Below are 57,671 nucleotides of genomic sequence, written 5' to 3'. Positions count from 1 at the left end.
CTGAAGGAGGCTGCGGCGCAGAGCCGCGAGGCGGAGGCGGTGGCGGTGGCGCACGGCCGCATCGACGGGCGCGGCGCGGTGATCGCGGCGTTCGAGCCGCATTTCCTCTGCGGCACGGCGGGCGCGGCGGCGGGGGAGGCGGTGGTGGCCGCCGCCGAGCTGGCGGTGTTGCAGGATGCGCCGTTGCTCGTCGTCACCGGCAGCCAGGGGCCGCGCATTCCCGACGGGGCGTTTGCGCTGTTGCAGTTGCCGCGGGTGATTCTGGCGTTGCGCAAGGTGGCGGAGCGCAACCTGCCGCTCATCGTGGTGTTGGCCGACCCGGCGTTCGACCCGATCTCCGAGGCGCTGTTGCAGCAGGCGGACGTGGTTCTGGCGGAGCCGGAGGCGCGGCTCGGCCCGCCGCCCGCCGACCCCTTCGCGCCGATGGACACGCCCGCGTTTCTTGCGCCGCGCGGCGGCGTGGTCGGCGCGGCGGCGGCGCGGCGGCGCGGCCGCATCGACCGCATCGCCGACCGCCGCGACATCAAGGCGGAGATCGCGGCGATTCTCGACATTCTGTGCCGTCCCTTCCCCTCGGCGACGATTCTCGCCTATCCGGGGCAGGAGACGAAGCTGATCGACGCCGCCCCCGATGCTTGACGCGGTTCTCGACCGCTTCACGCGGCTGCATCCCAGGGTCATCGATCTTTCGCTCGCGCGCATGTGGCGGCTGCTCGCCGACCTCGGCAACCCGCAGCAGGCCCTGCCGCCGGTGATCCACGTCGCCGGGACCAACGGCAAGGGCTCGGCGGTGGCGACGCTGTCCGCCCTCTTCGCCGCCGCCGGGCGGCGGGCGCATGCCTACACCTCGCCGCATCTGGTGCGCTTCGCCGAGCGGGTGCGCATCGCCGGGGCGCTGCCCTCCGACGAGGCCCTGGCGGCGCTTCTGGAAGAAGTGGAGGCGGCCAACGCGGGGCAGACGATCACCTTCTTCGAGGCGACCACGGCGGCGGCCTTGCTCGCCTTCGCCCGCGCCCCGGCGGAGGCCTGCCTGCTGGAGACCGGCCTCGGCGGGCGGCTGGACGCCACCAACGTGGTGGCGCGGCCGCGCGCCGCGGTGCTCACCGCCATCGCCTACGACCACCAGGACTTTCTGGGCAATACCCTGACCGAAATCGCCACCGAGAAGGCGCACATCCTGCGCCCCGGCGTGCCCGCGGTGATCGCCGCGCAGCCGCCGGAGGCGATGGCGGCGATCCTGCGCCATGCGGAGGCGATCGGCGCGGTGCCGTGGCGGCGCGGCGTGGAGTGGGAGATCGCGGAAACCCCGGACGGTTTTTCCGTCGCGGCGGCGGGCTGGCGGGTGACTGCGCCGCAGCCGGTTCTCCTCGGCCCGCACCAGGTGGAGAACGCGGCGCTGGCGCTGGTCGCCGCCCATGCCTCCGGCCTGCTGGCGGTCACCGATGCGCTCGCCGCGGCGGCGCTGCCGCGGGTCTCCTGGCCGGGGCGGCTGCAACGCCTGGGCGCGGGCGACCTGGTGGCGGAACTGGGCCGGGAGTTCTGGGTGGACGGCGGGCACAACCCGTCCGCCGCGGCGGCGCTGGCTCCGGTGCTGGCCGCCTGGGCGGCGGAGGGGCCGGTGGATCTGGTCCTCGGCATGCAGACCACCAAGGACCCGGCGGGCTATCTTGCCGCCGTCGCGCCGCACCTCCGTGCCATCCGCACCGTGCCGGTGGAAAGCGCCCCCGCGCCGTTTGCCGCCGCGGCGCTGGCCGATGCGGTGCGCGCCGCCGGGCACGGAAACGTAACCGCGCACGCGGGCTGGCGCGATGCGCTGGCCGCGGAAAGGGGGGAGGCGGGCCGCCTGCTGGCGGCGGGGTCGCTCTATCTGGTGGGGGAGATTCTCGCCGCCAACCGCATCGGCGCGCCGGACTAGCCTCAGCGCGCCAGGATTCCGTCCTGCCAGTCGAGAACCCGGATGTAGAGGTCCAGGCGGTTGCGCTCCATCTTCGCCAGCAGCGGGTTGTCGCGCAGCGGCGAGATCAGAGGCTCCAGCCGCTCCGCCATTTCTTCCGTCGCCAGAACGCCCAGGCCGAACACCGCGGCGATGCAGGAGAGGTGCAGGCCCGGCGTTTCCTCCAGGAAGTCCTCGAGGGCGGTGAGCACGCCGTTGCGCGGCCCGCCCTCGTTCAGGGCGCAGGCGAAGACCCCTTCGCCGCGGAAGCCGCCCTTGCCCGCCAGGGGCTTGCCGGGACGCATGCCGAGGGAGAAGGAGTGCGGCATGCGGAACTCGGGCGGAATGCGCTGCGGCGCGTAATAGAGGTCGCGCCGCGCGCACGGCCAGCCGATGTCGTGCAGGATGACGAGGGGGAAGCCGCGCCCCGCCGCCGCCGCCGCATCGCGGATCAGCCGCAATTCCGAAAGCACGGTGTAGTAGTTGTGGTCGCCGTCCACCAGATAGGCGTCCGACGGCGGCAGGCCGGGCAGGGCTTCCAGGCTGGGCGCGGCGGCGAGGCGGGCGTGCCCGCCCTCGAACAGCGCATCCGCCCCCGGCTGCGGCGCGGGGTCGATGCCGGTGTGGACGCCGCCCTCGCGCCGCGCCCGTTCGATCAGCGTGGGCGATATCAGGCCGTATTCCACGCCGATCTCCACGGTGTTCCGCGCCTCCGCCGCATCCAGCAGGGAGAGGATGAAGGGGGTGAATTCCGCCAGCGAGTGCAGCAGCAGGTCAGCCAAGGCCGGTCTCCTCCGGAGTGTCGCCGGCGGCGAGCAGGCGCAGGCCGTCCAGGGGCGCAATGGTGAGGGTCAGCACCGCCACCGGCGCGGCGAATTCCGGCGCCGGGATCATCAGGTAGCCGTCCTCCCCCTGCGCCGAAAGAATGCCGCCGTCCAGCGCCATGCCCGCGCCGCGCAGGGCGGAAACCGGGATGCTCTCCGCGTCCGCCGCGGCCATCGCGGCGGCGGCGGTCTCGCCATATTGCAGGACGACGCCGCGCACCGCGCCGCGCGGCGGCAGGGCGCTCGCGGGCAGCATCACCGCGCCGATGCCGCTCTTCGCCAGGAGGGGCACGCGGATGCGCAACTCGTTGAAGCCGGTGCGGGTGCAGGTGACGGAAAGCGGCAGGCACGCCTGCATGTCGCCGCGTTTGAACAGCATCGCCGTGGCCGGGCCGATCTCCGCCTCGCCGAAGGTCTCCGCGCACAGCCCGCCGCACCCGGCGAGCGCATGCAGGAAGCCGAGCGCAGGCGACAGAGCGGCGAAGCTGCCCGCCATCCACATCGGCGGCTGCCGCGCCGCGAAGGCGGCGGGCAGAGGCTTGGCCAGCGCCAGAGTTTCGGCGGTCTGCGGTTCCGCCAGGGGGACAAGCGCCCGGGTGCCGAGGTTGACGTCGTGCTTCAGTCCGCCGAAGGCGGCGAGCTCCGTATCGTCGGGGAGCAGCAGGGCGCGCGCCAGAATCGCCGCCAGCCAGGGCGTCGCCGTCGGGTCGGCAAGCGGGTCGGGCAGGCCGCGCGCCACCGCCGCGCGCGCCGCCGCGGCGAAGGCGAGCGCGCCGTCGCGGGCGCGGGCGGCCACCGTCGCCTGCTCCGGCGGGCGGAGGTCCGGCTCGCGCCGCACCGCGCCGTCGGGGCCGTAGTCCATCACCGAGCCTTCGGGCGCGCCGCACATCTGTTCCAGCAGCGCGACGTTGGCGAGCACCGCATGCCGCGCCGCGGGCGGCAGGGCGAGGCCGGAGAGGAATCCCTCCGCGCTGTCCGGCTCGGCGATCTCCGCCAGGTCCTCGTCCACCCCGAGCAGATAGAGCCCGTGCAGCCGCTGCGGCCGCCCGGCCAGGGAGAACGCGCTGCGCAGGCCCTTCTGCACCGTGCCGGAATAGCCGAGGTCGATGAGCGCCAGGTCGGTCGCCTCCGCCAGATCCGGCATCGCCGCGTCCAGGTGCGCGAACAGCGCGGCGCGCGCTTCGCGCCCGATGCGCGTGAGCGTTGCGGCATCCACCAGCCGCGGCAGCGCCGCGGCGAAGTCCGCGCCGCCGACCACGCCGCCCGGCGCGTGCGCGAAGAAACGCCGCATCGGCGCGGTGACGCCCTTGAGGAACTGCGCGGCGGAGGCGAGGTCCACGGCGGGCATGCGCTTGAAGAAATCCGTCATCCTGCCGCTTTCCGCCGCGGCGATCAGCGCGGTGCGGCGATTGACCTCGATGTAGGAGACCGGCTCGGCGCGCGCATCGCGCCAGATCAGGAGCGGCAGCAGGCCGTCGCGGGCGACGCAGGCCACGGCGACCGAGCGCCCCTCGGCGCGCAGGCGCGCCACGCGCTCCGCCACGAAGCGGTCGAAGGCGGCGAACACCGGGCCGAGTACGGTCAGCCCCCAGGCGAAGGCCGGGTCCGCGGCGGGCGCCGCCCCGGCCACGCTGCGGCGCAGGTTGCGCAGGCCGCCGTCGAGGCGGGTTTTTCCGGCGAGCGCAATCTGGTCGAACAGCGCGGTCTCGCGCACGAAGATGCGCGCCAGGCGACGGTCCGCCTGCGGGTAATGCACCGCGGCGATGCCGCGCCTGGCCGGGGCCGCCACGTCCGCGCCGGGGTTGTCGCCGATGTGCAGCGCCGCCGCGGGGTTCAGCCTGCGCTCCTTGAGGCAGTCGTCGAACAGAGTCTCGGACTTGCCGCCGCCCCGGTCGCAGGAGGCGAAGAGGAAATCCCAGCCGAACCCCGGCGCGCACGCCGCGATCAACTCCGCGAGGCGCGCCTCGTCCCAGTAGGTGTCGGAAATGAACCCCACCATCGCACCCGCCTGCCGCGCCTCGGCGAGCAGGCCGCAAATCTCCGGATTGACGAAGCACAGCTCCCGCTCCGCCTGGAACTCCGCCTCGGCCAGCACCGCCGCCGACCCGGCAGCCAGCCCGAACGGACGCAGGGGGAAGCGTGCGTAGATCTCCCCGATCCCCACCTCCGGCGAGCCGCGCGCCGCCTTCGCCGCCTGCCGCGCCCTGGCCTCGGCGCTGCGCCGCTGCGCCACGAACATCGCTGCGGTGGCGGCGCCCGCCTCCGCCACCCCCGCCAGCGCGCAGGCGCGCTCGTACACCCCGGCGGGCTCGGCGCAGCGCCGCAGCAGAAAGGTGTCGAAAACGTCGCAGGAAAACGCCGTGATGCCGCCCGCGGCCAACAGCCGCCGCGCCTCGGCGACGGCGCGAACGTGCGGCGCAGCGCCGTGCATAAGCCGATCGTGCATGAAAATCCCCGCCGGGTTGTCCCTTCCTCTCCGGGATATACGGGCGGTCGCGGCGTATCCTGGCGGTAAAACCAAAACTTTCCGGAGGGACTCGGTCCCTCCGGGCCTCCCATAACCTTGGTTTTTGCGCGGAGCGCCAGAAGACCATCACGCGGCGTGACGGTTGATTGCCGCTGCGCGGCGAAAAACTTAGGGGGGCTGGGGCACGCGGTCCCAGCGGGGTCCAGGGGCAGCGCGCCTGGACTGGTTTTTCTCAGAACCCCAGCGCGCAGCCGTCCTTGCGCGGGTCGGAGCCGCCCCACAGCACGCCGTTTTCGCGGTCGATGCGGATCGCCTGCGCGCCGCCCAAGGGCACGGCGACGGTGACCGGGTCGTGGCCGAGCGCCGCGAGGTTGGCGGCGGTGGTGGCGTCGAAGGCGGGTTCGAGTTCCAGTTTGCCGCCGAAGGCGAAGCTGCGCGGCGCGTCGATCGCCGCCTGGACGTCGAGTCCGCGGTCGAGCATGCCGGAGAGGAAGGCGGCGTGGCCCGCCGCCTGGTACTGGCCGCCCATCACGCCGAAGGGCATCACGGTTTCGCCGTCCTTGCGCAGCATGCCGGGGATGATGGTGTGCATCGGGCGCTTGCGCGGGGCGATGGCGTTGGGGTGGCCTTCGATGAGGCGGAAGGAAGCGCCGCGGCTGTGCAGGACGACGCCGGTTTCCGGGTCGGCGCGGGTGGAGCCGAAGCCGTGGAAGATCGAGTTGATGAACGAGACGGCGTTGCCGTCCTTGTCCACGGCGCAGAGGTAGACGGTGTCCTTGTGCTCCGGTTCGTCCCACAGGGCGGGCGGCAGGGCGCGTTCCGGGTCGATGCGGCGGCGCAGGGCGGCGATCGCGGGTTCGGAGAGCAGGGTTTCCACCGTGCCGCCGAGGGTCGCCGGGTCGCCGATCAGGGCGTCGCGGTGGTAGTAGGCGAGCTTGGTCGCCTCGGCGTGGAGGTGAATGCGCTCCGCCTCGGAGAGCCTGTCCGACAGGTCGAAGCCTTCGAGGATGCGCAGGATCATCAGCGCGGCGACGCCCTGGCCGTTGGGCGGGCACTCCACCACCTCGTAGCCGCGGTAGGGCGCGGAGATCGGCGCGACGAAGGCCGCGGCGGTCATCCCGTCGGCGAAGTCCTCGGCGGTGTGCAGGCCGCCCAAGGCGTTGAGGCGCGCCACCAGGGAGTCGGCGACGGCGCCGCGATAGAATGCCTCCGCGCCCTTGGCGGCGATGGCGCGCAGGGTGCGGCCGAGGTTCGGATTGGCGTGGGTTTCGCCGGTCTTGGGGGCGTGGCCGCGGGGGAGGAAGAGGGCGCGCCCGCCTTCGTCCTTGCCGACGAGTTCGGCGTTGCGTTGCCAGTCCCAGGCGACGCGCGGCGTCACCGGGAAGCCGCTTTCCGCATAGCCGACGGCGCGGGCGAACAGGCGGTCCATCGGCAGGGAGGCGAAGCGCGCATGCAGCGCCGCCCAGGCGGAGACCGCGCCGGGGATGGTCACGGCGTGCGGGCTGGTCTGCGGGATCGCGCCTTCGAGGCCGAGGCCGGTGAGGCGCTCCACGGTGGCGGCGGCGGGCGCGCGGCCGGAGCCGTTGAGCGCCGCCACCTCGCCGCCCGCGGGGGCGTAGAGGGCGAAGCAGTCGCCGCCGATGCCGGTCATCAGCGGATCGACGACGCACTGCACGGCGACCGCGGCAAGCGCGGCGTCCATGGCGTTGCCGCCCGCGGCGAGGATTTCGACGCCCGCGGCGGTGGAGAGCGGATGGGAGGTGGCGATCATCGCCTCGCGGGCGAAGGCGGGGCTGCGCCCGCCGCGGAAGAAGTCTCTCATCTGCTCCCCTCAGGATTTAGGCGTAGCGGACCTCGATGATTTCGAAGGACTTGCGGCCGCCGGGGGTGGAGACGTCCACCGAATCCCCGGCCTTCTTGCCGATCAGGGCCTTGCCCAGCGGCGAGACGATGGAAATGCGCCCGCCCCGGATGTCGGCCTCGTGCGCGCCGACGATCTGGTATTCCTTCTCTTCGTCGGTGTCCTCGTCGGAGAGCAGCACGCGGGCGCCGAACCGCACCTGGTCGCCGGAGATCAGCGAGATGTCGATGATCTGGGCGCGGCTCACCAGGTCCTCGAGTTCCTTGATGCGGCCCTCGATGAAGCTCTGGCGTTCGCGCGCGGCATGGTATTCGGCGTTCTCCGAGAGATCGCCGTGTTCGCGCGCCTCGCCGATGGCCTTCACCACGTCCGGCCGGGCGGTGCCCTTCAAGTATTTCAGTTCCTCCTCCAGACGGGCGAACCCATCGGGAGTCATGGGAATTTTCTCCATGTCCCATACCCTCAGTTCAGTCGGGAGAGATTGCCGCGGCGGTTCGACCGCCTCGATCACGCCTCCGGCAAAGGAGTTTGAAAGTAACCTTGCAGGGGGCGGACATCAAGCCCTTCGATTTTCAGCGCCCGAATCCCCGCGACCACGGCGTGCGCGCCGGTCATCGTGGTGGTGTGGGCGATGTTGTTGACCAGGGCGGTGCGGCGGATCGAGAAGCTGTCGGTCACCGACATCGCGCTGTCGGTGGTGTTGATCACCATCTGCACGCCGCCGGAGATCATCAGATCGACGCAGTGCGGGCGGCCCTCCATCACCTTGTTGACGATGGTCACCGGCAGGCCCGCATCCGCCAGCACCTTGCCGGTGCCGCGGGTGGCGACGACCTTGAAGCCGAGGTCCTCGAGGTCGCGGGCGACGGCGACGGCGGCGGCCTTGTCGCGGTCCTTCACCGAGATGAACACGGTGCCGGAAAGCGGCAGGCCGGTGCCCGCGCCGAGCTGTGCCTTGGCGTAGGCGCGGCCGAAGTCGGAATCGATGCCCATCACCTCGCCGGTGGATTTCATCTCCGGCCCGAGCAGGATATCGACGCCGGGGAAGCGGGCGAACGGGAACACCGCCTCCTTCACCGCGACATGCGCGGGGAAGCCTTCCACCAGGCCGAAGGAGGCGAGAGTCTCGCCCGCCATGACGCGCGAGGCGATCTTCGCCACCGGCACGCCGGTGGCCTTGGCGACGAAGGGCACGGTGCGCGAGGCGCGCGGGTTGACCTCCAGCAGGTAGACCTCGCCGTCCTTGATCGCGAACTGGATGTTCATCAGGCCGATCACGTCCAGCTCCTTGGCGAGCAGGCGGGTCTGGCGCTTGAGTTCGGCGATCATCTCGGCGGAGAGCGAATAGGGCGGCAGCGAGCAGGCGGAATCGCCGGAGTGGATGCCCGCCTCCTCGATGTGCTGCATGATCCCCGCGACGTAGACGCCGGTGTGGTCGGCGATGGCGTCCACGTCGATCTCGATGGCGTCCTGCAGGTAGTTGTCGATCAGCACCGGGCTGTCGCCGGTGACCTTCACCGCGCTGCCCATGTATGCGTTGAGCGCCGCCTCGTTGTGGACGATGCGCATGGCGCGTCCGCCGAGCACGTAGGACGGGCGGATCACCACCGGATAGCCGATCTGCGCGGCGACCTTGCGCGCCTCCTCCACCGAGCGGGCGGTGCCGTTGACCGGCTGCTTGAGGCCGGTCTTCTGCAACAGGTCGTGGAAGCGCTCACGGTCTTCCGCCACGTCGATGGCGTCCGGCGAGGTGCCGAGGATCGGGATCTTCGCCGCTTCCAGCGCCTTGGAAAGCTTGAGCGGGGTCTGCCCGCCGAGCTGCACGATGACGCCCTTGAGGTAGCCCTTCTCCTGCTCCTTGCGGGCGATGGCGATCACGTCCTCCTCGGTCAGCGGCTCGAAGTAGAGGCGGTCCGAGGTGTCGAAGTCGGTGGACACCGTCTCCGGGTTGCAGTTGACCATGATCGTCTCGTAGCCGACCTCCTTCAGCGCGAAGGCGGCGTGGACGCAGCAATAGTCGAACTCGATGCCCTGGCCGATGCGGTTGGGCCCGCCGCCGAGGATCATCACCTTGGAGCGTTCCGAGGGCTCGGATTCGCACTCTCCGGGCGCGAGGCCGTTGCCCTCGTAGCAGGAGTACATGTAGGGCGTCTTGGAGGGGAACTCGGCGGCGCAGGTGTCGATGCGCTTGAACACCGGGTGGACGTTGAGGATGTCGCTGCGGAAGAGGACTTCCTTCCTGGTGCGCCGGGTGAGCTCCATCAGCCGCGCGTCGGAGAAACCCATCGCCTTGATCCGCTGCATGCCCTGCGCGTCGGTGGGCAGGTTGTTCCTGCGCAGGCCGTCCTCGGCGGCGACGATCTCCCGGATCTGTTCGAGGAACCACGGGTCGTAGGCGCACGCCTGGTTGATCTCGGCGACCGAAAGCCCGTGGCGGAACGCCTGGGCGATCACCAGCAGGCGGTCCGGCGTGGGCTGCGCCAGCGCCTTCATCACCGCGTCGCGGGTGATCTCCGCATTGTCGGGATCGACGCCGGGGATCTCCACCTCGTTCAGGCCGGTCAGCCCGGTCTCCATGCTGCGCAGGCCCTTCTGCAGGCTCTCGGCGAAGGTGCGGCCGATCGCCATCGCCTCGCCGACGGACTTCATCGAGGTGGTGAGCAGCGGTTCGGCATCCGGGAACTTTTCGAAGGTGAAGCGCGGAATCTTGGTAACCACGTAGTCGATGGTCGGCTCGAAGGAGGCGGGCGTGCAGCCGGTGATGTCGTTCATCAGCTCGTCGAGGGTGTAGCCCACGGCGAGCTTCGCCGCCACCTTGGCGATGGGGAAGCCGGTGGCCTTGGAGGCGAGCGCCGAGGAGCGGGAGACGCGCGGGTTCATCTCGATGATGACCATGCGCCCGTCCTGCGGGTTGATCGCGAACTGCACGTTGGAGCCGCCGGTATCCACCCCGATCTCGCGCAGGCACGCGATCGAGGCGTTGCGCATGATCTGGTATTCCTTGTCGGTCAGCGTCAGCGCCGGCGCCACGGTGATCGAATCGCCGGTGTGCACGCCCATCGGATCGACGTTCTCGATCGAGCAGATGATGATGCAGTTGTCCGCCTTGTCGCGCACCACCTCCATCTCGAATTCCTTCCAGCCGAGGACGGATTCCTCGACCAGCACCTCGTGCACCGGCGAGGCGGCGAGCCCGGAGCGCACGATGGTCTCGAATTCGGTGAGGTTGTAGGCGATGCCGCCGCCCTGGCCGCCCAAGGTGAAGGAGGGGCGGATGATCAGCGGCAGGCCGATCCCGGTCAGCGCCTCGCGCGCTTCCTCGACGGTGTGGCAGGCGCGGCTCGCGGGCGAGGCGAGGCCGATCTTGTCCATCGCGTCGCGGAACAGCTGGCGGTCCTCCGCCTTGGCGATGACGTCGCGCTTCGCCGCGATCATCTCCACCCCCAGGCGGTCGAGCACGCCGGAATCGGCCAGCGCCATCGCGGTGTTGAGCGCGGTCTGGCCGCCCATGGTGGGCAGGAGCGCATCGGGCCGCTCCTTCTCCAGGATGCGGGTGACGATCTCCGGGGTGATCGGCTCGATGTAGGTGACGTCCGCCGTCTCCGGGTCGGTCATGATCGTCGCCGGGTTGGAATTGACCAGGATGACCTTGTAGCCCTCGTCGCGCAGCGCCTTGCACGCCTGGGCGCCGGAGTAGTCGAACTCGCAGGCCTGGCCGATGACGATGGGTCCGGCGCCGATGACGAGGATGCTCTGGATGTCGGTACGTTTTGGCATGATCACTTCCGAATGAGAACGCGGTCGGGCGGTCGGGCCGGCTCAGCGCCGGTGCGCGGCGATCATCTCCATGAAACGCGCGAACAGGTAGTGGCTGTCGGTCGGGCCCGGCGAGGCCTCCGGGTGGTACTGCACCGCGAAGGCGGCCTTGTCGGTGCAGGCGATGCCTTCCACCGAGCCGTCGAACAGCGAGCGGTGGGTGATCTTCACGTTGGGCGTGAGGCTCGCCTCGTCCACCACGAAGCCGTGGTTCTGGCTGGTGATTTCCACCTTGCCGGTGGCGAGGTCCTTCACCGGGTGGTTGGCGCCGCGGTGGCCGGTGTCCATCTTGTGGGTGGTCATCCCCAACGCCAGGGCGAGCAGCTGGTGCCCCAGGCAGATGCCGAAGATCGGCACCTCCTTCGCGATCAGGTTCCTGATCACCGGCACCGCGTATTCGCCGGTCGCCGCCGGGTCGCCCGGGCCGTTGGAGAGGAACACCCCGTCCGGGGCATGCCGCAGGATGTCCTCGGCGGTGGCGGTGGCGGGCACCACGGTGACCCTGCACCCCGCCGCGGCGAGGCAGCGCAGGATGTTGCGCTTCGCGCCGTAGTCCACGGCGACGACGTGGGTGGTGGGGGCGGTCTGGCGGCCGTAGCCTTCGCCCAGGGTCCACAGGCTCTCGTCCCAGGCGTAGGTCTGGCGGCAGGAGACGTCCTTCGCCAGGTCCATGCCGGCGAGGCCCGGCCACGCCATGGCCTGCCGATAAAGCGCATCGAGGTCGAACGCGCCGTCCGGGGCATGCGCGATGACGCCCACCGGCGCGCCCGCGGTGCGGATGCGCCGGGTCAGCGCACGGGTGTCGATCCCCGCGATGCCGACCAGCCCGTGCGAGGCCAGCCAGGCGTTCAAGGGCTGCGTGGCGCGCCAGTTGGAGGGCGGCGTGATGTCGGTATGGAGAATCAGGCCGCGCGCGAAGGGGGTGGGAGATTCGATGTCCTCGGCGTTGGCGCCGACGTTGCCGATGTGCGGAAAGGTGAAGGTGATGATCTGTCCGGCGTAGGACGGGTCGGTGAGGACCTCCTGATAGCCGGTCATCGCGGTGTTGAACACCACCTCGCCGACAGCCGCACCGGGTGCGCCGAGTCCCTTTCCCCAAAACAGGGTGCCGTCGTTCAGAACCACCACCCCGGTTGCTCCGGCGGGGCGCGGAAACGCGCCGAATTCCGGGGCGAACGAAACCGCATCGGTGGGCGCTGTTCTGCTCATCGACTCATCCATCCTTCCAGTCATCGCGTGGGTACATGTCAAACCGCCGTTACCTAAGCCAAGCGCGGGGCGTCGTCAAGGATTCCCTGGATTTTATGAAAAGTAAGATATTTCAATGCGTTATTCAAGGAGTAAGGATTTGAAATGGCCGCCGGAATGGGCTAGGCTCCGGACTCCCGTCACGGCGCTTGGCCGCAGGGGCGGGGAAGCCGGGGTTCCGGGGGGAAATCCTTCGTTTTTCTGGGTGGGCATTGAGGGCGAGGGAACGATCGTGTCTCTTCGAATCGCATTGAACGAAGCCCTGAAGCAGGCGGTGCGCGGCCGCGACGAACTGGCGACCTCGGTGCTGCGCCTGAGTCTCGCGGCGTTGAAGGACCGCGACATCGCGGAGCGCGGCAAGGGCCGCGAAGAAGGGCTTTCCGACGAGGAAATCGTCGCCCTGCTGCAATCGATGGTGAAGCAGCGGCGCGAGAGCATCAAGATGTACGAGCAGGGCCACCGGCCGGAGCTGGCCGGAAAGGAAGCCGCGGAGATCGAGATCATCGAGGGATTCCTGCCGCGGCAGATGTGCGAGGATGAAATCCGCGCCGCGGTGGACGCCACCATCGCCGAGACCGGGGCCTCCGCGCTCAAGGATATCGGCAAGGTGATGGCGGTGCTGCGCGAGCGCTATCCGGGCAGCATGGACTTCGCCAAGGCCTCGGCCTGCGCCAAGACCCTGCTCTCGGCCTGAGCGCAAAGCGGCACGGCCGCGCCACGGGTGATTCGGAATGTCGCTGCCACGGGGATTTCTGGACGAGCTGCGCGCGCGCGTGCCGATCGCCGACGTGGTGGCGCGCAAGGTGAAGCTCGTCCGCAAGGGCCACGAGTATTCCGGCCTCTGCCCCTTCCACAGCGAAAAGACGCCGTCGTTCACGGTGAGCGCCGACAAGGGCTTCTACCACTGCTTCGGCTGCGGCGCGCACGGCGACGTGCTCTCCTTCGAGATGCGGGCGAACGGCCTTTCCTTCATGGAGGCGGTGGAGCGCCTCGCCGCGCAGGCGGGGATGGACGTGCCCCAGGCGACGCCGGAGGAGGCGGCGCGCTCGCGCCGCGACGCCACGGTGCTGGAGGCGCTGGAGGCGGCCTGCAAGTTCTACGAGCAGAAGCTGCGCATGCCGGAGGGCCGGGCCGCCGCCGCCTATGCGGCGCGGCGCGAACTGTCGGAGGAGACCGTGGCGCGCTTCCGCCTCGGCTATGCGCCCGCGGGCAACGCGCTCAAGGCGGCGCTCCTGCGCGACGGCTGGGAGGAGGCGACGCTGGCCGAGGCCGGGCTGATCGGCATTCCCGACGACGGGCGGTCCTCCTACGACATCCTGCGCGACCGCCTCACCTTCGCCATCGCCGACCGGCGCGGCCGGGTGATCGCCTTCGGCGGGCGCATCCTCGGCGACGGCCAGCCGAAATACCTCAACTCCCCCGACAGCGCGGTGTTCCACAAGGGGCGGGTGCTCTACGGCCTGGCGCAGGCGCGCGCCGCGGCGTTCGAGGCCGGGCGGGTGATCGTGGCGGAGGGCTACATGGACGTCATCGCGCTGTCCCAGGCGGGCCTGGCGGAGGCGGTGGCGCCCTTGGGCACCGCGCTGACCGAGGGCCACCTGGCGGAGTTGTGGCGCCTCTGCGACGAGCCGATCCTCTGCTTCGACGGCGACGCGGCGGGGCAACGCGCGGCGCGCCGCGCGGCGGAGCGCGCCCTGCCGGAACTCAAGCCCGGGCGCTCGCTGCGCTTCGCCCTGATGGTCGGCGGCAAGGACCCGGACGAACTGATCAAGTCCGCGGGCCGTTCCGCGATGGAGGCGGTGCTGACGGCGGCGCGGCCGCTCGCCGACGTGCTGTGGGAGATGACGGTGGAGGGCCGCGACCTCGCCACGCCGGAGCGCCGCGCCGCGCTCGAGCGCGACATCAAGGAGCTTGCCGGCCGCATCGGCGACGACTCGGTGCGCGCGCAGTACCAGCAGGAACTGCGCGGCCGGATGTTCGACCTCTTCCGCGCGGCGCGCCCCGCGCCCGCGCCGCGCAATGCGAACCGCCGCTTCGAGCCGCGCCCCCCGGTGCTCTCCGGGCCGCCGCCGGCGCAGCCCACGGCGGCGCGCGCCAACGAATGCCAGCTCGCCGCCGGGCTTTACGCGCGGCCGCTCTATGCGTTGCGCCATCTGGAGACGGTGAGCCGCATCCGCGTCGCGGACGCGCGGGCAGGCGCCTTCCTCGACGCGCTGCTCGGCGTGCTCGCCGACGTGCGCGAGGAGGTGGACGACGCGGCGCTTTCGAGCCTCGTCGCGGCGCGGGTGGCCCCGGAGGCGCTGGCCCCGGTGCGCGACTGGGCGGAGCGCATGCGCTGGGCGGCGCTTTCGCCGTTCGAGGCGGACGGCCGCATCGCCGACCTGGTGGCGACGCTCAAGGACGCGGCGCTGGCCGAGGAAATCGCGGCGGTGCAGGCGGCGATGGAGGGCGATCCCAGCGATGCGCTGTGGCAGCGCCTGCGCGCCCTGCGGCAAGAGCGGGAGCGCCTGCGCGGCCTGGATGGCGAATCCTGACGATTTTCCCGGTGAAAGCGGTTGACAACCGCTTCCGCGCTCCGTAAATCAGCCGTTTCATCGGGAGGGACTTCGGCGTTCGCGCGGGGCGTGCTGCGGCGTGCTCCTGGCTTGACTTTGGCGCGTGGCGCAACCAAGTCGAACTCCGGTGCCGGTCCGGTTCGGGCAGAAGTGTAGACGCGTCGGGGGGCGCGGAGCCCGGCCGGTGATTTTTCGCACACTGCGCGCCGTCGCGGGCGGGGCGTGCGGCCCGGAAAGGGCCTCGAGGGAGCGGATATTTCATGGTGACGAAAGCGGCTGCATCTACGGTCGGCGAGGACTCCCACGACGAGACGGCCGACGGCCCTCTCCTCGATGCCTGGGGCGTCGCGGCGAAGAAGCTGGTGGCCAAGGGCCGCGAACGCGGCTACATCACCTACGACGAATTCAATGCGGCCCTGCCGCAGGACGAGGTGTCCTCGGAGCAGATCGAGGACACCATGGCGATGCTGTCCGAGATGGGCGTTTCCGTAGTCGATGCGGCGGAGGCGGAGGATACCGCCGAGGCCGCCGACGACGCGGCGCATGACCCGCAGGAAGCCGCCGCCGGCAATGTGGACGAAGACGAGATCGGCCGCACCGACGACCCGGTGCGGATGTACCTGCGCGAGATGGGCTCGGTGGAGCTGCTCTCCCGCGAGGGCGAAATCGCCATCGCCAAGCGCATCGAGGCGGGCCTCGAGATGATGATCGGCGGCCTGTGCGAAAGCCCGCTGACGATCAAGCACGTGCTGGTCTGGCACGACAGCCTGCAGAACGGCCGGATGCTGCTGCGCGACATCATCGACCTGGACGCCACCTACGGCGGCGAGCCGATCGGCGAGGACGAGGCGGAGGCGGAGGAGGAGGCCGAGCCCGGCGTGGAGGATGCGGAGCCCGGCGCGGCGGAGGATGCCCCCGCGGCGGCGAATGACGACGACGCCCCGGCGAACGACGACGAACCCGCGGAGAACGGCGACGAGCCCGCGGCGGCGGCCGGCGGCGAGGACGAGGACGAGGAAGCGGTCTCCGAGGAGGGCGAGAGCGCGGACGAGGCGACGGTGTCGCTCGCCGCGATGGAGGAGGCCCTGATGCCCCAGGTGCTCGCCACCCTGGAGCTGATCGGCGCCACCTACGTCAAGATGCGCCGCGTGCAGGACCAGCGCCTCTCCGCGCTGCAGGGCGGCAAGCCGGTGGCGCCGACCACCGAGCGCCGCTATGAAAAGCTGAAGGCGGAACTGGTCGGCCTGATGGCGACGGTGCACCTCAACACCGGCCGCATCGAGGAGCTGGTGGACCAGCTCAACGGCTATTCCCGCCGCCTGATGAACCACGAGGGCCGCCTGCTGCGCCTCGCCGAGGCGTGCAAGGTGAAGCGCGAGGACTTCCTCGAGGCGTACCGCGGCTGCGAGCTCGACCCCACCTGGGTGGAGCAGGTGGCGGCGCGGCCGGGCAAGGGCTGGGTGGCGTTCGTCGAGCGCCACGGCGCCGAGGCGCAGAAGATCCGCGACGGGATTTCCGAGGTCGCCTCGCTGGCGGGGATGCCGATCGGCGAGTTCCGCCGCGTCGTCGCCACGGTGCAGAAGGGCGAGCGCGAGGCCACCCGCGCCAAGAAGGAGATGATCGAGGCCAACCTGCGCCTGGTGATCTCCATCGCCAAGAAGTACACCAACCGCGGACTGCAATTCCTCGACCTGATCCAGGAAGGCAACATCGGCCTGATGAAGGCGGTGGACAAGTTCGAATACCGCCGCGGCTACAAGTTCTCCACCTACGCCACGTGGTGGATCCGCCAGGCGATCACCCGCTCCATCGCCGACCAGGCGCGCACCATCCGCATCCCGGTGCACATGATCGAGACGATCAACAAGCTGGTGCGCACCTCCCGCCAGATGCTGCACGAGATCGGCCGCGAGCCGACGCCGGAGGAACTCGCCGACAAGCTCACCATGCCGCTGGAAAAGGTGCGCAAGGTGATGAAGATCGCCAAGGAGCCGATCAGCCTGGAAACCCCGATCGGCGACGAGGAAGACAGCCACCTCGGCGACTTCATCGAAGACAAGAACGCGGTGCAGCCGCTCGACGCGGCGATCCAGGCGAATTTGCGCGAAACCTGCACCCGCGTGCTCGCCAGCCTGACCGCGCGCGAGGAGCGCGTGCTGCGCATGCGCTTCGGCATCGGCATGAACACCGACCACACCCTGGAAGAGGTGGGCCAGCAGTTCTCGGTGACGCGCGAGCGCATCCGCCAGATCGAGGCGAAGGCGCTGCGCAAGCTCAAGCACCCCAGCCGCTCGCGCAAGCTGCGCAGCTTCCTCGACACCTGATCCGGAAAGGGGGCGGTCCCGCCCCCTCCTTCCCTCCCGGAACTCCCGGGCCTGTAGCTCAATTGGTTAGAGCCGGCCGCTCATAACGGTCTGGTTGCAGGTTCGAGTCCTGCCGGGCCCACCATTCCCCCTCGTTTGCCGGTTCATCGTCAGGTCTCAGGCGGAGCTGCGGAGTGCCGTGGAGGGGGCTTTCCCTCTGGGTGGCGGGATCTGTTGCCTTTCCTCTTCTTTCCGTTGAAAATTCCACCGTTCCGGCAAAGGGGATGGGGGAGGGTTCGCCATGGTTGCGCGGGGGAGCCGCCGCTCGATGCGGCGTGTGGTGTACGACCAGCTAGAAACCGAATCCAGGCGGCAGAAGGGGCTGTCGGCCGCCAACCGGGTTCTGGTGCTGGTCATCCTGTCGAGCATTGTCCTCTATACGCTGGAAACCGAGGTCGCCTTCCGCACCGGGCAAGGCGGCATTTTCGTCTTGTTGAACAACGTGTTCTTGTGGGTTTTCGCGGCCGAATTCGTCTTGAGGCTCTGGTCCGCCGGAGCCGAGGCGCGGTTCGGCGGGCGGGGCGGCCTGTGGGCGTACGTCAAGGCCAATCGCTTCATGCTCGCCGTCGATTTCATCGCCTTCGCGCCGGAGCTTCTGTGTTTTCTTGCCGTGCCGTCGCCGCCGAGCTTTCTGCGGTCTTTCCGCGTCATCCGGCTGTTGAAGATCGCCCGGTATTTTCCGGCATTCCGGCTGGTGCTGGATGCCCTGCGGTCCTGCTACCGGGAACTGCTGGTGGCACTGTCGCTTTCCACGGCGCTCTGGTACCTCTCCTCCGTCGTGCTCTATGCCTGCGAGGGAGAGGCGCAGCCGGAGAAGTTCGGCAGCATCGTGCGCGCCATGTGGTGGGGCGTGGCGACCCTGACCACCGTGGGGTACGGCGACGTGTATCCGGAAACCGCCGTCGGCAAGGTGGCGGCGGGTCTTTTCGCCGTGGTCGGGATCGGCACCGTGGCGCTGCCGAGCGGCATCCTCGCGGGGGCGTTCATCGAGCAGTACCGCACACGGCGCCAGGCGCGTGCCGCCGAGACCGGGAAGAACTAGAACGCTTATCCCAGCACCTCGGCCATCGGCTGGGCGAGGACGCCGCAGCAGGGTTGCGGCGCGCCGTCGTCGCGGAAGTCCTGGGCGTGGTAGAAGGCGTGCGCCGCAGCGGTGCTTTCCAGGGTGAGGCGGGTGCCGACGCTGCGGCGGAACCGGGCCGGATTGCGCACCGGCCAGATCCCGGCGGCATGGCGGACGGCGTCCGGAACTTCCTGCGCAAGCGCGCCGGCCGGGCGGGGTCAGGCCTGCTCCTGGACTTCGCCGGGCCCGGCCGCGGCCGAGGGTTCGACCAGCATCAGGTTGATGCCGGACCGCACCATCTGTTCCTGGACCGCAAGCGGCAGCCCGGTGTCGGTGATGATGCCGTCCAGTTCCTGCAGCTTGATGATGTTGAAGAAGCCGACCTTGCCGTACTTGGTGGAATCCGACACCAGGATCGAACGCTGCGAGGCCCGGACCGCGGCGATCTTGACCGCGATCTTGGATTCGCTCGGCGTGGAGACCCATTCGGAATTCCACGACGACGTGGAGAGGAACGCCAGGTCCAGGTTGAGGCGGCTGATGACGTTGGCGGTGGTTTCCCCGACGCAGGATTTGTTGTCGCGCAGCACCTCGCCGCCGGTGTGGTACAGGCGGCAATCCGAATGCAGCATCAGGTGGGTGACCACCGTGAAATCGTTGCTGATCGCCAGAATCGTGTCGCCAAGCTCGCTCTGCTGGGTCAGAGCCTCGGCGATGGCCAGGCAGGTGGTCCCCGCGTCGAAGTACACCGCCGCGCCGGGACGGATCAGGGACACCGCCTTCCGCGCGATGGCGGTCTTTTCCGCGTACTGCAGGCGGCGCTTTTCCACTTGCGGCAGTTCGAAGGCGATGCGGCCGGTCTTCTGCGCCCCGCCGGAAACCAGGACGGCGTAGCCCTGCCGTTCCAGGGCCTGCATGTCGCGGCGTAACGTCATCTGGGATACGCCCAGATTCTCGGCCATTTCGGCGATGCTGACCATCCCTCTGGCGTCGAGGGCTTCCCGGATTCGCTGCTGTCGTTCGGCTGGAATCATCGATCGCCTCAATGGATGGGAAGGAGTTCCCGAATTTCCGCACCGCTGAGATGGCGCACCCCACCCTGTCCCTGGTGCAGCAGGAAGACCAGCCTTGCGGTTTCCTCCAGTTCTTCGGCGACGTTGACCGCGTCCTCCAGATTTTTCCCCGTGACCACGGGGCCGTGGTTGGCTAGGAGGAAGCACTTGGCTGTGGGGGCCTTCGCCTCCAGAAGTTCGGCCAGCTTCGGGCTGCCGGGTTTGAAATAGGGCAGAAGCGGCAACGGTGCGATCTTCATCACATAGTAGGGCGTGAAGGGGCGAATCACATCCTGTTCGTCTAGCCCGAGAAGACAGGAGAGTGCAACCGCATAGGTGCTGTGCAGGTGGACCACCGCGCCGCAGTCGGGCTTGGCCCGGTAGAGGGCGAGGTGAAAGGCGCTCTCCTTGGTTGGGGAATCGCCCGAAACCAGGGCTCCGTCCAGGCGAATCCGGGACAGCCGGCCCGCATCCAGGCGGCCGAGGCAGGAATTGGTGGGGGTCGTCAGAAAGGTGCCGTCGTCCAGACGGACGGACAGGTTGCCGCCGCTGCCGGCGCTGTATCCCCTGGCGAAGAGCGAGGCCCCCAGGGCCACCATGTGTTCGCGAATGTGTAACTCTGCCATGCTGGCTCCGTGCCGCTGTTTTCATCCGATTCCGGGCCGTGCGCACGGCAGTCGGCCGGAATAAAAAAGAGAAAATCTATATAAATCAATAAATATAATCATTAACCGCACATATCGCGCAGAAATTACAAATGTTACCAACATATACGGAAACAAATATGTAAAATTTACTACGAATTTATTTATTTTTTACTGAAAATCACTTAAAGCAGTATCGATATTTTCCGAATTTATGGCAGATCATACGAAGATGCGCCGGAAATCCTTCGGGGCATTTTTCGCAGGCAGAATAGCATAGAATACGCGGTCGATGCCATCCCTTTTGAAAGGAAATGATAAAAAATGTGAAATTTTTTTATGATACGCTTGCCCATAGGCGGCATTTGCGGTAACTTCTGTGACAAGCCGACATCCAAGCAAAAGGCAGGGACGCCGCAGGCTTCCCGGCGGATCGGCACGGAGGGAGGTCATGTTTCTCGGAGTCATCGCGGACGACTTTACCGGTGCGACGGACATTGCGGGCTTCCTGGTCAACAACGACCTGCCCACGGTCCAGTTGAACGGCGTGTCGAATATCCGCCTGCCGTCCGACGTGCAGGCCGTGGTCGTCTCCCTGAAAAGCCGGTCCTGTCCGGCGGCGGAGGCGGTCTCCCTGTCGGTCGATGCGCTGCGCTATCTCAGGGGCGAAGGCTGTTCCCGCTTCTTCTTCAAGTACTGTTCCACTTTCGACAGCACCGCCGAGGGCAACATCGGTCCGGTGACGGATGCGCTGTTGCGCGAACTCGGCAGCGATTTCACTGTGATCTGCCCCTCGCTGCCGGTGAACGGCCGGACGGTCTATTGCGGCCATCTGTTCGTCAACGGGGTTCCCCTGGACGAATCCGGAATGCGCAACCACCCCTTGAACCCGATGCACGACGCCAACCTGATGCGCCTGATGGAGTCCCAGGCTGCGGGCCGCTGCGGCAACGTGGCCCTTGCCGTGGTCGCCCGCGGGGCGGAGGCGGTGGAAGCCCGCTTCGCCGAACTGCGGCGGGACGGTTTGTCCTATGCGGTGCTGGACGCCCTGACCGACCGGGACCTGGACGTTCTGGCCCAGGCGGTGGCGGATTTGCCCCTGGTGACAGGCGGGTCGGGATTGGGCGGCGCGATCGCCCGCCGGTATGTCCGGGAATCCGGCAAGTCGGCGGCGGACGCCACCGGTCTCGGCCTGCCCCGGGGCGGCCGGGCCGTGGTCCTGTCCGGGTCGTGTTCGGAGATGACCAACCGTCAGGTCGCCCTCTACCGGCAGCAGGCGCCGTTTCATGCGGTTGCCGTAGACCGCTGCATGGAAAATCCCGAAGCCTATGCCGAGGAAACGGCTGCGGCCCTGCTGGCCGCGCCGGCGGCCAAACTGCCGCCCCTGGTGTCGGCGACCGCGGCCCCGGCGGAACTGGCGGCAATCCAGGACCGCTTCGGCGCCGAGGCCTCGCACCGGCAGGTGGAGGCGTTCTTCGCCCACTTGGCCGCGTGCCTGCGCCGCGGCGGCTTCGACCATTTCATCGTTGCAGGCGGCGAGACCGCCAGCGTCATCATCCATGCCTTGAAGGTCACGGGCTTCCATATCGGCCCCCAGATCGCCCCCGGGGTGCCCTGGGTGCGGGCGGTGGACGCGCCGCTGTCGTTTGCCTTGAAATCCGGGAATTTCGGCGACGAGCGGTTCTTCCTGACCGCGGTCGGGGACATTCCCGCGAAACCATGAAGATGTACGGGCGGGCGGGGCCGCCCGCCCGGGGGGGCGACGGTTTGCCTTCGCAGCGGAGGTTGGGCGCGAAAGGCTCCGGGATGCGGAACGTCACGGGCGGCCGGGAACCGGGCCGCAGCCGCGCTTGACCCGGCGGATGCATAGGGAAGGAGAACCCTCGATGAAAGCAGCAGTGGTAACCGGCAAGGAAATCGTCACCATTGAGGACGTGGACGTCCCCACGCCCAAGGACGACGAGGTCCTGATCAAGATCAAGACCGCGGGCGTCTGCGGTTCGGACCTGCACCTGTTCCGGGGGACCCACGCCTTCCGCAAGCCGCCGGCGATTCTCGGTCACGAGATGGCCGGAGATATCGTCAAGGTCGGCAAGGACGTGAAGCGGTTCAAGCTCGGCGACCGGGTGACCGTGGAGCCCCAGGTCGGTTGCGGGACCTGCGAGTTCTGCAAGCAGGGCCTGACGAACCTGTGCGTCGGCAAAAAGGTCCCGGGCACCCCCAGCTGGGTCGGGACCTTCGTCGAATACTTCAACGCGCCGGAACGGACGCTCTACAAGCTGGACGACAAGGTCAGCTACGAGGTCGGGACCCTGATCGAGCCCCTGGCGGTGGCGGTTCATGCCCTGAACCGGGCCGGCAACGCGGCCGAGGACTGCATCGTCATCCTGGGCGCCGGGACGATCGGCCTGCTGTGCCAGGTGGTGGCGCGCGAGGCGGGCTTCAAGACCATCATCACCACCGACACCGCCCCCTTCAACCGGGAGATGTCGGCCAAGCTGGGCGCCACGGCGGTCCTGAACCCGATCGACGAGGACGTGGTGGCCAAGGTCAAGGACCTGACCGGCGGCCGCGGTGCGGATCTGGCCATCGTCGCCGCAGGGGCGGACGGCATCCTGGACCAGGCGTCGGCCTGCGTGCGCAAGCGCGGCGAGATCGGCCTGGTCGCCATGATCACCCACAAGATTCCCTTCTATTGCTACAGCATGGTCTTCAACGAGCAGACCATGTACGGGGCCATGACCTACGAAACCCGCGACTTTGTCAAGGCGGCGGAGATGGTCAACCGGGGCCTGGATCTGTCCGAGTTCGTGACCCAGAAGTTGCCGCTCGAACGCTCGCAGGAGGCACTGGACGTTTTGAGCCAGAAAAAGGAAGACGTCATCAAGGTCGTTGTAACGGTTTGACAAGTTTCGTCAGTCGGGTGTTCCCCGCCGGGGGACATTCCCACCAACAAGGATGGAACAAATGAAAAAATCCCTTGCGTTCATGATGAAGACCGTGGCCTTCTGCGCCGCCATCGGGTTGTCCTGCGGCGGATTCGCGACCGGCAGCCGGGCCGCCGACAAGGTCCTGACCCTCAGGCTGGGCCACATCCAGTCCGAGCAGGACTTCTGGCATCTGGGTTCTCTCAAGTTCAAGCAGGAACTGGAGGCCCGTTCCCACGGCAAGATCACCCTGGCGATCTTCCCCAATTCGACCCTGGGCGGCGACCGCGATCTGGTCGAAGGGATGCAGATGGGTACGGTGGACTTCGGCCTGATCGCCGGGGTGCTGGGGAACTTCGAAAAGAGCATCTCGCTGCTGGAACTGCCCTATCTGTTCAATTCCCAGGAGGAGTTCAACAAGGTCATTCACGGCCAGATCGGCGACGAGATCGCGGCCCGGGTGCTGAAGTCCTCGGGCATCCGCATCATGAACTGGTGGGACCGCGGCCCGCGCGAGGTGACCTCGAACAAGCCGATCAACGGTCTGGCCGACCTGCAAGGCTTGAAGATCCGCGTGCCGGAAATTCCCGCCATGGTGACGGTGTGGCGGGCCCTCGGCGCCAACCCCACCCCGATGGCGTGGAGCGAGGTCTACACCGGCCTGCAGCAGAACGTGATCGAGGCCCAGGAAAACCCGATCCCCTTCATCTACGGCGGCCGGATTCACGAAGTGCAGAAGTATCTGGCCTTCACCGATCACAAGTATGAATACGTGACCATCGCCATGAGCGACGTGCGCTGGAAGGGCCTGACCAAGGAACAGCGCCAGATCGTGACCGAGGCCGCCGCCGCCGCCACCGCCTATGAGAACAAACTGGTCAGCGACAAGACCGCCGAGATTCTCAAGACCATGGAAAAGGAAGGGCTGAAGGTCACCCATCCGGACAAGAAGCCGATCGCCGCCAAGGCCCGCACCGCCCACGAAGGCTATGCGAAGACCGTTGATATCGACCTCTATCAGCGCATTCTCAAGACTCTGGGCAGGTAAGTACCCGACCCGGCGAATCCCCGCCGCACCGCGGAAGCGCGATGCGGCGGGGGGCGCGGGACACCCCCTCGGACGAACGGCGGAGTGCCATCTTGGAGAAGTTCGACGAATTCCTGCAACGCGCCTTGCTGTGGACGTGTGCGGTCCTGATGTTCGCGATGATGACCGTCATCTTTTCCCAGGTGGTCGCCCGCTACGTCCTGCACCAGTCGCTGAGCTGGTCCGAAGAGGTGGGCCGCTATATCTTCGTCTGGATCACCTTCCTCGGCCTTGCCGCCGCCTTCAAGTCCGGCTCGCACGTGGCTCTGGACCTTCTGGCCAAGGCGTTGAAGGGCGTGCCCTACCGCATCGTCGCCCTGATCGACGCTCTGCTGATCGTCCTGCTGGCCGCGGCCCTGTCGATCAGCGGCATCAAGCTGTTGCAGTTCGGTCTGCACCAGGAAAGTCCGGCACTCAAGATTCCCATGTACTACGTCTATCTCGTCGAACCGATCAGCGGCCTGATTTTCCTGTATTTCGCCATTCGCGCGTTGTGGACCTGCGCCCTTGGAAACGAGGAGGGATAGGACCATGCTGACCCTGATCCTGTTCGGCGGCTTCGCCATCCTGCTGTTCCTGGGGCTGCCGGTCGGCTTCGGCCTCGCCCTCGCTTCCCTCGGGGCCATCGCCTACAGCGGCTATCCCCTGGCGCTGTTCGGCCAGCGGATGTTCACGGCGGTGGATTCCTTTCCCCTGATGGCCATCCCCCTGTTCATGCTGGCCGGTTCGCTGATGAGCCACGGCGGCATCACCCGCCGGATCATCGACTTCACCCTGTCCTTCGTCGGCAACATCCGCGGCAGCCTGGGCCACGTGGTGGCCTTGAGCGGCGTCATCATGGGCGGCATTTCCGGGTCCGGCGTCGCCGACGTCGCCGCCCTGGGATCCGTGATGATCCCGGAAATGCGGAAGCGGAAGTACGAGGACGGATTCTCCGCCGCCCTGGTCGCCTGTTCGGGCAGCATCGGCCTGATCATTCCGCCCAGCATCGCCATCATCATCTACGGCGTCACCACCCAGTCTTCCATCGGCGACCTGTTCCTGGCCGCGATCGCCCCCGGCGTGCTGATCGGCCTGGGCTTTCTGGCTTATTCCTACGCCTTCGCCGTCAAGCGGGGATACCCGATCGAGGGCCGCGTCGGCGGGGCGGAGAAATGGCGCCGCTTCAAGGATGCGGCCTGGGCCCTGGCCATGCCGATCATCATCATCGGCGGCATTCGCTGCGGCGTCTTCACCGCCACCGAGGGCGGCGCCGTCGTCGCGGTCTACGCCCTGTTCGTCGGCGTCTGCGTCTATCGGGAAATCACCCTGCGCAACCTCCCGGAGATCTGCATGGAGGCCGCGATCGGGACCGCGATCATCGGCACGATCATCGCCGCGACCTCGCTGTTCGGCTGGCTTCTCGCCAGCGAGCAGATTCCCCAACAGATCACCCAGGCGCTGTTGGCAGTCACCGACAACAAATATCTGCTGCTGTTGCTGATCAACCTGCTGCTGCTGGTCACCGGCATGTTCATCGACAGCGGCCCCGCGATCATGCTGCTGGCGCCGATCCTGGTGCCGGTGGCGGTGGACCTGCACGTGGACGTGGTCCAGTTCGGGCTGCTGATGGTGATCAACCTGACCATCGGCCTGCTGACGCCCCCGGTGGGCACGGCGATGTACGTGGCCAGCAACATCTCGGGCGTACCGATGCTCAGGCTGACCCGGTCCCTGCTGCCCTTCTGGGCGGTGATGATCGCGGTGCTGATGCTGGTCACCTACGTTCCCGGCTTCACCACCTGGGCGGTGTCCCACTGAGGCCCGCCCACCCTTCGCGGAGCCGTCCGCCTCACTGGTCCACCACGCCGCCGTCGAGGTGGCGGCGCATGCTCACTGCGCGGGTGATCGGCGGGCGGATTTCCTCCGCGTCGTCGCGCAGGGTGACGCCCAGTCCGGGAGCCTCGGGGCGCAGGAGGAATCCCGTCTCGATGGTCAGATCGCCGTCCACGACGTTGCGCCCCAGAAGCTGGGGGGTGCTCTCGAAGACATAGTTGTCGTAGCCGGTCGGGCATTCCTGAATCGCGACGTTGGCGCGCGAGAAGCCGACGGCGGCGCAGGCGGCGAGCCCGATCGGCGAGATCGGGTTGTGCGGCGCGATCTGGACGTCGTTGGCCTCGGCGATGGCGGCGATTTTCAGCGCGGCGGTGATGCCGCCGCAGATTCCCACCGAGACCCGGGCGAACGACATGGCGCGGCGTTCGATCGCCATCTTGAACTGGTAGATGTTGAAGTAGCGTTCGCCGGTCGCGATCGGCACCGGCGATTTTTTCGCCACTTCGGCCATGCCGTCGATGTTTTCGGGGCGGATCGGGTCTTCCAGCCAGCCGGGGCGGTAGCCCTCGACGGCCTGGGCGAAGCTGACCGCTTCCGCCGGCGTGAGGCGGCGGTGGAGTTCGAGCATCAGGTCCACTTTGGGACCCACCGCATCACGCACCCGCCGCACCGTCTCGAGACCCATGTCGATCAGCCCCGCGTGGCCGAGGAAATAGGGCCGGTCCTCCGGCTCGTCGAGGAAGGGGTTGAAGTGGCCGATGGCGGTGTATCCCTCCGCCGCCTTTTCCGCCGCATAGGCGACCACGTCGTCCAGGGTCCCGGCGTAGACGTGGGCGTAGGTGCGGAGCCTGTCGCGCACCGCGCCGCCGAGGAGCTGGTAAAGCGGCACGCCGTAGTGCTTGGCCTGGATGTCCCACAAGGCGATGTCGATTGCCGAGATCGCGCCGCCCACCGCCGCGCCGTTGAAGTGGGCGAAGCGGTGCATGATCTGCCAGTGGCGTTCTATGGTCCGCGGGTCCTTGCCGATCAGGTAGTCGCAGTATTTCCGCAACGCCGCCTCGGAGGCCTCCAGGTGTCCCCAGGCGCCGCTTTCTCCGTAACCCGTGATGCCGCCGTCGGTGACGATCTCGGCGAACAGGAACTGACCGACACGGCGGGGGCGGGCGCTTTCTATCTTCATTTGGGGTCCCCTCTCAGTAAAGTCCGAATGCGTGCGGCAGGGCCGTCACCAATTCGGGAATCAGAATCAGCGTGGAAATCAGGCCGATGGCGATGATGACGTAAGGCACGCTGACCTTGAACAGCGTGCCGATCGGTACGATCGCCACCTTCTTGAGGGCGTAAAGGACCATCCCCACCGGAGGGGTGAGCAGGCCGACGGTCAGCGTCAGCGCCATCACCACGCCGAAGTGGATCATGTCGAGTCCGACCCGATCGGCGATCGGCATCAGGATCGGGGTGAGGATGATGATCGCCGGGGTCTGGGCCATGAAACATCCGACCAGCAGCCAGACGATCATCAGCAGGAACAGCACCACGGTGGGGTTTTCGGAGATGCCGGCGATCAGCCCGACCAGCGCCTGAGGCAGGCCGAGGCGCAGCATGATCACGCCGAAGGCCGAGGTCATCGCGATGATGAACATCAAGGTGGCGGTGTCGAGCGCGGTGCCTTTCAATTGTTCGAGCAGCGCCCGCCAGGTGAGTTCGCGGTAGACGAACTTGGTGAGGCAGAAGGCGTAGAGCACCGCGATCGCCGCCGCCTCGGTCGGCGTGAAGACGCCGCCGTAGATGCCGGCGAGGATGATCCCCGGGGTGAGTATCGGCAACAGCGCGTGTGCCGCCTTGCGTCCGATCTCGCCGAGCGCGGGCCAGTCGCCCGTGGGGAGGCGCAGGCGGGAGGCTCGGTAGGCGACCCACGCCATGAAGCAGAGCGCGAGGAGGATGCCGGGGACGATGGTGGCGAGGAACAGCGTCGCCACCGACTGCTCCGCCTGTACCGCGTAGGCGATCAGCACGATCGAGGGCGGGATGTTGGGGCCGAGCAGCGAGGAGGCGGCGGTGACTCCCGCCGAGAATCCTTCCGGATAGCCGTTGCTGCGCATCGCCTTCATCTCGATCGCGCCCAGGCCCACCACATCCGCCGTCGCCGAGCCCGACATTCCGGCGAAGACGAAACTGGCGAGCACGTTGGCGTGCCCGAGGCCGCCGCGCAGCGGCTGCACCAGGGCGGCGATGAAGTCGAACAGCCTGAGCGTCACGCCGCCGGTGTTCATCAGCCGCCCGGCGAGGATGAAGAACGGGATCGCGAGCAGCAGGAAGTTGTCGATGCGGTCGATGGAGAAGCGGCTGATCATCATCGGCACGCGGCTGCCGAGCGGATCGCCGAACAGGGAAAGGCCGCCGATGATCGAGGCGAGGCCCGCCGCCGGACCGAGCATCAACCCGGCAAGGATCAGGCCGACGAGGGCGAGAGTGAGAAAAATCGGCAGCATCAGGTATCATCCCCCACTTCGCGCGGGATGTAGACCCAGGGATCCCGCCAGGTGATCACGATCAGCAGGGCGAAGCAGGCAAGAGAGGCCGCCTGTATCGCATAGACCACCGCCACCGGGACGGTGGGCAGGGCGATCAGGGTCATCTCCCATGTCGCGCCGATCTGCAGGAACGCTCCGGCCGCGAGGTAGGCGATGACCGCGGCCGAGACCGCCTTGAGGCCGATCACGTACCCGGTGAACAGCGGTTCCGGCAGCTTGGCGACGAAGAAATCGACGACGATCTGCTCGGCTTTGAGGTAGGCGGGGGGCAGCCCGGCATAGACCGCGCAGACGAGGGCGAGCCGCGAGACCTCCTCGGTCCATGCGAGGGGAAACGCGAGGAGGTAGCGGAAGGCGATCTGGCAGAGCACGGTCAGCACCGTGACCAACAGCAGAACCACCGAGATCGCCATCCAGACCGTGCCGAGAGCCTCGGCAAAGCGGCGCAGGGGAGAGGTCATTTTCGTGCCCGCCTTAAGGCTTGGCGGCGAATGTATCGACCTCGTCGAGCAGACCGGCCCGGCAGTTGGCCGCAGCATAGGCGGCGAGGACCGGACGCGCCTGCTTGCGGAAGGCGGCGACGTCGGGCGTGATGAACGTGGCCTTGCCGCTTTTCTCGATCGCCGCGCGGACCCGCGCGTCCTCCTTCGCGACCGCCTCGTAGAGCCAGTCCATCGCCTGGGAGAGGGTGTTGTCGAAGGCGGCGCGGTCCTTGCCGAGGCCCTGGTAGAACTTGCTGTTCACCAGAACGAGGTTGTAGGTCCAGACGTGGTTGGTCATGCTGATGTACTTCTGCACTTCGTGGAAGCGCAGGCTGTAAATCGTCGAGAGCGGGTTCTCCTGTCCGTCGAACACGCCCTGGCGCAGTGCGCCGTACAGTTCGGAAAGCGGCAGGGGGGCGGGCTGTGCGCCATAGGCCGAAAACACCCGCGCACGGAGGTCGTTGGTGACGCGGAACTTCAGGCCTTGCAGGTCCGAGGGTTCGCGGATCGGCTTGTCGGCGGTGATCTCGCGGCCGCCGCGGCGGCCGACGGCGGCGATCTCGATGCCGTATTTCGCCTTCATCGCATCGGAGGCGGCATGGCCGATCGACCCGCGCCAGACGCGGAAGCCCTGGTCTTCGCTTTCGTAGATGTATTCCGCTTCCAGGCACTGGTATTGCGGCGCGACGTGCTGCATCACCACCGGAGAGGACAGGTCGATGTCGATCTCGCCGGAGGAGAGCTGCTGCAACAATTCCCGGTCGCCGCCCAGGGTGCCGCCGGGGATGACATTGATGGAGAGGCGGCCCTCGGTCGCCTTGCTCAACAGGGCGTTCCATTTTTCCATCGCCTGCGTGCTGATGTCGCGCGCGCCGTAGACGGTGGCGACGGTGACTGGGCGCGCTTCGGCCGCGTGCACGGCGGCGAGGCCGACAAGGGCGGCAGTGGCGCCGATCAGAATCTGCTTCAACGCTGTCATGGTTGTTGCTCCCGTGTTTTTTCGTGGAACTCGGAGACTCAACGCGAGGGGGAGTGGTGGAGGGCCTGGAGGGCGAGGTGCTCCTCCATCCGCGCCCGTGCCGCCTTGGGGTCGTGCGCGGCGAGCGCCTCGAAGATCGCCCAATGCTGCTCGCTGCGCTCGACGGCGGGGCGCGGCATGAATCCGGCTTTCTCCCACGTGGCGCGGAAATAGCGGTGCGCCTCGTCCTGGACCGCGGCGAGGTAGAGATTTCCCGTGGCCTTGGCGATCATGGCTTCGAAGGTGAGGTCGATGGAGTGGGAGAGCTTGGTGCGGCGGGGCTCGGCGTCCATCTTCTCGAGGAAGACGCGAATCTCCTCGAGGTCCTCGTCGGAGATCGTCGCGGCGGCAATCTCCGTGACCGCGACGTCGAGGACGCGGCGCGTTTCGGTCGCCTGCTTGAGCAGGTCGAGCCGTTCCTCCGAGCCGACGAGCGAAGGATCGAGAAGGACGAGGCGCTGCGGTTCCTTGACGAAACTGCCCGCGCCCTGGCGCGCTTCGATGATGCCGAGGCCGGCCAGCAGCTTCAGTCCCTCGCGCACCGCGCCGCGCCCGACGTTCAAGGCGACGGCCAGCTCGCGTTCGGTGGGCAGCCGGTCGCCCTCGCGCAGGCGGCGGGTGGCGATCAGATGCTGGATCTGCCGCGCCACTTCGCCGGAGATCTGGCGGCGCGCGATGGGGGTGAAGTCGAGAGTCTGCGTATCGATGTCGGTCATGGTATCATCGGGTTGTCGGACCAATTTGCCGGTCCATGCTTGAATACTCCGGCGGGAATGTCAACCGGAAGTTTTCCGCGATGGCTTGTCCCGGAAAAGAAGACCTCCGTCTTCGGGATTTCCACCTGCCCGTGTTTTGTTGCGGCGGAGCATACCCATATACGAAAACATGATCGACGTGAGGCAATCCTCCGGTCCGGCGCGCCGCAGTCCGGCGTCTCTTCCGGGCGCTTGGGCGCGGCGTTGCCGCATCGCCCCGGCATCGCGCGGATGGTTTCCGAAACCGGAGCCGCACGTCCTTCTCGGGCGGCGGGGCGGAGGCGCAGGCTTCCGCCGCGCCCCCCTGTAGTGCGGATCGTCATGCATAACGCGTAAAGCTAGGGAGGATAGATCGCATGAACAGGAAATGGGGTGTGTTGAGCGGCCTGATCGCCGCTGCCCTGGTGGCCGGAGGCGCGCAGGCGGCGCTGGCCAAGGACTGGAAACCGCAGCGGCCGATCGAGATCATCGCTCCGGCGGGTCCGGGCGGCGGCTGGGATCTCCTGTCCCGCACCGTGCAGAAGGCGCTGACCGAGGAGAAACTGGTCGATAGGCCGATCATCGTCACCAACAAGCCGGGCGGCGGCGGCGCCGCGGGCTGGACCTACCTCAAGGGCAAAGAGGGGCAGGGCGAGTTCCTCGCCGCCACCTCGCCGCTGATTCTGCAGAACAACCTTCTCGGCAAGAGTCCGCTCACCTTCCACGATTTCTTCCCCCTCGCCGCCCTGATGGCGGAATGGGAAGTGGTGGCGGTGAAGGCGGATTCCCCCTGGAAGGACGGCAAGGCGTTCTTCGAGGCGATGAAGAAGGACCCGTCGAGCATGCACATCGGCGTCGGCCCGGCGCTCGGCAACGACGACCACATCCAGTTCCTCACCCTGACCAAGGAATTCGGCGCGGACCCGAAGGCGGTGAAGTTCGTGGTCTATCCGAAGACCGCTTCGGAGCAGATTCCGGCGCTTCTCGGCGGCCACATCCAGGCGATCACGATCAGCCTGGCGGAAACCCTGGAGCAGGTGAAGGCGGGCAAGATCCGCCTCCTCGGGGTGAGCTCGCCCGAGCGCGTGCCCGCCATCCCCGAGGTGCCGACCTGGAAGGAACAGGGCGTGGACTTCGTGTTCCCGCACTGGCGCGGCCTGATCGCCGCTCCGGGTCTCTCGGCGGAGCAGAAGAAGTTCTGGAACGACACCATCGCCAAGATGGTGAAGACCCCGACCTGGAAGAAGTCGCTCGAAACCCTGGAGTGGGATTCGTTCTACCAGAACGCCGCGGCGCACGAGGCCTTCCTCGGCAAGCAGGACGTCCTGATGCGGGATAGCCTGAAGAGCGTCGGCCTGATCAAGTAGGTCCCCGTTTTTCCGACTTCCGGCCGGTGCGGAACGCGGCGCGACGCCCTTTCCGCACCGGCGTTCCGAACCGATGGAGCGATGGGGATGACCAAGAATAGGACGGCCGGCATTCTTGCCGTGGTTCTGGGGGTGTTCTATCTGGCCGGGGCGTTCGCCGTCCCGGTGTTCGATGCGGGCGACCAGGTCGGTCCGCGCGCGTTTCCGTTTCTCATTGCGGCGCTGGTGATCGGTTGCGGCGCGGCGCTGCTGGTCCGGGATTTCCGCAGCGCCGAGCGCAAGCCCTTCTCCTGGGGGTTCGCCGTGGACCGCGTGGTGTGGGGGCGCATCCTGCTGACCATGGCGGCGGGCATCGCCTACGGCCTGGTGCTCGACGACCTCGGCTATCTCATCGCCACCTTCCTGTTCATGATCCTCGTGTCTTCGCTGATCAACGTCGGGCGTCACGTGCAGAACCTCACCATCGCCGTGCTGTTCTCGGTGGTGACCTTCGTGTCCTTCGCGCTGATCCTGAAGCTCAGCCTGCCGCGCGGCATTCTCGGCGCGGTTCTTCCCTTCTGACGGAGATGCGACCATGGACGCGGTGTTCCACAATCTGCTTCTCGGCCTCGACCTGGCGCTGACCCCGACGAACGTGCTCTGGGTGTTCATCGGCGGCCTGATGGGCACGGTGATCGGCATGCTGCCCGGTCTCGGCCCGGCCACCGGCGTGGCGATTCTCATTCCCATCACCTACGGCATGAACCCGGCGACCGCGCTGATCACCATGTGCGCCATCTACTACGGCGCGATGTTCGGCGGTTCGCGCGCCGCGATCATGATCAACACCCCCGGCGACGCCTCGGCCATCGTCTCGTGCTTCGACGGCTACCCGATGGCGAAGAGCGGCCGCGCCGGCAGCGCGCTCGCCGTCTCGGCGATCGCCTCGTTCGTCGGCGGCATCGTCGGGATGATCTGCCTCACCTTCTTCACCGCGCCGGTGGCGGCGATGGCGCTGCAATTCGGCCCGGCGGAGAAGTTCTCGCTGATGCTGTTCGCGCTGACCGCGACGATCACCCTGTCGGAGGGCAGCGTCCTCAAGGGGTTCATCGCCATGGGCATGGGCTTCATGCTCTCCACCATCGGCATCGACGGGCAGTCCGGCGCGATCCGCTTCACCATGGGGATTTCCGAACTGCAGGACGGCATCGACTTCCTGGTGATGATGATCGGCCTCTACGCGGTGGCCGAGGTGTTCAAGAACTACAAGGCCATCGACGTGCGCTACGACGTGGACGCCAAGAGCATCGGCCGGGTGTGGCTGTCCTGGGCGGAGTTCAAGGCGACGATCATGCCGATGCTGCGCAACAGCCCGCTCGGCTTCTGCGTCGGCGTGCTGCCCGGCGCGGGCGGCACCATCGCCACCTTCCTCGCCTATGCGGTGGAGAAATCGGTGAGCAAGAAGCCGGAAACCTTCGGCAAGGGCGCGATCGAAGGTCTCGCCGGGCCGGAGGCGGCGAACAACGCCTGCTCCTGCGGCGCGCTGGTGCCGCTTCTCACCCTGGGCATTCCCGGCTCCGGCACCACCGCGGTGATGCTCGGCGCGCTGATGATGCTCGGCGTGCGCCCCGGCCCCGTCCTCTTCGAGCAGCATCCGGAAATCGCCTGGGGCGTCATCGCCTCGATGCTGGTGGGCAACGTCATCCTGCTGATGATCAACCTGCCGCTGGCGGTGCCGCTGGTGCGCCTGCTGAAGATTCCGCAGCGCATCATGCTGCCCTTGATCCTCGGCATGGGCTACATGGGCACCTATTTCCTCAACTACAGCGCCTTCGACTTCATCCTGGTGTCGGTGTGCGCGCTCGGCGGCTACATGCTGGTGAAGCTGGAGATTCCGATCCCGCCGCTGGTGCTGGCGCTGATCCTCGGCGCGATGACGGAGCAGTCGTTCCGCAACGCGCTCACCATCGCAAACGGCTCCTTCGGCATCTTCTACGAGAAGCCGATCTCGCTCGCCTTCCTCGTGCTCGCCGCGGTTTCGCTGGTCTATGCGCTGCGGAAGCACAAGAAGATCGTGCAGATGCGGGACTGAGGCCCGGCGCTAGCGGCGCACCGGACGCGGCGCGCCGGGGCGCGTCATCGCAACGGCATCGACCAGGCGGTCGTAGTCTTCGGCGGAGAGCAGGCCGAGTTCGGCCGCCGCCTGGCGCGGCGTGATGTTTTCGGCTACGGCGCGGGCGGTGATCTGCGCCACCCGGTCGTAGCCGAGCACGGGGTTGAGCGCGGTGGCGAGCAGCAGCGCGTTCGCCACGTTGGCGGCGAGGCGCTCGCGGTTGACGTCGAGGCCGCGCACCAGCTTTTCGGTGAAGACGCGCATGCCGTCGGCGAGGATGCGCACCGATTGCAGCAGGGCGTGGATCAGCACCGGCTTCGCGACGTTGAGCTCGAAGGTGCCCGCGGCGCCCGCCATGGTGATCGCGGTGTGGTTGCCGATCGCCAGGAAGGCGGTCTGCGCCACCACCTCGGCGATCGTCGGGTTGCGCTTGCCGGGCATGATCGACGAGGTGAGGCCGTCGTCGGGGACGACGAACTCGGCGAGGCCGCAGCGCGGGCCGGAGCCGAGCAGGCGGATGTCGTTGGCGATCTTGATCAGCGACACCGCGAGCACCTGCATCGCGCCCGACGCCTCCACCAGCGCATCGTGCGCGCCCATGCCTTCGAACTTGCTGGGATTGGGGAGGAAGGGCTGGCCGGTGAGCGCGGCGGCCTCCTCGCAGAACAGGCGGTCGAATCCCTCCGGCGCGTTGAGGCCGGAACCCACCGCGGTGCCGCCCTGCGGCAGCAGGCGGAGGCGCGGCAGCGCCGCCTCGAGGCGCGCGACGTCCGCCGCGATCATCCGGGCGAAGGCGTCGAGCCCCTGGCCCACGGTCATCGGCACCGCATCCATCAGATGGGTGCGGCCGATCTTCACCACGTCGGCGAACTCTTCCGCCTTGGCGGCGAACGCGGCGGACAGCGCGCGCGCCGCAGGCAGCAGACGGCCGTCGATCTCGAGCGCCGCGGCAAGGTGCATCACCGTGGGAAAGCTGTCGTTGGAGGATTGCGAGGCGTTGACGTGGTCGTTGGGGTGGACCGGCGACTTGGTGCCGAGGGGCCGGCCGAGCAGTTCGTTGGCGCGGTTGGCGATGACCTCGTTGGCGGTCATGTTGGTCTGGGTGCCGGAACCGGTCTGCCAGACGGTGAGCGGGAAGTGGTCGTCGAAGCGGCCCTCCCGCACCTCGCGCGCGGCGGTCTCGATCGCCTGTGCGAGGTCGGGGGGCAGCACGCCGAGGCGCAGGTTGGCCCGCGCCGCGGCGATTTTCTGTAGGCCGACGGCATGGATCAGACAGGCGGGGAAGCGTTCCTCCCCGACCTCGAACACGGCGAGGGCGCGCTGGGTTTGCGCCCCCCAGTAGCGCCCGGCGGGAATCTCCACCGGGCCGAAGGCGTCGCGTTCGATGCGAAAGGTCCCCGTCATCCGATCCTCCATCTCACCAGTAGCCGATGATCTTCCACCAGATCAGCCCGATGCTCAGGGTCAGGGCGACGTTGACGCTGACCACCACGAAGTTGATGGAATAGAAGCGCGGCCGCTGGAAATAGCCCTGGGCGAAGTAGATCGGCCCCGGGCCGCCCGCGTATTCGGTGATTCCCCACATCAGGTTGGAGAGAATGCCGAAGGCCATCGCCGCCATCAGGGGCGGCGTGCCCGCCGCGATCGCGGTGGCGGTGAACGGCACGAACAGCGCCGCGACGTGGCCGCTCGCGGTGGCGAACATGTAGTGCACGTAGACGTAGCCGAGGCAGAGCACGATGAAGGCGGTCATCCAGCTCCAGCCGGTCATCCCCGCGCCGACCTTGGTGGTCATCCACTTGACGAAGCCGAGGTCGGTGAGTCCGGTGGCGAGGCTGATGATCACCGCGAACCAGATCACCGTATCCCAGGCCGCATGGTCCTTGAGGATGTCCTTCCACTCCAGGGTGCCGGTGGCGAGCAGGTAGGCGACCAGGCCGAAGGCGACGGTGGTGGCGCTGAGGTGGGTGATCAGGCTGGTGCCCCAGCCGAGCAGGCCGAGCACGAAGCCCACGCCCACCAGCTTTTCGGCATGGCTGAGCGCGCCCATCTCGGCGAGCGCGGTCTTGCCCATCTCGCGGGCTTCGGGGGTGCGCTTGAGCTCGGGGCGGAGCAGCGCATAGACGAGCAGCGGCGTGAGCACGAAGCTCGCCAGGCACGGCGCCGCCGCGGCGAGAACCCAGCCGCCCCAGCTGATCTCGATGTCGAGGTTCTGCTTGGCGAGGCTCGCGGCGAGCGGGTTGGCCGCCATGCCGGTGAGGAACATCGCGCCGGTGATCGGCGTGACCTGGAAGCAGCACATCGTCAGGAAGTCGCCGATCTTCTTGCCGGTCGGGCCGGGGCCGGAACCGAGCACCTCGTTGATCGCGCGGGCGACGGGGAAGATGATGCCGCCGGAGCGGGCGGTGACCGAGGGCGTCGCCGGGGCGATGATGAGGTCGGTGATGCCGAGCGCGTAGGCGATGCCGAGGCTGCTGCCGCCGAACATCGAAACCAGCTTGTAGGCGACGCGGCGTCCGAGCCCGCTCTTGATGAAGGCGAGCGACAGCACATAGGCGCAGAAGATCAGCCATACCGTGCCGTTGGAAAAGCCGACCAGCGCCTTGCCCTGGCTGAGGGTGCCGGTGAAGATCGCCACCGACAGCGCGACGATCATCACCGCGCCCGAGGGCAGCGGCTGGGTGAGAATGCCGCAGATCATCGCGGCGAAGATGGCGAACATGTGCCAGGCCTTGACGCTCAGGCCTGCGGGCACGGGCAGGAGCCACAGCGCCGCCATGACGAGAATCGGCAGCCCGGCGGAAAACAGCAGCCGGGATTTCGCGGGTAACGGATTGTCGGACATAATATGAACCCCTGATTTTCTGCGTGCGGAAGCACGGTTGGCACACTCTGCACAACCCGGCGCTTCGCGGCGGGAAACGACGGCGAAGCGCCGTCCTGTTCGGGGGGCGGTCAGCGTTCGGCGCGGCCGAGCACCCGGTCCACCATCTGCGGCGCAACGCCGAGATAGTTGGCGGGATCGGTCAGCCGGTCGATCGCGGCGCGGTCGAAATGCGCCGTCACCTCCGGCACCGTGGCGAGCACGTCCGCGAGCGAACGCTTCTCCTCCGCGGCGACGCGGCAGGCGGCGTAGACGATGTCGTGCGCCTCCTGGCGGCCGGTGTGGGGGGCGAGCCCCATCATCACCGCTTCGGAGACGATCAGGCCGTTGGTGATGTCGAGGTTGCTGCGCATCCGCGCGGCATCGACGATCAGTCCGCCGAGCATGAAGCGGGCCTGGTTCAGCGCACCCGCGGTGAGGACGAAGCTTTCGGGGATGGCGATCCACTCGGCATGCCAGGGGCCGGTGGCGCGTTCGAAGTCCTGCACCATCGCATCGACCATCAGGCCGGCCTGCTGGCGCACCGCCTTGGCGCTCGCGAGCATCAGTTCGCTCGAAATCGGGTTGCGCTTCTGCGGCATGGTGCTGGAGGCGCCGCGCCCGGTGACGAAGGGCTCGTACACCTCGCCGAGTTCGTTCGCCATCAGCATCATCACGTCGTAGCCGATCTTGCCGAGGGAGCCGGTGATCAGCGCCAGCAGGTTGACCGCTTCGGCGAAGCCGTCGCGGGCGACGTGCCAGGTGGCGGCGGGGCTGCCGAGGCCGAGCTCCGCCATCAGCGCGTCCTGCACGTCGAGGCCGCGGTCGCCGAGGGAGGCCAGGGTGCCCGCCGCGCCGGCGAACTCGCCGACGAGGACGCGCGGACGCACCTGCTCCAGGCGTTCGGCATGGCGGTCGAACATCGCGAGCCACACCCCGACCTTGTAGCCGAAGGTGATCGGCAGGGCGTGCTGCAGATGGGTGCGCCCGGCCATCGGGGTGTCGCGGTAGCGCAGCGCAAGGGCGGCGAGAATGCGCCGCAGCTCGGCGACGTCGGCGGCGACGATGTCGAGACCGGCGCGCACCTGCAACACCACGGCGGTGTCCATGATGTCCTGGGTGGTGGCGCCCCAGTGCACGTAGCGCCCGCCTGCGCCGCACATCTTGGAGAGCTGGTGGACGAGCGGCAGGATCGGGTAGCCGACGATCTCCGTCTCGTGGCGGAGGATGTCGAAATCGAGCCTGGCGGAATCCGCCTTCGCGGCGATCTCCTCCGCCGCGGCCTGCGGGATCACTCCGCACTTCGCCTCGGCGCGGGCGAGCGCCACCTCGACCTCGACGTAGCGGTCGATGAGGGCGCGGTCGGAGAAGACCGCACGGATTTCCGGCGTGCCGAAGGCATCGCGATAGAGTATGGAATCGAGAACGGTGCAGGACGTTCCGGAAAAGCCTAACGCCATGAAAATCCTCCCTTATGTTATTGGGGCCTGTCGATTTAATATACGGACATTATATTATGTCAGGACATAATTCAAGCCGTTATGTCCTGACATAATGGGGACGCAAACCGGCGGTGGCGGGCCGTGCCGCCGCCGGAGGATTCGCTGTCAAGCCGGTCTGGGATTTGCTATGAATATCAGTATGAAAGAGACGCTCTACGCGCAGGTTGCGCGGGATCTTTCCGAAGGAATCGCCTCCGGCCGCTTCCCCGTCGGTTCGCATCTGCCGACGGAGATGGAGTTGTGCGCGCAATATGGCGCGAGCCGCCATACCATCCGCACCGCAATGCGGGAGCTACAGGGACTGGGCCTGATCTCGCGGCGCAAGAAGGCGGGCACCCGCGTCGAGTCGACGCCCACCGCCAGCCTCTACCGCTCGTCGATCAGCAGCGTCGAGGACTTGAGCCAGTTCGGCGTGGATCACAAGCGGGTGATCCGCGAGGTCGCCGACATCATCGCCGACCGCACCTTCGCCAAGACCTTCGGCCGCCCGGCGGGGACGCGCTGGGTGCGGTTTTCGGCGGTGCGCGTCACCGGCCCGGACGACGAAACGCCGATCGTCTGGACCGACATCTACGCCGAGGAAACCTATTCCGCGGTGCGCGAAATGGTGCGGGAACACCCCGAACTGCTGATCGCCACGATGATCGAGCGGCACTACGGCCGCCGGATCGCGGAGGTGCGCCAGACCATCGCGCCCACCCTGGTTTCCGAGGCGATGGCCGCGGCGCTGGGGGTGCCGCCCGCCTCGCTGGCGCTGCGCATCGTCCGCCACTACGTCGATATGGCGGGCGAGGCCTTCGTGGTGTCGGAGAGCATCCTCCCCGCCGACCGCTTCACCTTCACCATGCGCCTGACCCGTCAGCCCAACACCCCCGCCTGAGCGCGAAAGGGGCTTGACTCTCATGTTCGGACATATATAAATGTCCGAACATAAAGGCGCCGCGGCGCCGGGCCGGCTCTCTCCCCCCTGCCGGTGCCCGGAGCCTCCCCCTGCCCGGGCAAGATCCGGCGGTCCGTGGCGCCCCCCACCTTGCACAATCCGCGGGGCAGCATGCGCATCGTCGATATCCGAGAAGTTTCGGTTCCTCTCGAAGGCAACATCGCCAACGCCGTGGTCAGCTTCGCCGAGCACGACGTGTCGCTGGTCGCGGTGGAAAGCGACGTCATCCGCAACGGCAGGCCGGTCACCGGCTACGGCTTCGATTCGATCGGCCGCTTCGCCCAGGGCGGCATCCTGCGCGCCCGCATCATCCCGCGGTTGCGCGCGGCGGATCCGGCCTCCCTGCTCGACGAGAGCGGCCTGCGCTTCGACCCCGGCAAGGTCTATGCCGCGGCGATGCGCAACGAAAAGCCGGGCGGTCACGGCGATCGCGCCGCCGCCGTCGGCGCCCTGGAGCTTGCGATCTGGGACCTCAACGCCAAGCTCGCCGACGTTCCGGCGCACGTGCTGATCGCGCGGCATTTCGGCCGCGCCCCGCAGTCGCAGAGCGCCGATGTCTACGCCGCGGGCGGTTACTACTATCCGCCGGGCAGCGGCCGCACCCTGCGCGACGAATTCGCCGCGTACCGCGACATGGGTTTCACCGGCTTCAAGATGAAGATCGGCGGCGCGTCCCTGGCGCGCGACCTCGAACGCATCGAGGAGGCGCTGGGCGTGGCGGGCAGCGGCGCCGGCCTCGCGGTGGATGCGAACGGCCGCTTCGGCCTGGATACGGCCCTCGCCTACGCCGAGGCGATCAAGGGCTACGGCCTGCGCTGGTACGAAGAGATCGGCGATCCCCTCGACTTCGACCTCAACCGCCGCGTCGCCGAGGTCTACGACGGGCCGATCGCCACCGGCGAGAACCTGTTCTCGCTGGCCGACGCGGTCAATCTCGCGCGCTACGGCGGCATGCGCCCGGGGCGCGACATCTTCCAGATGGATGCGGGGCTGAGCTACGGCCTCACCGAATACGCGCGGATGATCGACATGCTGGAGGCCAACGGTTTCGACCGCCGCTCCGCCCATCCGCACGGCGGCCACCTGATCAACCTGCACATCGTCGTGGGCCTGGAACTCGGCGGCTGCGAGGCCTATCCGGGGGTGTTCCAGCCGTTCGGCGGCTACGCGCCGAGTTGCGCCCTCGGCGGCGGCCAGGTGCGCCCCAGCGATGCGCCGGGCTTCGGCCTGGAGGAAAAGCCGGAATTGAGGAACGCGATCGCCCGCCTTGCGAACTGAGGCGCCGGCCCCGCATAAAAAGCGGCGGCCGGCCTTATAAAGCCGGCCGCCGAAAGGGGCCTTACAATTCATACTCTCTTCGATGCTTCGAAATTTCTCCCTCGGCCCGGACGGCATCGCCACCCGGGCCGGGAGAGGTGCGCGCGATGAGGGGGGCATCGCGCGACATCCCATGCACGCTTAATGGGGGGAGGCGTGCAGGGACACGGCGATCCCTTCCAGGTCGGGACGCGCCGCGGGGTAGCGGCTCATCACCAGCGGGTCGTGGCCGGGGACGATATGCTGCGGCGACGGCGCGACGCGATAGAGGGCGTCGAAGCCTTCCATCATCTCGCCGATGTGCACGGCGGTGCGGAACGGCCGCCCGGCCTCCATGTTCTCGTAGAAGTGAGACACGTCGGAGGCGAGCACCACCCAGCCGCGCGCGGTGTAGACGCTGACGAACTGCAGGCCGAGGGAGTGGCCTCCGGCCGGATGCAGGCGGATGCCCGGGGCGAGATCCGCCGGGCTGTCGTACATCGCCACGCGCGCCTTGAAGTTCAGCCGCACCAGGTCGCACACGTCGTCGGGTTCGAACGAGTGGGAGATGTTGTGGTAGCGCATGTAACGGCCGGTGGCGAACTGGACTTCCTTCTCCTGGATGTGGAAGCAGGCCTTGGGGAAGCGTTCCAGGTTGCCCGCGTGGTCGTAGTGCATGTGGGTGATCACCACGTCGCTGACTTCGGCGGGGGCGACGCCGAGCTGCGGCAGCACCTCGATGGGGTCGCGCAGGAAGGTGCGCTTCCTCTGCGCGGCGACCTCCTTGGTGAAGCCGGTGTCGATGACGACGGTCTTCTCCGCGCCGATCGCCACCCAGAGGAAGTAGTCCATCGGCATCGGCCCGTCGTGGGGGTCTCCGCCGATGAAATGATCCGCCCGCCGGGCGTCGCGGGTGGCATAGCGGATCGCGTAGAGTTCGTATTGAGGCGGACGGTCGGTCATGTTTCCTCCCTGATCTGACCAGTGGCATGAGGCGGCTCAGCCGGAGGCGTGGAGCGGTTCATGCCGCTTTTTCCGGGGCATGTGGTTGATCGAGAGCGCCGTCATCGAGGCGTCGCGCACTGCGGTGCGGTAGTCGCCGGGCTTGTTGCAGTCGCCGACCAGCACGTAGGGAATGCCCGAATCCTCGACCGCCTGCAGGGAGTCGCGGTTGGGCTGCGAGCCGACCGCGAGGATCACCGCATCGCCGAGATCGACGGTGGTTTCCGCTCCGTCGATGGAGAGGACGACGCCGTTGCCTTCGGTGCGCTGCATGCGCGCGCCGGTGATGATCCGCACCCCCGCCGCTTCCAGCCGCTGCACGATCTCGAAGCGGTTGTTGCGGGCGAGTTCCGGCGCGAGCGCGGTGCGCATCTCGATGATGGTGACGGTGCAGCCCCGGGTGACCAGGAGGTCGGCGGTCTCGACGCCGACCATGCCGCCGCCGATGATGGTGACGTGGGCCTTCTCCTTGAGGCGCTCCGGATGGTGCAGCACCTGCCAGGACTGCAGCACCGGCGGTGCGAAGTCCATCTTCACCGGCAGGGGCCGCGGCTTCGCTCCGGTGGCGACGACGATCAGGTCGGGGGCGGCCCGGCGCAGCGCCTGGGCGCTTACCGCGACGCCGGTGCGTATCGGGATGCCGAGGGCCGCGAGCGACTCCTTGCGGTAGATCCAGATGCCGTTGACGTCTTCCTTGTCCGGCGCCGCGGTGGTGAGGGGCAACTGGCCGCCCGCGACGTCCGACTGTTCCCAGATTTCGACGCGGTGGCCGAGTCCGCCCGCGATGCGCGCGGTCTCCGCCCCGGAGACTCCGGCGCCGAGGACGAGGACGTTCTTGCGTTCGTCCGTCGGCAGCGCGCCGGCGAAGAGTTGCGGTTCGAGGAACTCCAGGGCCTCGAACTCGGTGCCGACCATCGGGTTGGCGGCGCAGGAAACGTCGAGCTCCAGGGTCAGCCGCTCGAAGCAGACGTTGCACGAGATGCAGCGGCGAATCGGCGCCTTGACCTCGCCGAGGGCCTTGCCCACCCAGTGCGGGTCGGCGATCAGGGCGCGGCCGAGGGAGACGAAGTCGGTGCTCTCCGAGGCGAGCACCGACTCGGCGTCCTCGGGGGTGATGATCCGCCCGGCCATGATCACCGGAATGCCGAGCGCGTCCTTGAACGGCTTGGCATAGGGGGCGAGGCAGCCGCGCGGGAACGACGGCGGCTGGATGCAGTAGCGCGACAGGCTCGGGTGTTCGTTGGAGCCGCCGGAGAGGTCGAGGGCGACGATACCGGCGCGCTCCAGGGTCTCGGCCAGGGCGATCGCCTCTTCCATGGTGTAGCCGCCCTCGGTGAATTCGCTGGCGCTGATGCGCACCATGAGTTGCAGGTCGGGCACGGCGTCGCCGATCATCTCCACGGTCTCGCGCAGCAGGCGCATGCGGTTCTCCAGGGAGCCGCCGTACTCGTCGGTGCGCTTGTTGAAGCGTTCCGAAAAGAACTGCTGGAAGAGATAGCCGTTGGCCGCGTGGATTTCGCAGGCGTCGTAACCGGCGCGCCAGATGCGCCGCGCCGCGTCGGTGAACAGCCGCTGGATGTCGCGAATCTCGGGCACGGCAAGGGCGCGCACCGGCTCGCCGGTGAAGGGATGGGCGCCGGCCGAGGGGCCGACCGGTTCCATGCCGAGGACCGAGCGGCGCAGAAGCTGGCCGCGGTGGTTGAGCTGGGCGACGGCGAGGGCGCCGTTGTCCTTGATCGCATCGACGATTTCGGCGAGGCCGGGAATGAAGCAGTCGTGATAGATGCAGAGCGAGTTGTTGTGGTTGCGCGCGCCGCTGGAGATGTTCATCGCCTCGGTGATGATCATCGCGGTGCCGCCGCGCGCCCGCTCGGCGTAGTAGCGCTTGTCGCGGTCGGTGGGGAAGCCGTCGGTGGTGCCGTAGTTGGTCCCCATCGGGCCCATGACGATGCGGTTCTTGAGCCGCATGCGGCCGATCCGCCCGGCCTGGGCGAGAAGCGGGTAGGCGGGGCTGCCCGCGGCGGAAGCCGCCGCAGTCGGGAGGTCTGTCATGATACCTGTTCTCTCCTTAGCCGAGCGTGCCCTCGGGGACGAAGACCGTTCCCTTGAGGATACGGCGCGCGGTGCGTCCGAGGGTGGCGCGTTCGACGGCGATCTCCCCGCCTTCCGTGCGGAGGGCGGTTTCCGTCTCGATGACCCCGGCGGGGTGCCCGATGCGGACGAGCGGCCCTTCGCGCCTGCGCGCGCATTCGTTGACGATGGTGCCCGGGATGCGGCTGGCCACGCCGGTGCACACCGTGCTCGTCCCCGCGTAGGTCTTGTGCGTCTGCTGCATGAACTGCAGACGCGAGACGAGGTCTACCTCGTCTGCGGAGACCGTGCTGCCCGCGATGTCGTTGTAATAGTCGGCAGGTGGGCCGACCACCCCGAGAATCGGCGTGGCGGGGCTCTCCTGGCGGGAACGCGCCGCCTCCGGAATCATCCCCATCTTCGCCGCGCCGACGCCGCGAATCCGCTCGAGCAGGTCGAGCAGGTCAGGGTTGGCGTCGATCTCGGACGCGGTCTCGGTTCCCTTCATCCCGACGTCGCGTGCGCGGACGAAGACGTGCGCGTTGCCGATATCGACGAGCGACATGTCGATCTCGCCGAAGCCCGGAACGGTGAGGCGGTCGATCGGCTTGCCGGTCGGCAGGAGCCGCCCGGTGGCGCCGCCCGCGGTGTCGGAGAAGTCGATGGAAATGCGCGCGCCGCTGCCCGGCACGCCCGGCACGACGAAGCTGCCGGTTTCGACCGGCTTGCCGCTTTCGACCGGGACCTCAACGGTGAGGAGGCGCTTGAGGTTGGTGTTGTAGATGCGCACATAGGTGATCGGCGCGGTGGCGGGGACGAAGCCCTCTTCGATGGCGTAGAGGCCGACCGCCGAGGTGATGTTGCCGCAGAGGCTGCGCCAGTCGATTTCAGGGGTGTTGATTTCCACCTGCCCGAAGGTGTAGGTCAGATGGAACGGCGGCCGCCCACTCTGCGGCGGGGGCGGCGGACCGATCACGGCAAGCTTGCTGGTCAGCGGGTCCGCCCCTCCCAAGCCGTCGATCTGGCGGCGGTCCGGCGATCCGTAAATTCGCAGGATCAGCTTGCGGCGGGAGTCCGCGTCCGCGGGCAAATCCTCTTCCCTGAGGAAGACCGCCTTGCTGGTGCCGCCGCGCATGATCACGCAATCAACTGCCTGAGCCATCGTTACTCTCCATGAAACAACGGACTTCGAGTATGTGTATTATAAATTCTTATGTCAACAATATTTGGAGGCGAATCCCGGGTTCCCCAGGCGCTCCGTGGGACTCGCGGCGGGTCCGGAGGCGGGAAATGTGGCGGCGCGGCGGCGACGGCGTGGCGGTCCGAATCCTGCCGCGGCATGGCGGCGCGGCGGCCTTCCGGGCCGGAAAGCCGCAGAAACGCTGCTTCGGCATTCGGAGTCGCGACGGAAAGCGCGAAGAGCCGGGGTGACGGTCCCCCGGCTCTTGTGTAAGCATCGATCCTTCCGGATGCCGCGGCGGCGAGCATCGCGCGGGTTGGACAAAGCCGGGCAGATTGTCAGAAGTCTACGGTTGATAAAATATGCCGCTTACCCCGCCGTACGGGGCGCGTTCCTGGATTCAGGCCCTTTTCAGGCGAGGGGGGCGCACGCCGTTCTCCTGCTCCTCGTGCGCGGCCTGCCGCGAGTGGCTGAGGTGCTGACGCATGCACTTCTCGGCGAGGTCCGGATCGCGGGCCCGCATCGCTGCGAGAATCGCGCGGTGCTCCTCCAGCGCCTCGAGGGAACGCCCCTTCCGTGCGCTCGATTTATAGCGGTAGACGCGCAGGAGGTGGTAGAGATCCTCGCAGAGCATCTCGGTCAACTGGCGGTTGCCGCTTTCCTGGATGATGCGGAAGTGGAAGTCGAGGTCTCCGGGCTTCTGGAAATAGGAATCCCCGGCCTGGACCGGCTTTTCCGAGGCGTGCTTCGCCAGAAGTTCCTCCAGATCGTCCAGGGACGCATCGGAAATGCGGGAGGTGGCCAGGCGACAGGCCATGCCTTCCAACGCTTCCCGGATGTACAGCAGGTCGATCAGATCGGCCTGCGAACGTTTGGCGACCCGGGCGCCGACATGAGCGATGCGTTCCACCAGTTTGCGGCCTTCCAGCCTGCGGATGGCTTCGCGTACCGGGCCGCGACTGATGCCGAAGGCCTGTGCAAGTTCGACCTCGTCGAGCTTGGTCCCGGCCGGATAATCCCCCTTAATGATTGCAGCCTCCAGCCATTCGAATGCTCGATCGGCCAGGGTCAGTCCACCGAATGCAGGCGGCTTCAATATGTTGCTCCTTTGCCATTGACAATCCCGGCGGCGGGTCGACAGTCCTATCGGCCGGAATCAGCCCCCTCGATGCGGGTGGCTCCCCTTCCCTGCATTGCAGGCCACATCACCTCTTTAGATAAGGTCAGTGTTGCATAAGGGAGAGAGTTTTGTCGACAGTTTTTGTCAACCCCTTGTTTCACTCATAAATCTTTCGATTACAGTTGGTTGCGCCGAACTCCCGAAATGCCCCCCGATGCACCGAGGTTATGGCTTGGTTGTGGAGGTGACGCGTGGCTGTGCGGGCTTTTCCCCCATCTCGGGCCTCCGGCTCTGCGGAAAAGCTGATTTTCTTGCGGCGGGAGCGGAGTCCGGGTCGTTCGGAGGGCCGGCGCGGCAGGGATTTTGTCAAATATGCGTAATTATATTGTTGACATAAAACATTACGGGCGATTACAAATGTACAAAAGAATGGGAGGAACAAGGAGTTCAGACATGAACATCCAATCCCACCGCATGGCGACACCGTGTTCTGCGGCCCGGCCTCATGTGCACGGGAGCAAACAGGTGTCCACTGCGGCCACCCGACAGCAGCACATTTTGTCCCGGGGGTTTCGGACTCGGTACGGAACGGTTTGAGGGTGTTGCCCGGTCCCTCCCCCCGACAGGGAAACCGGGGCGGGCGGCGTCTTCTTGGTCCCCGTCTTCCACCACGCGTTCCTATGGGTGGTCCAGCAGATCTCGCGCAATGCACTATGGGAAGGGTTTGATATGTCTTTTGGAAAGATATGGGGTTCCTTCGGAGGTTTCCTGAAGGGACTCGGGGTCCTCTCAGGGCTCTCGACGGCGCTCATGACGATCCTCGTCGTCTGCAACGTGTTCTCGCGGTACGTTTTGAACAAGCCGATCGACGGCGCGTTCGAAATCTCTCAGTCGCTGCTGACGATCCTGGTGTTTTTTTCCCTCGCCTTGGCGGAACACCAGGAAGCGAATATCCGGGTCGTGCTTCTGATAAGGCACCTTCCCCGGAAGGGGAAGTGCGTAGTTTCTTGCGTTACGTCCCTGCTGAGTCTGGTGTTTTCGCTCTGGTGCAGCTTTGCCACCTGGAACTTCGCGATGGAATCGTACCACACGAACGAACTCGAGTGGGGGACGATCCAGTATCCGCTGTATCCCGTGAAGTTCGTGGTCTTCTTCGGCCTGGCCCTCCTCAGTTTTCAGTATGCCCTCGGCTCCGTAAAGCAATTCCGTGAATCTTTGAGCAAGTAGGATTTTCACCATGAGCGTAGAAATTGGCCTGGTTGGGATCGCCGCACTGTTCGTGATGATTCTATTTGGGGTGAACGTGATGATCGCCCTGGGGTCTGTCGGTGTGGTCGGACTGGCGGCGCTGGTCGGCCTGGACGCGGCGACCTCGGTGCTGCGGACCATCTTCTTCAGCACCACCCACAGCTTCCACTTCAGCGTCATTCCCCTGTTCTTGCTGATGGGGTTCTTCGCCCTGCGCGCCGGGTTGGGCAGCGACGTGTTCGAGGCTGCGGAAAAATGGTTGGGCGGCCTCAAGGGCGGTCTCGCCATCTCGACGACCCTTGCCGCGGCGGGCTTCGGCGCCGCTTCCGGTTCGAGCGTCGGCACCGCGACGGTGTTCACCAAGATCGCGCTGCCGGAAATGCTGGACCGCGGCTACAACAAGAGTCTGGCGGCGGCCTCCATCGCCATCGCGGGCACGCTCGCGGTGATGATCCCCCCGAGTTCCGTGGTGGTGATCTACGGCATTCTCACCGACTCCAGTATCGGCAGCCTGCTGATTGCCGGTCTGCTGCCGGGGCTGGTGTTCGCGGGGATTATCTGCGCGGCGATCTACATCACCGTGCTGCGGCATCCGGATTACGCTCCCTACGTCGAAAACACCGCGACCTGGAGGGAGAAGTTCTATTCCCTGCGCCTCGCCGGTCCGCTCGCGCTGGTGATCTTCTGCATCATCGCGGGGCTGTACACGGGCGCCTTCACACCTACCGAAGCGGGTGGGGTGGGCTGTCTTCTCACCTTTATTCTCGCGGTCTTCCGGCAGAAGGGATTCCGCGGCATCCAGGTCATCCCGACGCTGATCGACACCGCCCGCACCTCGGCGATGATCTTCGGCATCATCATCTGCGCCCTCGTCTTCTCGCGCTTCCTCGCGTTGAGCGGTCTCACCCAGCAGATCGGAGACTATCTGACCACGCTCGACGTCAACCGCTGGGTGGTGGTCTTCCTGATCACCCTGATCTATCTCGTCCTCGGCATGATGATGGACTCGCCGGCGCTGCTCGCCATCTCCCTGCCGATCACCCACCCGGTGATGATGAAGCTCGGCTTCGACCCGATCTGGTTCGGCACCTACGTCGTGCTTCTCTGCGAGATCGCGGCGGTGACGCCACCCGTCGGCATCAACTGTTTCGTCGTCCAGGCGACATCGGAAGGCCGGGTCGAACTGGAAGACGTCTTCCGCGGTCTGATACCGTTCGTGCTTGCGGGTTTCGCGATGCTGATCACCCTCTGTGTCTTCCCCGGGCTCGCGCTGTTGCTGCCCCATATGATGCGTTGAGCCCCCTTTGCGGGGCGGGCTCTCCCCTTGTGCGCCCCGCATCTTCTTTCCCGACCTGACTGACTGTGCGAACGCCGCCGGAGATCTTTCTCCGGCGGCGTTTCGTGCGCCGTGGCGGGGTGTCCTTCCGGGTTGCTCTCTGCCGCACGCCTCGCGGTCGTGCCGCCGCCGCGGCGGTGCGTCCGTCTCTCCGGGGGCCTCTGGCGCAGATATCCCGCGCCCGACCCGGGGAGGCGGGGATCGCAGGCGCCCCGGGAACGGGTGCGCAGAGCTTCCTCCGGCGTCGTGGATCGCGCCCCCGCTCCCTGTCGGGAGTTCGTCCTTTCACGGCATGGGGTGTCCGTCCGGCGGCGGGCACGAAAAACCCCGGTGAAGTCTCCAGGCTGTGTGAAAAGCGGATATTGAAACGGGGTATAATGGCCGCATCGGCAACGAAAGCCGGCGCTTCGAGACGCGCTCATGAACAGGGGGGCCTGTTCATGCCGTCACCGCCTCATGCGGAAAGGGGGGGGCATTTTTGGACGCCGATAGGGGGGCGAGATTCAACGCCGATTGACAGGGCAGCCCTTCGGCACCTTCTTCACACGGGGCCTCAACGGGACACGAACCGAAATCGCCCTCTCGGTCCTCGCCTGCAACCTCCTCCGCGCCATCAACCTCAGAGCTTCGGCCGCATGAGGCCAAAAACAAACAAAGAGGCTCCGGGATCGACCGGAGCCTCTTCTCGTTTTCACACAGCCTGCGGATGCACCGGGGCTTGCAGTGTGGGGAGCGAGCGCCCGCTGGGGAAATTGATCAGTGGACGGTCAGTTCCTCGGCGATCTTCTCGCCCGGCACGCCGAGTTTCGTCGCGCGGTCGATCCAGGACTGCCGCAGCTTCTGGATGTCCTTGTCCTTGATCACATCCTTGAAGATGTCTTGCGGGAACGGGATGTGGGTCACGCCCTTGGCCTTCCAGCCTTCGATCACGTCGGCAGTGAGCTTCTTGCTGAAGGCGACGAAGTTCCTGTGGTTCTCGTGGCCGAGCTCGTCGATGGCCTTCTTCGCAACCGGATCGAGTTTTTTGTACATGTCGAGGTTCATCACGATGAACTGGCCGTAGGAGGCACCGAACGGAATGTCGGTGTAGTACTTAGCCACTTCCTGCCACTGGAAGCTGCGGGTGTAGGTCACGCCCGTGGTGGTGCAGTCGATGATACCGCGCTGCAGCGCCTCATAGGTCTCGGTCGTCGTGATCGAGATCGGGGTGGCCCCGAGAGCCTTGAACAGGGCCGGGTACGCCGAACCGTAGCTGCGGACGCGCTTGCCGCGGAAATCGGCGAGAGTGCGCACCGGGCTGGTGCAGAGCAGGCCGTAGGGCTCGAGCGGACGATAGCCGATGACCTTCAGGTTGTAGCGGGCGAGTTCCTGGTCGAACTGCGGATAGGTCGTATGCCAGCGCTGCATCGCGTCGCCGATTTCCTCGGTGGAAAGGGGCTGCGGCACGAAATAGCTCACCGCGTTGTTGAGCAGGAACTTGTCCATATAGTAGGAAATGACGATATCGCCCATGCTGCCGACACCGGCAGAAATGGCATCGGGAAGCTCGACCTGGGAAGCGGCGCTGCCGCCCCACATCACGTTGATCTTGTGCTTCCCACCGGTCCGCTTTGCGAATTCGTCCACGAACCACTGGATATTGGCCGCCATTGAATCCCCGGCGTTCTGGCTCTTCCAGGTCAACCAGCGATAGGTCTCGGCCTGAGCGTTGGGGGCCCCCAGAGCCATCGCCGACGAAAGTGCGACAGCAGCGCAGAGAGCGCTGCGGACGAAATGATGCTTCATGCTTTTCTCCCGCGCTTTTTTTCGATCGCCTGAGTGCCAACATTATTTTGTTGACAATATGAGTGTGCACTTTTGCGAAGGCACGTCAAGGGCGTTCTCTTATTTCTGCCCGATTGCCCGATTGTGGATGCGGGATGGCGATTTGCGCGGATGAAGCCGCACGGGGAGGGGCACGGCGCGGCGGAATCCGGGAGGTGTTCGTGTCCGACGTGCGAGGCGTTCCGGCCGCATGTGAAGCGCGGAAAATCGCGCTATTCCATGGAGTTCCCAGGAGAGGACGGGGCGGGCGGCGGAGATGCGGGGCAGCCCGGATCGGCGGCTGCGGCACGCACGCATGGGGGGGACTCGCGGCGGAGACGGACGCTGCCACAGAATCGCCACCCTCCGCTTGCGGCGCAGCCATGGTGGTTTTGCGTGATCGCGGCCGGAAGCATCGGATTCTTCAATATATATGAAAAAATCCTTATGTACTATGAAGCTAGGAAAACATGCGAGTCCCTCGGGCAAAGGAGGTCGGCGGGCAATGGCCCAGTTAAATTGTTGACAATGTAAATTAAACATCTTAAGTTCGTGTCGGATTGAAGGCGTCGTAATGCCGTGGATTTTGCCATGGCCGGCTTGCCGGACCGGGCCCCGCACGTCAGTCTCGGGGCGGGGTCCGCGGCGGCCCCGGCGGAATGGACGGGCGGTACGGTGTCTTTGCGAGGGCGTCTCGTCGTCGGGTGGATACGGAATCCTCGGGCGGGCGAAGTTTGACAAGAGAGAGTGGAACCCATGACCAGTACAGCGGCCGAAAAGATTGCCGACCACTTCGTGCATCTTAAGTTCAAGGATCTGCCCGCAGAGCGCATCCGCCAGGTGAAGACCCTGGTGAAGGACTACCTCGGCGTCGCCCTCGGCGGCAGCCGCACCGACAGCGGCAAGGTCGCCGCCGGCTTTGCCAAGGAGATCGGCGGGGCGCCGCAGGCCACGGTGATCGGCAACGGCGCGCGGGTGCCGGCGGTGCACGCGGCCTTCGCCAACGCGATCGCCTCGCACAGCATCGAGCTCGACGACGTGGACTACCTTGCGCTCTTCCACTTCAGCCCCCCGGTGGTTTCCGCCGCGCTTGCGGTGGCCGAGCAGGAAGGCGCGAGCGGCAAGGAGTTCCTCGCCGCGGTGATCGCCGGCTGCGAAATGATGTCGCGGGCGAGCCACGCCACCAACTTCTCGCTGCGCGACCGCGGTTTCCACACCACGCCGACCTGCGGCGTGTTCGGCGCGGCGATCGCTTCCGCCTATCTGATGCGCCTGAACGGCGACCAGTTCGTCTCGTCGCTGGGTCTGGCCGGCGCGCAGTCCTCGGGACTGATGGAGATGTACGGCCCGTCGATGCAGAAGCGCTTCAACCCCGGTCCGGCGGCGCGCAACGGCGTGACCTCGGCATGGATGGCGCGCCTGGGTTTCACCGGCGCGGCGACGATCTTCGACGGTGAACGCGGCTTCTGCCGGGCGTTCAGCGACGAATTCGACGTCAGCGCCCTGACCGCCGACCTCGGGCCCGGCTATCCGGACGAATTCGAGTACAAGCCCTACTCCTGCGCCCGCCCGATCCACAACGCGATCGACTGCGCGCTCAACATCCGCAAGGAGCTGAAGGAGCCGCTGAGCGCGGTGAAGTCGATCTCCATGCGGCGCCATCCGAAGTGGGCGGAATACCACAAGAACGCCCATCCGAAGACCTATCACGAGGCGCAGGTGAGCCTGCCCTATTCGGTTGCCGTGGCGCTGATCGAAGGCGCCGCCCTGTTCCCGCAGTACAGCAACGACAAGCTCGGCGATGCGGAGATCATCCGCCTATCGACGATGGTGGACATCGTCTCCGACGACAGCCTGCCGCGCGGCGTTTCCTGCCTGATGGAACTCAAGACCGAAGGCGGCAACACCCTCACCTCGCAGGTCGATCACCCGAGCGGCTCGATCGAGAACCCGATGACTCCGGAACAGATGAACGCCAAGGTGCACCTGCTGGCGGATCCGGTGGTCGGCAAGGCCTCGGTCGATGCGTTGATTGCGGCGGTCGATCATCTGGAGGACGCAGAATCGGTTACCGAAGTCATCCGGAATACGATTCCTTCCGCCCTCGGCGCATGAAGGAGGCACAAGCATGACCGTCGTAGAGAAGAAGGAAACGTCCGGCGCCGCGCGACTCGCGGGTCAGCCGACGCGTGCCCTCGCGGAGTTCGTGGTCGGAGTGAAGCGCAACGGCGTGCCGGACGGGGTTCGTGCCGTCCTCGCCGACGCGGTGCTCGACGCTATCGGCTGCGGCTTCTTCGGGCTCACCACCAAGCCATGCCGCATCGCGCACGACTTCGCGCTCGACCAGGGCGGTCCCGCCGAGGCGAGCGTGTGGTGCAGCGGGGGGGCGGGGAAGGTCTCGCTCCTCAACACCGTGCTGGCCAACGGTACGGCCATCCACGGTTTCGATTTCGACGATCATAGCCGAGCCAAGATTCACCCCGGCGCGGCGGTGCTGCCCACCGCCCTTGCGCTCGCCGAGCGCGAGAACATCGACGGCGAGACCTTCCTCGCCGCGGTGGCCGCGGGCTATGAGGTGATGAACCGGATAAGCCTCGGGGCCAACCCCAACGCCTCCCGCACCAAGGGCTGGCACCTCACCGGGACCACCGGGACCTTCGGCGCGGCCGCGGCCGCTTCGGTGATCCTCGGTCTCGACGCGGAGGCCACGGCCGGCGCCTTCGGCCTTGCGGGGACGCAGTCCTCCGGGCTCTGGGCCTTTACCGCCGACGGTGCGATGACCAAGCGCATCCACCCCGGCTTCGCCGGGCGCAACGGCCTGACCTCGGCGTTGCTGGTGCAGCGCGGTTTCTTCGGCGGCAGCCACATCCTCGAAGCCGAGGACGGCAGCTTCCTGCGGGCGACTTCCGACGATCCGCGTCCGGAGGAGGTGGTGCGCGGCCTCGGCATCGAATGGCGCGCCGAGGCGGTGTGCTTCAAGCCCTATCCCTGCTGCGGCAGCAACCATGCGAGCATCGGGGCGAGTCTGGACCTGATGGCGGAGAACGGCTTCGCCGCCGATGACGTCGATAAGGTGGTGATCGGGGTGAGCCGCGTCGTGCTGTTGCAGACCGGCTATCCGTACGAGAAGTCCACCGTCCTCAACGCCCAGATGAACATCCGCTACAACGTCGCGGTGGCGCTTCTCGACCGGGGCGCCCTGATCGAGCAGTTCACCGCCGAGCGTATGGAAGACCCGCGGCTCGAGGCGCTGATCAAGCGCATCGACGTGGTGGTCGATCCGGAAATGGATGCGATCTACCCCGGGCGCTACGGCGGCATCGTCACCATCCACTTGAAGAACGGCAAGACCGTGACCAAGCGCGTGGACTTCTCCAAGGGCATGCCGGAGAACCGCATGTCGCCGGAGGAAATGTCCGCGAAGTTCGTCTCCCTCGTCGCCTCGACCACCGACAAGGAGACGGCGGAGAGCCTGCTCGTGGATTTGAAGGGAATCTTCGAGATGCCGAACGTCGGCAAGATCGCTGCCAGACTTGGAGCGCCGTCCCTCCGGAATTCCGGGTAACGACGCCGGGTTCGGCATTTCGTAGTGACCGTGCAGAGCGCAGGGACGTGAACGGCCGAAGAGGCAGTCTCTTCGGAGGAGGGGTTGTGCGTCGTCAATACGCCGAGTTCGGTCGTCTGTTTAGGAACACGCCAAGGGGGCGCCGCCGCCTCTGTCGGCCAGTATCGATGGATCTGCTTTTATGACCGTGAAAAAGACGAAGGAACTGAAATCCATAGTCGAGCGCCGCGGGGCGACGATCGTGCCGGGTGCGCCGAACGCACTGTTCGCCCGTGTCATCGAGGACCTGGGCTACGAGGTCGTCTATATCACCGGAGCCGGCATCGCCAACATGCAGCTCGGCGTTCCGGACATCGGCCTGAGCACGATTACCGAAGTTGCCGGTGTGGTCTCCGCCACCGCCGACGTGATCGATATTCCGATCATCGTGGATGCGGACACCGGCTTCGGCAATTCCCTCAACATGACGCGGACCGTCCGCATGCTGGAGCGCGCCGGTGCTGCGGGCATCCAGATCGAGGACCAGGTCTTTCCGAAGAAGTGTGGGCACTTCTCCGGAAAGGCCGTGATCCCGACGCACGAGATGGTGGCGAAGATCAAGGCCGCGGTCGATGCCCGCGGCGATGCGGACATGCAGATCATCGCGCGCACCGATGCGCGTGCGGTGGAAGGCATCGATCAGGCGCTCTCCCGCGCCCACGCCTACATCGAGGCGGGCGCCGACGTCACCTTCGTGGAGGCGCCGACCAGCTACGAGGAACTCGCGCGCATCGCGAGCGAGCTCAGCGTGCCGCAGATCGCCAACATCGTCTACGGCGGCAAGACCCCGGATCCGGGCCGTGCGCGGCTTCAGGAGATGGGCTTCTCCATCGTGCTCTATGCGAATGCGGCGTTGCAGGCGGCGCTGCGGTCCTCCTACGAGGTCCTCGGCTCGCTGATGAAGAACGGGTCGCTCGATCTTGTCGCCGACAAGCTGGCGACCTTCGACGAACGCCAGCAGGCGGTGAGGAAGGACCTGTGGGACGCGCTCGAAGAGCGTTACCGGGTGTGATGCGCGGCGGCTGTTCCGTCAGCCGCGCATCGCCGCGGTGCGGGACTAGGGTCGATGTCCCGCGCCTGGACGGCGGTGACCCCTTGACGGGAACGTTCCCGGCCCCTTCCCGCCTCGGCGGCGGCCCGCGTTGCGAGGCGCTTCGCGCGGCCGCCGCCGATCATGGCTGGTGTAGTTTGAGGACAGAGCAATATCATGCCGAATCCCAACAGTTTTAATGCGTTGAAGGAGCTGGAGGTCGGCCGCCGCAAGCTCCTCCACTACAGCCTCAAGGCGGCAGAGCAGAACGGCCTTCCCGATGTTTCGCGGCTTCCCTATTCGCTCAAGGTGCTGCTCGAGAACGCTCTGCGCCACGAGGACAACCACGCCGTCACCGTCGCCGACATCGTTTCGCTGGCCACCTGGCCGCGTCATCGTCACCCCTCCGGCGAGATCGCCTTCCATCCGGTGCGCATCCTGATGCCGGATTCCTCCGGCCTGCCGCTGCTCGCCGACCTCGCGGCGATGCGCGATGCGATGCGGGCGCTGGGCGGCGACCCGGCGCGGATCAACCCGGTGATCCCGGCGCACCTCGTCGTCGACCACTCGGTCAACGTGGACTTCGCGGGCAGCGCCGACGCCCTCGCCCGCAACAAGAAGCAGGAATACCAGCGCAACGGCGAGCGCTACGGCTTCCTCAAGTGGGCGGAGGGGTCCTACCGCAATTTCAAGGTGGTGCCTCCCGGCTCCGGCATCTGTCACCAGATCAACCTCGAATATCTGGCGCAAGTGGTGTGGACCGGTCGCGACGCGGACGGCCGCGAGACCGCCTGTCCCGACTCTCTGCTCGGCATGGACAGCCACACCCCGATGGTCAACAGCCTCGGCGTGTTCGGCTGGGGCGTGGGCGGCATCGAGGCCGCGGCGGCGCTGCTCGGGCAGCCGGTTTCGGTGGCGATTCCCGAGGTCGTCGGCTGCCGCCTGGTCGGCAAGCCGCGCCCGGGGCTCACCGCCACCGACATCGTTCTCACCGTCACCCAGGTGCTGCGGCGCATGGGCGTGGTGCAGAAGTTCGTCGAGTTCTGGGGCGACGGGGTCTCCCACCTGAGCCTCACCGACCGCGCGCCGATCTCCAACATGGCGCCCGAGTACGGCGCGACCATGGGCTTCTTCCCGATCGACCGCCAGACCATCGACTTCCTCGCCCTTTCCGGCCGCGATCCGGAGCAGATCGCCCTGGTGGAGAGCTATGCGCGGGCGCAGGGCCTGTGGCGCGACGCCGATACGCCGGAGCCGGTGTTCAGCGACGTGGTCGAGGTCGATCTCTCCGCGATCGAGCCGAGCATGGCCGGTCCGCGCCGCCCGCAGGACCGGGTGCCCCTTACCCAGGTTTCGCAGACCGTCGCCCAGACGGTTGCGCAGTTTCGTGGCGTCGATGCCTCCGCGGCGTTCCCCCCCACCGCCCCGGAGAGCGGAGCCATGGCGGCGATCAGCGACGGAGACATCGCGATCGCCGCAATCACCAGCTGCACCAACTCCTCCAATCCCTCGGTGGTGCTGGCGGCCGGGCTGATCGCCCGCAACGCCCGCGCGCGCGGACTCACCGCCAAGCCGTGGGTGAAGACCTCGCTTGCACCGGGGTCCCAGGTGGTTGCGGCCTATCTCGAACGGTCCGGACTGCAGAAGCCGCTGGATGAACTGGGGTTCCAGGTCGTCGGCTTCGGCTGCACCACCTGCCTCGGCAACTCCGGGCCGCTCTCCGCGGCGGTGAGCCGCGAGATCACGGAGAAGGACCTGATGGTCGCCGCCGTCACCTCGTCGAACCGCAATTTCGAGGGACGGGTGCATCCGCAGTGCCGCATGGCCTTCCTCGCGTCGCCGCCCCTGGTCGTCGCCTGCGCCATCGCCGGGACGCTGCGGCGCGACCTCCTCACCGAGCCGCTCGGCGCCGATCCCGAGGGCAAGCCGGTGTTCCTTGCGGACATCTGGCCGAGCCCGGAGGAGATTTCCGAGGCGCTGCGCGACGCGGTGACGCCGGATCTCTACCGCCGCTCCTATGCCGACGTCTTCGACGGCGGCGCGGAGTGGGACGCGCTCTCCGCCACCGGCGGCGTGACCTTCGCCTGGGACCCGCAGAGCACCTACATCCTGCAGCCGCCGTTCTTCGGCGAGACCACGCCGGAACCCGCGAAGCCGGTGGATATCGTCGGGGCGCGGCCTTTGCTGATGCTCGGCGATTCGATCACCACCGACCACATCTCCCCGGTCGGCGCGATCACCCCGGACAGCGCCGCGGGCCGCTATCTCATCGACCAGGGGGTGGAGCCGGCGGACTTCAACTCCTTCTCCGGGCGGCGGGTCAACCACCACGTGATGATGCGCGGCGGCTTCGCCAACATCCGTTTGAAGAACGAGATGGCGCCGGGCACGGAAGGCGGCTTCACCCGCCTGATGCCGGAAGGTTCGGTGGTGGACGTCTACGATGCCGCCGCCGCCTATCGGGCCGCGGGAGTGCCGCTCGTCGTCGTCGCGGGCAAGGAATACGGCGCCGGGTCGTCGCGCGACTGGGCGGCGAAAGTGACGCGCCTGCTCGGCGTGCGCGCGGTGATCGCGGAGAGCTTCGAGCGTATCCACCGCTCCAACCTGATCTGCATGGGCGTGTTGCCGCTGCAGTTCCCCGAAGGGGTGACGCGCACCACCCTCGGCCTTACCGGCTGCGAGGTGTTCGACATCGCGGGCCTCACCGAGATCCGCCGTCCCGGCGGCACCCTGCTTTGCCGCATCCGTCGTCCCGGCGAGGCGGAGGGCACGGTGACCCTGCAGGTGCGCCTGGA

The 57,671-nt window shown here is 67.2% G+C and carries 44 protein-coding genes and 1 tRNA gene (2 of these 45 only partly in view); 23 read left to right on the top strand and 22 right to left on the bottom strand.

The annotated features are described in order from the left end of the window. Together O7R11_RS11095 and O7R11_RS11090 are read left to right on the top strand one after the other, a co-directional pair. On the top strand, positions 1-639 hold the 3' portion of the coding sequence (locus tag O7R11_RS11095) for a carboxyl transferase domain-containing protein (protein WP_337997586.1). 288 nt of this gene lie to the left of the window's left edge; only the last 639 of its 927 coding nucleotides appear in the window; its start codon lies beyond the left edge, outside the window; its stop codon occupies positions 637-639. Next, the gene (locus tag O7R11_RS11090) at positions 632-1,915 is read left to right on the top strand and encodes a bifunctional folylpolyglutamate synthase/dihydrofolate synthase (protein ID WP_337997585.1); all 1,284 of its coding nucleotides are present in this window, start codon (positions 632-634) and stop codon (positions 1,913-1,915) included. Before O7R11_RS11095 ends, O7R11_RS11090 begins: the two co-directional genes overlap by 8 nt. Before the next feature lie 2 nt (positions 1,916-1,917). Here O7R11_RS11090 and O7R11_RS11085 read toward each other — a convergent pair whose 3' ends face one another. The 6 genes from O7R11_RS11085 to carA form a co-directional block, all read right to left on the bottom strand. After that, complete coding sequence (locus tag O7R11_RS11085) at positions 1,918-2,715, bottom strand: class I SAM-dependent methyltransferase (RefSeq protein WP_337997584.1); 798 nt, start codon at positions 2,713-2,715, stop codon at positions 1,918-1,920. Continuing rightward, positions 2,708-5,203 (bottom strand): hypothetical protein, encoded by a 2,496-nt coding sequence (locus O7R11_RS11080; protein WP_337997583.1) that lies wholly within the window; start codon positions 5,201-5,203, stop codon positions 2,708-2,710. The genes O7R11_RS11085 and O7R11_RS11080 overlap by 8 nt, the downstream gene beginning before the upstream one ends. A 253-nt stretch (positions 5,204-5,456) precedes the next feature. Next, the gene (locus O7R11_RS11075; protein WP_337997582.1) at positions 5,457-7,046 is read right to left on the bottom strand and encodes a gamma-glutamyltransferase family protein; all 1,590 of its coding nucleotides are present in this window, start codon (positions 7,044-7,046) and stop codon (positions 5,457-5,459) included. 16 nt (positions 7,047-7,062) lie between these two features. Further along, entirely contained in the window at positions 7,063-7,536 is a 474-nt protein-coding gene (greA, locus tag O7R11_RS11070) for a transcription elongation factor GreA (RefSeq protein ID WP_337997581.1), read from the bottom strand. 56 nt (positions 7,537-7,592) lie between these two features. After that, positions 7,593-10,862 (bottom strand): carbamoyl-phosphate synthase large subunit, encoded by a 3,270-nt coding sequence (gene carB / locus O7R11_RS11065; RefSeq protein ID WP_337997580.1) that lies wholly within the window; start codon positions 10,860-10,862, stop codon positions 7,593-7,595. Between the two features lie 42 nt (positions 10,863-10,904). Next, positions 10,905-12,110: a glutamine-hydrolyzing carbamoyl-phosphate synthase small subunit gene (gene carA, locus O7R11_RS11060; protein ID WP_337997579.1), complete on the bottom strand. Its 1,206-nt coding sequence runs from the start codon at positions 12,108-12,110 to the stop codon at positions 10,905-10,907. Positions 12,111-12,381: 271 nt separating this feature from the next. Here carA and O7R11_RS11055 point away from each other — a divergent pair, with 271 nt between their 5' ends. The 5 genes from O7R11_RS11055 (at position 12,382) to O7R11_RS11035 (ending at position 18,109) form a co-directional block, all read left to right on the top strand. Continuing rightward, the gene (locus tag O7R11_RS11055) at positions 12,382-12,843 is read left to right on the top strand and encodes a GatB/YqeY domain-containing protein (RefSeq protein ID WP_337997578.1); all 462 of its coding nucleotides are present in this window, start codon (positions 12,382-12,384) and stop codon (positions 12,841-12,843) included. A gap of 37 nt (positions 12,844-12,880) precedes the next feature. Further along, a complete protein-coding gene (gene dnaG / locus O7R11_RS11050; protein ID WP_337997577.1) occupies positions 12,881-14,683 on the top strand; it encodes a DNA primase in 1,803 nt (600 codons plus the stop codon). Positions 14,684-14,964: 281 nt separating this feature from the next. Continuing rightward, positions 14,965-17,028: an RNA polymerase sigma factor RpoD gene (gene rpoD / locus O7R11_RS11045; protein WP_337997576.1), complete on the top strand. Its 2,064-nt coding sequence runs from the start codon at positions 14,965-14,967 to the stop codon at positions 17,026-17,028. Positions 17,029-17,075: 47 nt separating this feature from the next. Next, positions 17,076-17,152, top strand: a tRNA-Ile gene (locus O7R11_RS11040). A gap of 183 nt (positions 17,153-17,335) precedes the next feature. Continuing rightward, the gene (locus O7R11_RS11035) at positions 17,336-18,109 is read left to right on the top strand and encodes an ion transporter (RefSeq protein WP_337997575.1); all 774 of its coding nucleotides are present in this window, start codon (positions 17,336-17,338) and stop codon (positions 18,107-18,109) included. 5 nt (positions 18,110-18,114) lie between these two features. On the opposite strand, the gene O7R11_RS11030 is transcribed toward O7R11_RS11035, so the two are convergent. From O7R11_RS11030 to otnC, 3 genes are all read right to left on the bottom strand, one after another. Further along, the gene (locus O7R11_RS11030; protein WP_337997574.1) at positions 18,115-18,279 is read right to left on the bottom strand and encodes a hypothetical protein; all 165 of its coding nucleotides are present in this window, start codon (positions 18,277-18,279) and stop codon (positions 18,115-18,117) included. A gap of 69 nt (positions 18,280-18,348) precedes the next feature. After that, positions 18,349-19,164, bottom strand: a complete 816-nt coding sequence (locus tag O7R11_RS11025; RefSeq protein ID WP_337997573.1) for a DeoR/GlpR family DNA-binding transcription regulator — start codon at positions 19,162-19,164, stop codon at positions 18,349-18,351. 8 nt (positions 19,165-19,172) lie between these two features. After that, positions 19,173-19,808: a 3-oxo-tetronate 4-phosphate decarboxylase gene (gene otnC / locus O7R11_RS11020; protein ID WP_337997572.1), complete on the bottom strand. Its 636-nt coding sequence runs from the start codon at positions 19,806-19,808 to the stop codon at positions 19,173-19,175. Between the two features lie 469 nt (positions 19,809-20,277). On the opposite strand from otnC, the gene otnK reads away from it, so the two are divergent. The 5 genes from otnK to O7R11_RS10995 all read left to right on the top strand — a co-directional run bounded on the left by otnK (position 20,278) and on the right by O7R11_RS10995 (position 25,640). Then, positions 20,278-21,549: a 3-oxo-tetronate kinase gene (otnK, locus tag O7R11_RS11015; protein ID WP_337997571.1), complete on the top strand. Its 1,272-nt coding sequence runs from the start codon at positions 20,278-20,280 to the stop codon at positions 21,547-21,549. Between the two features lie 163 nt (positions 21,550-21,712). Continuing rightward, a complete protein-coding gene (locus tag O7R11_RS11010; protein WP_337997570.1) occupies positions 21,713-22,732 on the top strand; it encodes a zinc-dependent alcohol dehydrogenase in 1,020 nt (339 codons plus the stop codon). Positions 22,733-22,793: 61 nt separating this feature from the next. Continuing rightward, positions 22,794-23,801: a TRAP transporter substrate-binding protein gene (locus tag O7R11_RS11005; protein ID WP_337997569.1), complete on the top strand. Its 1,008-nt coding sequence runs from the start codon at positions 22,794-22,796 to the stop codon at positions 23,799-23,801. A gap of 92 nt (positions 23,802-23,893) precedes the next feature. Continuing rightward, complete coding sequence (locus O7R11_RS11000; protein WP_337997568.1) at positions 23,894-24,367, top strand: TRAP transporter small permease; 474 nt, start codon at positions 23,894-23,896, stop codon at positions 24,365-24,367. A gap of 4 nt (positions 24,368-24,371) precedes the next feature. After that, positions 24,372-25,640 carry a TRAP transporter large permease gene (locus O7R11_RS10995; RefSeq protein WP_337997567.1) on the top strand — a complete coding sequence of 423 codons (1,269 nt, stop codon included), beginning with the start codon at positions 24,372-24,374 and terminating at the stop codon, positions 25,638-25,640. A 31-nt stretch (positions 25,641-25,671) separates the two neighbouring features. Here the strand turns inward: O7R11_RS10995 and O7R11_RS10990 are convergent, their stop codons facing one another. Genes O7R11_RS10990 through O7R11_RS10970 form a run of 5 tightly spaced genes read right to left on the bottom strand, consistent with a single transcriptional unit; the run spans position 25,672 to position 30,405 of the window. Further along, positions 25,672-26,835 (bottom strand): mandelate racemase/muconate lactonizing enzyme family protein, encoded by a 1,164-nt coding sequence (locus tag O7R11_RS10990; RefSeq protein WP_337997566.1) that lies wholly within the window; start codon positions 26,833-26,835, stop codon positions 25,672-25,674. A gap of 13 nt (positions 26,836-26,848) precedes the next feature. Next, positions 26,849-28,147 carry a TRAP transporter large permease gene (locus O7R11_RS10985; RefSeq protein WP_337997565.1) on the bottom strand — a complete coding sequence of 433 codons (1,299 nt, stop codon included), beginning with the start codon at positions 28,145-28,147 and terminating at the stop codon, positions 26,849-26,851. Continuing rightward, the gene (locus O7R11_RS10980; RefSeq protein WP_337997564.1) at positions 28,147-28,650 is read right to left on the bottom strand and encodes a TRAP transporter small permease; all 504 of its coding nucleotides are present in this window, start codon (positions 28,648-28,650) and stop codon (positions 28,147-28,149) included. The genes O7R11_RS10985 and O7R11_RS10980 overlap by 1 nt, the downstream gene beginning before the upstream one ends. A gap of 13 nt (positions 28,651-28,663) precedes the next feature. Beyond that, positions 28,664-29,650: a TRAP transporter substrate-binding protein gene (locus tag O7R11_RS10975; protein ID WP_337997563.1), complete on the bottom strand. Its 987-nt coding sequence runs from the start codon at positions 29,648-29,650 to the stop codon at positions 28,664-28,666. Positions 29,651-29,688: 38 nt separating this feature from the next. Further along, positions 29,689-30,405: a FadR/GntR family transcriptional regulator gene (locus O7R11_RS10970; RefSeq protein WP_337997562.1), complete on the bottom strand. Its 717-nt coding sequence runs from the start codon at positions 30,403-30,405 to the stop codon at positions 29,689-29,691. Between the two features lie 395 nt (positions 30,406-30,800). Here O7R11_RS10970 and O7R11_RS10965 point away from each other — a divergent pair, with 395 nt between their 5' ends. From O7R11_RS10965 to O7R11_RS10955, 3 genes are all read left to right on the top strand, one after another. After that, positions 30,801-31,790, top strand: coding sequence for a Bug family tripartite tricarboxylate transporter substrate binding protein (locus O7R11_RS10965; RefSeq protein WP_337997561.1), 990 nt, complete (start codon positions 30,801-30,803; stop codon positions 31,788-31,790). An 87-nt stretch (positions 31,791-31,877) separates the two neighbouring features. Further along, on the top strand, positions 31,878-32,351 hold the full coding sequence (locus O7R11_RS10960; protein WP_337997560.1) for a tripartite tricarboxylate transporter TctB family protein: 474 nt from the start codon (positions 31,878-31,880) through the stop codon (positions 32,349-32,351). 13 nt (positions 32,352-32,364) lie between these two features. Then, on the top strand, positions 32,365-33,861 hold the full coding sequence (locus O7R11_RS10955) for a tripartite tricarboxylate transporter permease (protein ID WP_337997559.1): 1,497 nt from the start codon (positions 32,365-32,367) through the stop codon (positions 33,859-33,861). A 9-nt stretch (positions 33,862-33,870) separates the two neighbouring features. On the opposite strand, the gene O7R11_RS10950 is transcribed toward O7R11_RS10955, so the two are convergent. The 3 genes from O7R11_RS10950 to pcaB all read right to left on the bottom strand — a co-directional run bounded on the left by O7R11_RS10950 (position 33,871) and on the right by pcaB (position 38,205). After that, positions 33,871-35,286, bottom strand: a complete 1,416-nt coding sequence (locus tag O7R11_RS10950) for a class II fumarate hydratase (RefSeq protein WP_337997558.1) — start codon at positions 35,284-35,286, stop codon at positions 33,871-33,873. A gap of 13 nt (positions 35,287-35,299) precedes the next feature. Then, a complete protein-coding gene (locus tag O7R11_RS10945; protein ID WP_337997557.1) occupies positions 35,300-36,727 on the bottom strand; it encodes a DASS family sodium-coupled anion symporter in 1,428 nt (475 codons plus the stop codon). A gap of 110 nt (positions 36,728-36,837) precedes the next feature. After that, on the bottom strand, positions 36,838-38,205 hold the full coding sequence (gene pcaB, locus O7R11_RS10940; RefSeq protein WP_337997556.1) for a 3-carboxy-cis,cis-muconate cycloisomerase: 1,368 nt from the start codon (positions 38,203-38,205) through the stop codon (positions 36,838-36,840). A gap of 169 nt (positions 38,206-38,374) precedes the next feature. On the opposite strand from pcaB, the gene O7R11_RS10935 reads away from it, so the two are divergent. Both O7R11_RS10935 and O7R11_RS10930 read left to right on the top strand, forming a co-directional pair. Continuing rightward, positions 38,375-39,127, top strand: a complete 753-nt coding sequence (locus O7R11_RS10935) for a GntR family transcriptional regulator (protein ID WP_337997555.1) — start codon at positions 38,375-38,377, stop codon at positions 39,125-39,127. A gap of 150 nt (positions 39,128-39,277) precedes the next feature. Further along, positions 39,278-40,465 (top strand): enolase C-terminal domain-like protein, encoded by a 1,188-nt coding sequence (locus tag O7R11_RS10930; RefSeq protein WP_337997554.1) that lies wholly within the window; start codon positions 39,278-39,280, stop codon positions 40,463-40,465. A 180-nt stretch (positions 40,466-40,645) separates the two neighbouring features. On the opposite strand, the gene O7R11_RS10925 is transcribed toward O7R11_RS10930, so the two are convergent. From O7R11_RS10925 to O7R11_RS10910, 4 genes are all read right to left on the bottom strand, one after another. Further along, positions 40,646-41,446, bottom strand: a complete 801-nt coding sequence (locus tag O7R11_RS10925) for an N-acyl homoserine lactonase family protein (RefSeq protein ID WP_337997553.1) — start codon at positions 41,444-41,446, stop codon at positions 40,646-40,648. Between the two features lie 36 nt (positions 41,447-41,482). Then, positions 41,483-43,537: an oxidoreductase gene (locus tag O7R11_RS10920; RefSeq protein WP_337997552.1), complete on the bottom strand. Its 2,055-nt coding sequence runs from the start codon at positions 43,535-43,537 to the stop codon at positions 41,483-41,485. Positions 43,538-43,553: 16 nt separating this feature from the next. Continuing rightward, complete coding sequence (locus tag O7R11_RS10915) at positions 43,554-44,717, bottom strand: 2-methylaconitate cis-trans isomerase PrpF family protein (RefSeq protein WP_337997551.1); 1,164 nt, start codon at positions 44,715-44,717, stop codon at positions 43,554-43,556. A 418-nt stretch (positions 44,718-45,135) separates the two neighbouring features. Further along, on the bottom strand, positions 45,136-45,831 hold the full coding sequence (locus tag O7R11_RS10910; RefSeq protein WP_337997550.1) for a GntR family transcriptional regulator: 696 nt from the start codon (positions 45,829-45,831) through the stop codon (positions 45,136-45,138). Positions 45,832-46,506: 675 nt separating this feature from the next. Here O7R11_RS10910 and O7R11_RS10905 point away from each other — a divergent pair. Continuing rightward, positions 46,507-47,082, top strand: a complete 576-nt coding sequence (locus tag O7R11_RS10905) for a TRAP transporter small permease subunit (protein ID WP_337997549.1) — start codon at positions 46,507-46,509, stop codon at positions 47,080-47,082. Between the two features lie 10 nt (positions 47,083-47,092). Beyond that, entirely contained in the window at positions 47,093-48,400 is a 1,308-nt protein-coding gene (locus O7R11_RS10900; RefSeq protein ID WP_337997548.1) for a TRAP transporter large permease, read from the top strand. A gap of 795 nt (positions 48,401-49,195) precedes the next feature. Here O7R11_RS10900 and dctP read toward each other — a convergent pair. Further along, on the bottom strand, positions 49,196-50,224 hold the full coding sequence (gene dctP, locus O7R11_RS10895; RefSeq protein ID WP_337997547.1) for a TRAP transporter substrate-binding protein DctP: 1,029 nt from the start codon (positions 50,222-50,224) through the stop codon (positions 49,196-49,198). A gap of 774 nt (positions 50,225-50,998) precedes the next feature. On the opposite strand from dctP, the gene O7R11_RS10890 reads away from it, so the two are divergent. The 4 genes from O7R11_RS10890 to acnA form a co-directional block, all read left to right on the top strand. Continuing rightward, a complete protein-coding gene (locus tag O7R11_RS10890) occupies positions 50,999-52,357 on the top strand; it encodes an MmgE/PrpD family protein (RefSeq protein ID WP_337997546.1) in 1,359 nt (452 codons plus the stop codon). A 13-nt stretch (positions 52,358-52,370) separates the two neighbouring features. After that, positions 52,371-53,807 carry an MmgE/PrpD family protein gene (locus O7R11_RS10885; RefSeq protein WP_337997545.1) on the top strand — a complete coding sequence of 479 codons (1,437 nt, stop codon included), beginning with the start codon at positions 52,371-52,373 and terminating at the stop codon, positions 53,805-53,807. Positions 53,808-53,988: 181 nt separating this feature from the next. Further along, positions 53,989-54,858: an isocitrate lyase/PEP mutase family protein gene (locus O7R11_RS10880; protein ID WP_337997544.1), complete on the top strand. Its 870-nt coding sequence runs from the start codon at positions 53,989-53,991 to the stop codon at positions 54,856-54,858. A 195-nt stretch (positions 54,859-55,053) separates the two neighbouring features. Next, positions 55,054-57,671, top strand: partial view of an aconitate hydratase AcnA gene (acnA, locus tag O7R11_RS10875; protein WP_337997543.1) — the 5' portion only. Its footprint extends 76 nt past the window's final position; only the first 2,618 of its 2,694 coding nucleotides appear in the window; the start codon lies at positions 55,054-55,056; the stop codon falls past the right edge of the window.

It is taken from the genome of Oleispirillum naphthae (assembly GCA_027864655.1).
Classification (GTDB): Bacteria; Pseudomonadota; Alphaproteobacteria; order Rhodospirillales; family Rhodospirillaceae; genus Oleispirillum; species Oleispirillum naphthae.
The sequence above is the reverse complement of the archived record's forward strand: the minus strand, read 5'-3'. Positions and strand labels throughout refer to the sequence as shown.

Coding starts and splice junctions, on each gene's coding strand:
- O7R11_RS11090 (WP_337997585.1), top strand. CDS start 632: ATGCTTGACGCGGTTCTCGACCGCTTCACGCGGCTGCATCCCAGGGTC.
- O7R11_RS11080 (WP_337997583.1), bottom strand. CDS start 5,203: ATGCACGATCGGCTTATGCACGGCGCTGCGCCGCACGTTCGCGCCGTC.
- O7R11_RS11075 (WP_337997582.1), bottom strand. CDS start 7,046: ATGAGAGACTTCTTCCGCGGCGGGCGCAGCCCCGCCTTCGCCCGCGAG.
- greA (WP_337997581.1), bottom strand. CDS start 7,536: ATGGAGAAAATTCCCATGACTCCCGATGGGTTCGCCCGTCTGGAGGAG.
- carB (WP_337997580.1), bottom strand. CDS start 10,862: ATGCCAAAACGTACCGACATCCAGAGCATCCTCGTCATCGGCGCCGGA.
- carA (WP_337997579.1), bottom strand. CDS start 12,110: ATGAGCAGAACAGCGCCCACCGATGCGGTTTCGTTCGCCCCGGAATTC.
- dnaG (WP_337997577.1), top strand. CDS start 12,881: ATGTCGCTGCCACGGGGATTTCTGGACGAGCTGCGCGCGCGCGTGCCG.
- rpoD (WP_337997576.1), top strand. CDS start 14,965: ATGGTGACGAAAGCGGCTGCATCTACGGTCGGCGAGGACTCCCACGAC.
- O7R11_RS11035 (WP_337997575.1), top strand. CDS start 17,336: ATGCGGCGTGTGGTGTACGACCAGCTAGAAACCGAATCCAGGCGGCAG.
- O7R11_RS11025 (WP_337997573.1), bottom strand. CDS start 19,164: ATGATTCCAGCCGAACGACAGCAGCGAATCCGGGAAGCCCTCGACGCC.
- otnC (WP_337997572.1), bottom strand. CDS start 19,808: ATGGCAGAGTTACACATTCGCGAACACATGGTGGCCCTGGGGGCCTCG.
- otnK (WP_337997571.1), top strand. CDS start 20,278: ATGTTTCTCGGAGTCATCGCGGACGACTTTACCGGTGCGACGGACATT.
- O7R11_RS11010 (WP_337997570.1), top strand. CDS start 21,713: ATGAAAGCAGCAGTGGTAACCGGCAAGGAAATCGTCACCATTGAGGAC.
- O7R11_RS11005 (WP_337997569.1), top strand. CDS start 22,794: ATGAAAAAATCCCTTGCGTTCATGATGAAGACCGTGGCCTTCTGCGCC.
- O7R11_RS10995 (WP_337997567.1), top strand. CDS start 24,372: ATGCTGACCCTGATCCTGTTCGGCGGCTTCGCCATCCTGCTGTTCCTG.
- O7R11_RS10990 (WP_337997566.1), bottom strand. CDS start 26,835: ATGAAGATAGAAAGCGCCCGCCCCCGCCGTGTCGGTCAGTTCCTGTTC.
- O7R11_RS10985 (WP_337997565.1), bottom strand. CDS start 28,147: ATGCTGCCGATTTTTCTCACTCTCGCCCTCGTCGGCCTGATCCTTGCC.
- O7R11_RS10980 (WP_337997564.1), bottom strand. CDS start 28,650: ATGACCTCTCCCCTGCGCCGCTTTGCCGAGGCTCTCGGCACGGTCTGG.
- O7R11_RS10975 (WP_337997563.1), bottom strand. CDS start 29,650: ATGACAGCGTTGAAGCAGATTCTGATCGGCGCCACTGCCGCCCTTGTC.
- O7R11_RS10970 (WP_337997562.1), bottom strand. CDS start 30,405: ATGACCGACATCGATACGCAGACTCTCGACTTCACCCCCATCGCGCGC.
- O7R11_RS10965 (WP_337997561.1), top strand. CDS start 30,801: ATGAACAGGAAATGGGGTGTGTTGAGCGGCCTGATCGCCGCTGCCCTG.
- O7R11_RS10960 (WP_337997560.1), top strand. CDS start 31,878: ATGACCAAGAATAGGACGGCCGGCATTCTTGCCGTGGTTCTGGGGGTG.
- O7R11_RS10955 (WP_337997559.1), top strand. CDS start 32,365: ATGGACGCGGTGTTCCACAATCTGCTTCTCGGCCTCGACCTGGCGCTG.
- O7R11_RS10950 (WP_337997558.1), bottom strand. CDS start 35,286: ATGACGGGGACCTTTCGCATCGAACGCGACGCCTTCGGCCCGGTGGAG.
- O7R11_RS10945 (WP_337997557.1), bottom strand. CDS start 36,727: ATGTCCGACAATCCGTTACCCGCGAAATCCCGGCTGCTGTTTTCCGCC.
- pcaB (WP_337997556.1), bottom strand. CDS start 38,205: ATGGCGTTAGGCTTTTCCGGAACGTCCTGCACCGTTCTCGATTCCATA.
- O7R11_RS10935 (WP_337997555.1), top strand. CDS start 38,375: ATGAATATCAGTATGAAAGAGACGCTCTACGCGCAGGTTGCGCGGGAT.
- O7R11_RS10925 (WP_337997553.1), bottom strand. CDS start 41,446: ATGACCGACCGTCCGCCTCAATACGAACTCTACGCGATCCGCTATGCC.
- O7R11_RS10920 (WP_337997552.1), bottom strand. CDS start 43,537: ATGACAGACCTCCCGACTGCGGCGGCTTCCGCCGCGGGCAGCCCCGCC.
- O7R11_RS10915 (WP_337997551.1), bottom strand. CDS start 44,717: ATGGCTCAGGCAGTTGATTGCGTGATCATGCGCGGCGGCACCAGCAAG.
- O7R11_RS10900 (WP_337997548.1), top strand. CDS start 47,093: ATGAGCGTAGAAATTGGCCTGGTTGGGATCGCCGCACTGTTCGTGATG.
- dctP (WP_337997547.1), bottom strand. CDS start 50,224: ATGAAGCATCATTTCGTCCGCAGCGCTCTCTGCGCTGCTGTCGCACTT.
- O7R11_RS10890 (WP_337997546.1), top strand. CDS start 50,999: ATGACCAGTACAGCGGCCGAAAAGATTGCCGACCACTTCGTGCATCTT.
- O7R11_RS10885 (WP_337997545.1), top strand. CDS start 52,371: ATGACCGTCGTAGAGAAGAAGGAAACGTCCGGCGCCGCGCGACTCGCG.
- O7R11_RS10880 (WP_337997544.1), top strand. CDS start 53,989: ATGACCGTGAAAAAGACGAAGGAACTGAAATCCATAGTCGAGCGCCGC.